This is a genomic window from Pseudomonas sp. GM102 (assembly GCF_000282555.1).
GTDB lineage: Bacteria > Pseudomonadota > Gammaproteobacteria > Pseudomonadales > Pseudomonadaceae > Aquipseudomonas.
Genome location: NZ_AKJB01000047.1, coordinates 1 through 57331, shown reverse-complemented (window position 1 = coordinate 57331; position 57331 = coordinate 1). Strand labels below are relative to the sequence as shown.

Annotated in this window: 50 protein-coding genes (1 of these 50 cut by a window edge); 26 read left to right on the top strand and 24 right to left on the bottom strand. The window is 60.1% G+C overall.

Going from position 1 to position 57331, the window contains the following annotated elements; all coding sequences use genetic code 11:
• On the top strand, positions 1-503 hold the end of the coding sequence (gene groL / locus PMI18_RS20035) for a chaperonin GroEL (protein WP_007898438.1). It extends 1141 nt beyond the left edge of the window; the window shows 503 of its 1644 coding nt (coding positions 1142-1644); the start codon falls outside the window, past its left edge; its stop codon occupies positions 501-503.
• 193 nt (positions 504-696) lie between these two features.
• On the opposite strand, the gene PMI18_RS20040 is transcribed toward groL, so the two are convergent.
• Entirely contained in the window at positions 697-1440 is a 744-nt protein-coding gene (locus PMI18_RS20040; protein ID WP_007898437.1) for a phosphatase PAP2 family protein, read from the bottom strand.
• Positions 1441-1657: 217 nt separating this feature from the next.
• Here PMI18_RS20040 and colR point away from each other — a divergent pair, with 217 nt between their 5' ends.
• The 5 genes from colR (at position 1658) to PMI18_RS0129445 (ending at position 5367) form a co-directional block, all read left to right on the top strand.
• Positions 1658-2341: a two-component system response regulator ColR gene (gene colR, locus PMI18_RS20045; protein WP_007898434.1), complete on the top strand. Its 684-nt coding sequence runs from the start codon at positions 1658-1660 to the stop codon at positions 2339-2341.
• Positions 2331-3611, top strand: a complete 1281-nt coding sequence (locus PMI18_RS20050; RefSeq protein ID WP_007898433.1) for a sensor histidine kinase — start codon at positions 2331-2333, stop codon at positions 3609-3611. The genes colR and PMI18_RS20050 overlap by 11 nt, the downstream gene beginning before the upstream one ends.
• A gap of 139 nt (positions 3612-3750) precedes the next feature.
• Positions 3751-4419 (top strand): class I SAM-dependent methyltransferase, encoded by a 669-nt coding sequence (locus PMI18_RS20055; RefSeq protein WP_007898432.1) that lies wholly within the window; start codon positions 3751-3753, stop codon positions 4417-4419.
• A 4-nt stretch (positions 4420-4423) separates the two neighbouring features.
• Entirely contained in the window at positions 4424-5137 is a 714-nt protein-coding gene (locus PMI18_RS20060; protein ID WP_007898431.1) for a lipopolysaccharide kinase InaA family protein, read from the top strand.
• 2 nt (positions 5138-5139) lie between these two features.
• Complete coding sequence (locus PMI18_RS0129445) at positions 5140-5367, top strand: hypothetical protein (protein ID WP_026331876.1); 228 nt, start codon at positions 5140-5142, stop codon at positions 5365-5367.
• A 202-nt stretch (positions 5368-5569) separates the two neighbouring features.
• On the opposite strand, the gene PMI18_RS20065 is transcribed toward PMI18_RS0129445, so the two are convergent.
• The 10 genes from PMI18_RS20065 to PMI18_RS20110 all read right to left on the bottom strand — a co-directional run bounded on the left by PMI18_RS20065 (position 5570) and on the right by PMI18_RS20110 (position 19924).
• On the bottom strand, positions 5570-8596 hold the full coding sequence (locus PMI18_RS20065; RefSeq protein WP_007898430.1) for a multidrug efflux RND transporter permease subunit: 3027 nt from the start codon (positions 8594-8596) through the stop codon (positions 5570-5572).
• Between the two features lie 13 nt (positions 8597-8609).
• A complete protein-coding gene (locus PMI18_RS20070) occupies positions 8610-9758 on the bottom strand; it encodes an efflux RND transporter periplasmic adaptor subunit (protein WP_007898429.1) in 1149 nt (382 codons plus the stop codon).
• Between the two features lie 206 nt (positions 9759-9964).
• On the bottom strand, positions 9965-11062 hold the full coding sequence (locus PMI18_RS20075) for a DUF1513 domain-containing protein (protein ID WP_007898428.1): 1098 nt from the start codon (positions 11060-11062) through the stop codon (positions 9965-9967).
• Positions 11063-11076: 14 nt separating this feature from the next.
• Positions 11077-12141: an imelysin family protein gene (locus tag PMI18_RS20080; RefSeq protein WP_007898427.1), complete on the bottom strand. Its 1065-nt coding sequence runs from the start codon at positions 12139-12141 to the stop codon at positions 11077-11079.
• A 27-nt stretch (positions 12142-12168) separates the two neighbouring features.
• On the bottom strand, positions 12169-13596 hold the full coding sequence (locus PMI18_RS20085; RefSeq protein WP_007898426.1) for a di-heme oxidoreductase family protein: 1428 nt from the start codon (positions 13594-13596) through the stop codon (positions 12169-12171).
• A 320-nt stretch (positions 13597-13916) separates the two neighbouring features.
• Complete coding sequence (locus PMI18_RS20090) at positions 13917-15260, bottom strand: imelysin family protein (RefSeq protein ID WP_007898425.1); 1344 nt, start codon at positions 15258-15260, stop codon at positions 13917-13919.
• 325 nt (positions 15261-15585) lie between these two features.
• On the bottom strand, positions 15586-17634 hold the full coding sequence (locus tag PMI18_RS20095; RefSeq protein WP_007898424.1) for a putative bifunctional diguanylate cyclase/phosphodiesterase: 2049 nt from the start codon (positions 17632-17634) through the stop codon (positions 15586-15588).
• Positions 17635-18141: 507 nt separating this feature from the next.
• Entirely contained in the window at positions 18142-18738 is a 597-nt protein-coding gene (locus PMI18_RS20100) for a superoxide dismutase (RefSeq protein ID WP_007898423.1), read from the bottom strand.
• A 176-nt stretch (positions 18739-18914) separates the two neighbouring features.
• On the bottom strand, positions 18915-19517 hold the full coding sequence (locus tag PMI18_RS20105; protein ID WP_007898422.1) for a LysE/ArgO family amino acid transporter: 603 nt from the start codon (positions 19515-19517) through the stop codon (positions 18915-18917).
• 5 nt (positions 19518-19522) lie between these two features.
• Positions 19523-19924, bottom strand: coding sequence for an ACT domain-containing protein (locus PMI18_RS20110; protein WP_007898420.1), 402 nt, complete (start codon positions 19922-19924; stop codon positions 19523-19525).
• 96 nt (positions 19925-20020) lie between these two features.
• Between PMI18_RS20110 and PMI18_RS20115 the strand changes: the two genes are divergently transcribed.
• The 4 genes from PMI18_RS20115 to PMI18_RS20130 all read left to right on the top strand — a co-directional run bounded on the left by PMI18_RS20115 (position 20021) and on the right by PMI18_RS20130 (position 24163).
• Positions 20021-20920: a LysR family transcriptional regulator ArgP gene (locus PMI18_RS20115; protein WP_007898418.1), complete on the top strand. Its 900-nt coding sequence runs from the start codon at positions 20021-20023 to the stop codon at positions 20918-20920.
• A 96-nt stretch (positions 20921-21016) separates the two neighbouring features.
• Entirely contained in the window at positions 21017-22009 is a 993-nt protein-coding gene (locus tag PMI18_RS20120; RefSeq protein WP_007898415.1) for an NAD-dependent epimerase/dehydratase family protein, read from the top strand.
• A 116-nt stretch (positions 22010-22125) separates the two neighbouring features.
• Positions 22126-22992 carry a hypothetical protein gene (locus PMI18_RS20125; RefSeq protein ID WP_007898412.1) on the top strand — a complete coding sequence of 289 codons (867 nt, stop codon included), beginning with the start codon at positions 22126-22128 and terminating at the stop codon, positions 22990-22992.
• A gap of 322 nt (positions 22993-23314) precedes the next feature.
• Positions 23315-24163, top strand: coding sequence for a cache domain-containing protein (locus PMI18_RS20130; protein ID WP_007898407.1), 849 nt, complete (start codon positions 23315-23317; stop codon positions 24161-24163).
• 128 nt (positions 24164-24291) lie between these two features.
• Here the strand turns inward: PMI18_RS20130 and PMI18_RS20135 are convergent, their stop codons facing one another.
• Positions 24292-25809: an MDR family MFS transporter gene (locus tag PMI18_RS20135; RefSeq protein WP_007898405.1), complete on the bottom strand. Its 1518-nt coding sequence runs from the start codon at positions 25807-25809 to the stop codon at positions 24292-24294.
• Between the two features lie 78 nt (positions 25810-25887).
• Positions 25888-27081 carry a 4-hydroxybenzoate 3-monooxygenase gene (gene pobA, locus PMI18_RS20140; protein ID WP_007898403.1) on the bottom strand — a complete coding sequence of 398 codons (1194 nt, stop codon included), beginning with the start codon at positions 27079-27081 and terminating at the stop codon, positions 25888-25890.
• Between the two features lie 179 nt (positions 27082-27260).
• On the opposite strand from pobA, the gene PMI18_RS20145 reads away from it, so the two are divergent.
• Entirely contained in the window at positions 27261-28166 is a 906-nt protein-coding gene (locus PMI18_RS20145) for a helix-turn-helix domain-containing protein (protein WP_007898401.1), read from the top strand.
• Between the two features lie 162 nt (positions 28167-28328).
• Here the strand turns inward: PMI18_RS20145 and PMI18_RS31220 are convergent, their stop codons facing one another.
• Positions 28329-28505: a hypothetical protein gene (locus PMI18_RS31220; protein WP_007898397.1), complete on the bottom strand. Its 177-nt coding sequence runs from the start codon at positions 28503-28505 to the stop codon at positions 28329-28331.
• Positions 28506-28722: 217 nt separating this feature from the next.
• Positions 28723-29628: a LysR family transcriptional regulator gene (locus PMI18_RS20150; RefSeq protein WP_202949737.1), complete on the bottom strand. Its 906-nt coding sequence runs from the start codon at positions 29626-29628 to the stop codon at positions 28723-28725.
• A 114-nt stretch (positions 29629-29742) separates the two neighbouring features.
• Here PMI18_RS20150 and PMI18_RS20155 point away from each other — a divergent pair, with 114 nt between their 5' ends.
• Complete coding sequence (locus PMI18_RS20155) at positions 29743-30624, top strand: MBL fold metallo-hydrolase (RefSeq protein WP_007898388.1); 882 nt, start codon at positions 29743-29745, stop codon at positions 30622-30624.
• 209 nt (positions 30625-30833) lie between these two features.
• On the top strand, positions 30834-31448 hold the full coding sequence (locus PMI18_RS20160; RefSeq protein ID WP_007898386.1) for an NAD(P)-dependent oxidoreductase: 615 nt from the start codon (positions 30834-30836) through the stop codon (positions 31446-31448).
• Positions 31449-31577: 129 nt separating this feature from the next.
• Here the strand turns inward: PMI18_RS20160 and PMI18_RS20165 are convergent, their stop codons facing one another.
• Positions 31578-32459 carry a LysR substrate-binding domain-containing protein gene (locus PMI18_RS20165; protein ID WP_007898384.1) on the bottom strand — a complete coding sequence of 294 codons (882 nt, stop codon included), beginning with the start codon at positions 32457-32459 and terminating at the stop codon, positions 31578-31580.
• 159 nt (positions 32460-32618) lie between these two features.
• On the opposite strand from PMI18_RS20165, the gene PMI18_RS20170 reads away from it, so the two are divergent.
• From PMI18_RS20170 to PMI18_RS20195, 6 genes are all read left to right on the top strand, one after another.
• Positions 32619-34256: a 5-guanidino-2-oxopentanoate decarboxylase gene (locus PMI18_RS20170; protein WP_007898371.1), complete on the top strand. Its 1638-nt coding sequence runs from the start codon at positions 32619-32621 to the stop codon at positions 34254-34256.
• The gene (locus PMI18_RS20175) at positions 34253-35701 is read left to right on the top strand and encodes an aldehyde dehydrogenase family protein (RefSeq protein ID WP_007898369.1); all 1449 of its coding nucleotides are present in this window, start codon (positions 34253-34255) and stop codon (positions 35699-35701) included. Before PMI18_RS20170 ends, PMI18_RS20175 begins: the two co-directional genes overlap by 4 nt.
• A gap of 218 nt (positions 35702-35919) precedes the next feature.
• Complete coding sequence (locus PMI18_RS20180) at positions 35920-37023, top strand: ABC transporter substrate-binding protein (protein WP_007898368.1); 1104 nt, start codon at positions 35920-35922, stop codon at positions 37021-37023.
• 269 nt (positions 37024-37292) lie between these two features.
• On the top strand, positions 37293-38201 hold the full coding sequence (locus tag PMI18_RS20185; RefSeq protein ID WP_007898367.1) for an ABC transporter permease: 909 nt from the start codon (positions 37293-37295) through the stop codon (positions 38199-38201).
• On the top strand, positions 38198-39046 hold the full coding sequence (locus PMI18_RS20190) for an ABC transporter permease (RefSeq protein WP_007898366.1): 849 nt from the start codon (positions 38198-38200) through the stop codon (positions 39044-39046). The genes PMI18_RS20185 and PMI18_RS20190 overlap by 4 nt, the downstream gene beginning before the upstream one ends.
• Positions 39047-39063: 17 nt before the next feature.
• On the top strand, positions 39064-40119 hold the full coding sequence (locus PMI18_RS20195; protein ID WP_007898364.1) for an ABC transporter ATP-binding protein: 1056 nt from the start codon (positions 39064-39066) through the stop codon (positions 40117-40119).
• 127 nt (positions 40120-40246) lie between these two features.
• Here PMI18_RS20195 and PMI18_RS20200 read toward each other — a convergent pair whose 3' ends face one another.
• Positions 40247-41176 (bottom strand): AraC family transcriptional regulator, encoded by a 930-nt coding sequence (locus tag PMI18_RS20200; protein ID WP_007898362.1) that lies wholly within the window; start codon positions 41174-41176, stop codon positions 40247-40249.
• Positions 41177-41511: 335 nt separating this feature from the next.
• On the opposite strand from PMI18_RS20200, the gene PMI18_RS20205 reads away from it, so the two are divergent.
• Together PMI18_RS20205 and PMI18_RS20210 are read left to right on the top strand one after the other, a co-directional pair.
• The gene (locus tag PMI18_RS20205; RefSeq protein ID WP_007898360.1) at positions 41512-41865 is read left to right on the top strand and encodes a putative quinol monooxygenase; all 354 of its coding nucleotides are present in this window, start codon (positions 41512-41514) and stop codon (positions 41863-41865) included.
• A 41-nt stretch (positions 41866-41906) separates the two neighbouring features.
• Positions 41907-42137 carry a hypothetical protein gene (locus PMI18_RS20210; protein WP_007898359.1) on the top strand — a complete coding sequence of 77 codons (231 nt, stop codon included), beginning with the start codon at positions 41907-41909 and terminating at the stop codon, positions 42135-42137.
• On the opposite strand, the gene PMI18_RS20215 is transcribed toward PMI18_RS20210, so the two are convergent.
• From PMI18_RS20215 to PMI18_RS20235, 5 genes are all read right to left on the bottom strand, one after another.
• A complete protein-coding gene (locus PMI18_RS20215; protein ID WP_007898358.1) occupies positions 42138-42767 on the bottom strand; it encodes a flavin reductase family protein in 630 nt (209 codons plus the stop codon).
• A 241-nt stretch (positions 42768-43008) separates the two neighbouring features.
• On the bottom strand, positions 43009-44328 hold the full coding sequence (locus PMI18_RS20220) for an MFS transporter (protein ID WP_007898356.1): 1320 nt from the start codon (positions 44326-44328) through the stop codon (positions 43009-43011).
• Between the two features lie 291 nt (positions 44329-44619).
• Positions 44620-45945 (bottom strand): sigma-54-dependent transcriptional regulator, encoded by a 1326-nt coding sequence (locus PMI18_RS20225; protein ID WP_007898355.1) that lies wholly within the window; start codon positions 45943-45945, stop codon positions 44620-44622.
• Positions 45945-47705 carry a sensor histidine kinase gene (locus tag PMI18_RS20230; RefSeq protein WP_033036202.1) on the bottom strand — a complete coding sequence of 587 codons (1761 nt, stop codon included), beginning with the start codon at positions 47703-47705 and terminating at the stop codon, positions 45945-45947. Before PMI18_RS20230 ends, PMI18_RS20225 begins: the two co-directional genes overlap by 1 nt.
• Before the next feature lie 237 nt (positions 47706-47942).
• Positions 47943-49466 carry a fumarate hydratase gene (locus PMI18_RS20235; RefSeq protein ID WP_007898341.1) on the bottom strand — a complete coding sequence of 508 codons (1524 nt, stop codon included), beginning with the start codon at positions 49464-49466 and terminating at the stop codon, positions 47943-47945.
• 558 nt (positions 49467-50024) lie between these two features.
• Between PMI18_RS20235 and PMI18_RS20240 the strand changes: the two genes are divergently transcribed.
• From PMI18_RS20240 to PMI18_RS20250, 3 genes are read left to right on the top strand one after another with little or no spacing between them, the layout of a single operon-like run.
• Entirely contained in the window at positions 50025-51131 is a 1107-nt protein-coding gene (locus tag PMI18_RS20240; RefSeq protein WP_033036192.1) for a GGDEF domain-containing protein, read from the top strand.
• Positions 51124-52059 carry an iron-sulfur-binding ferredoxin reductase gene (locus tag PMI18_RS20245; RefSeq protein WP_007898334.1) on the top strand — a complete coding sequence of 312 codons (936 nt, stop codon included), beginning with the start codon at positions 51124-51126 and terminating at the stop codon, positions 52057-52059. Before PMI18_RS20240 ends, PMI18_RS20245 begins: the two co-directional genes overlap by 8 nt.
• A gap of 60 nt (positions 52060-52119) precedes the next feature.
• The gene (locus tag PMI18_RS20250) at positions 52120-52869 is read left to right on the top strand and encodes an enoyl-CoA hydratase-related protein (RefSeq protein ID WP_007898332.1); all 750 of its coding nucleotides are present in this window, start codon (positions 52120-52122) and stop codon (positions 52867-52869) included.
• Positions 52870-53116: 247 nt separating this feature from the next.
• Here PMI18_RS20250 and PMI18_RS20255 read toward each other — a convergent pair whose 3' ends face one another.
• Together PMI18_RS20255 and pyk are read right to left on the bottom strand one after the other, a co-directional pair.
• Positions 53117-54439 carry a hypothetical protein gene (locus tag PMI18_RS20255; protein WP_007898330.1) on the bottom strand — a complete coding sequence of 441 codons (1323 nt, stop codon included), beginning with the start codon at positions 54437-54439 and terminating at the stop codon, positions 53117-53119.
• Between the two features lie 235 nt (positions 54440-54674).
• Positions 54675-56126: a pyruvate kinase gene (gene pyk / locus PMI18_RS20260; RefSeq protein WP_007898327.1), complete on the bottom strand. Its 1452-nt coding sequence runs from the start codon at positions 56124-56126 to the stop codon at positions 54675-54677.
• Positions 56127-56317: 191 nt separating this feature from the next.
• On the opposite strand from pyk, the gene PMI18_RS20265 reads away from it, so the two are divergent.
• Both PMI18_RS20265 and PMI18_RS0129435 read left to right on the top strand, forming a co-directional pair.
• Positions 56318-56701, top strand: coding sequence for a tetratricopeptide repeat protein (locus tag PMI18_RS20265; RefSeq protein WP_007898326.1), 384 nt, complete (start codon positions 56318-56320; stop codon positions 56699-56701).
• Positions 56702-56941: 240 nt separating this feature from the next.
• The gene (locus PMI18_RS0129435) at positions 56942-57301 is read left to right on the top strand and encodes a PilZ domain-containing protein (protein ID WP_033036189.1); all 360 of its coding nucleotides are present in this window, start codon (positions 56942-56944) and stop codon (positions 57299-57301) included.
• Positions 57302-57331: the final 30 nt, after the last annotated feature.

Here is a 57331-nt window from a genome sequence, read left to right as displayed (position 1 = left end):
TTGGCGCCGGTTCCGAAGTTGAAATGAAAGAGAAGAAAGCCCGCGTTGAAGACGCCCTGCACGCTACCCGTGCAGCCGTTGAAGAAGGCGTGGTACCTGGCGGTGGCGTGGCACTGGTTCGCGCTCTGCAGGCTATCTCCGAGCTGAAAGGCGACAACGATGACCAGAACGTTGGCATCCAGTTGCTGCGTCGCGCTGTTGAAGCGCCACTGCGTCAGATCGTTGCCAACTCCGGCGACGAGCCAAGCGTAGTCGTCGACAAGGTCAAGCAGGGTTCGGGTAACTTCGGTTACAACGCTGCGACCGGCGAATACGGCGACATGATCGAAATGGGTATCCTGGACCCGGCTAAAGTGACTCGTTCGGCTCTGCAAGCGGCTTCGTCGATTGCCAGCCTGATGATCACCACCGAAGCCATGATCGCCGAGATCAAGGACGACGCACCAGCTGGCGGCGGTATGCCAGACATGGGCGGTATGGGCGGCATGGGCGGCATGATGTAAGCCAGCCTTACCCCGTACATAAAAACCCCGCCGGCATTAAGCCGGCGGGGTTTTTTATTGCCCGTCACAAAGGTGTGTTGTTCATGAGGGCCCCTTCGCGGGCAAGCCTCGCTCCTACAGGTATTGAGTCGGACGCAATACCCGCGCACGCCATGAACCTGTAGGAGCGAGGCTTGCCCGCGAAGGCGTCAGATCAGACGTTGACAGGTTCCGCGCTGTCTACTCGCTCAGCCTCGGACGCCGGTCGATAAAGAATGTAGTAATACGCTCCCAAACAAATCAACCAGCAGAAAATCGCCGTCCACACGTTGTGCGAAAAGAAGTGTGCCCCCTGCATCATCCGGCTGATGGAAAACACCGAACCCAACGCGAAGGCGAAGACAAAGGCTTTGCGCGCCAGCCGCGGGCGACGGTCGCGCAACACGAAGAACAGCGCAAACAATGTGAAGCCAGTCGCCGCATGACCACCGGGCCAGCAGCGGCCTGGCTTGTCGGTGTGCGGGCGAGGGCTGAGCAGTTCGCTGTAGGTTTCGTGCCCGCCGAATTGCTCCAGGCTCCATGGGCATTGCACGGCCGTCACTGCTTTGACCGGGGTGACGAACGAGGTTGCCAGTGCCAGAGACAACACCAGGCAACCCAGTTCACGTTTGAACGGTTTGAGCCTTTCCATGAAAAAGGAGCCGACGAAGCCCAGAATGGAGAACACCGAAAAGGCGATGACCACTTGCTTGGCCCGGTCATGCAGGATGTTTTCCAGGAAGTAGCTGTGCCGTCCGATGAACTCGCCTGCCACCGGGTCATAGAACCGCTTGGCAAGGTCCATGTCCAGGGACGTCAGTTCGAGCAACAGCAGGGTGATCGCCGCAATGGCGGGCACTCCCAGGCATAGCCATATATTCAATGGCCTGGAAGCGGGGCGGGCAGCGGTCGAAGCCATGGCAATTCCTTGGTGAGTGAAATGTTCTGAAGAGCGCAACCGCGGAAGTCTGAACACGCCTCTGTCGTCAGCCTGTGAATCGATGGTGAAAAAGTTGTTAAGGCCGTTTCAGGTTTTTTTGTCGGATTTAACCCCTGCACGCCGCCCTATCCCTGAGCCACACTTGGCCTTAAGCTGCGCGCCAAGACAGCCGTTACTGTGTACGGAGGAGGTGCCGATGCGAATTCTATTGGTTGAAGACAACCGCGATATCCTGGCCAACCTGGCCGATTATCTGGGGCTCAAGGGTTACACCGTGGATTGCGCCCAGGACGGTCTGTCAGGCCTGCACCTGGCTGCCACCGAGCATTACGACTTGATCGTGCTCGACATCATGCTGCCCGGCATCGATGGCTACACCCTGTGCAAACGCCTGCGCGAGGATGCCCGCCGCGACACGCCAGTGATCATGCTCACTGCCCGCGATCAACTGGATGATCGTTTACAAGGCTTCAAATCCGGTGCTGACGACTATCTGATCAAACCCTTTGCCCTGTCCGAACTGGCCGCGCGGATCGAGGCGGTCATGCGCCGTGCCCAAGGGGGCGGTCGCCGTACCTTGCAGGTCGGCGATCTGAGCTACGACCTCGATACCCTGGAAGTGACGCGCGAAGGCCGTCTGCTGAAACTCAACCCGGTGGGCCTGAAGTTGCTGGCCGTATTGATGCAGAAAAGCCCCCATGTGTTACGCCGCGAGGTCCTCGAAGAAGCCCTGTGGGGCGATGACTGCCCGGACAGCGACAGCCTGCGCAGCCACGTCCATCAACTGCGCCAGGTGATCGACAAGCCGTTCGACAAGCCCTTGCTGCACACGGTGCATGGCGTCGGTTATCGCTTGGCCGAGGGCCGTGATGGAGTTTAAGCAGAGCCTTTCTCAGCGGATCATCATCGCCTTTGCGTTGATGAGCGCGCTGGTGGCGGGAGCCTTCGCCATGGGCATTGTGGCGACTGTGCACCTGGTGGAAGAGAAGCTGATTTCGGCAGGTCTGGGCGGCGATTTGCAACGCCTGTTGCTGATGGACAGCGTGTCGGACTGGAGCCACCGCCCCGAGCCGGACCAACTGTTCTATTTCAGCGGCGGCCCGGGCGACTTCGAATTACCCAAGGATTTGCGGCACCTGGATTCAGGCTTTCATGAAGTCTTTCGCGAGCAGCTGTCATATCACGCGATGGTCGAAGTCGTTGACGGTCGGCGTTACGTGCTGATGCAGGACCAGAGCGATTTCGAAGAGCGTGAGCGGGTGTTGTTTGCCGTGGTGCTGGTGGGTTTCGTGCTGAGCCTGGCATTGGCGGTATTTCTGGGCTGGGTGTTGGCGCGCAAGGTTATGGCGCCGGTGGTGCGACTGGCCCGTCAGGTGCGTCATCGCGATCAATTGCTGGGCCTGGCGCCGCCATTGGCGCCGGATTATGCCGCCGATGAAGTGGGCGAACTGGCCGTGGCCTTCGACGCCACCCTTGGGCGTTTGCGTCAAGCATTGACCCGTGAGCGATTGTTCACCAGTGACGTCAGCCACGAGCTACGCACGCCGTTGATGGTGTTGGCCAGTTCCTGTGAGCTGTTGCTGGAAAACCCCGGTATCGATCAGCGCGGGCGCGCCCAGGTAGAGCGCATCGCCCGTGCGTGTGCCGAGATGCGCGAGCTGGTGCAAACCTTCCTCATGCTGGCTCGTGCTCAACATGAAGACGCCAGCATGGCCCCCCAGCAGACCCTGAGCCAAGTGGCCGACGGGCTACTTTCTCAATGGCGCGAGCCGATCGAAGCCAAGGGCCTGACGCTGAACGTTGAGCCGGGCAATCCGCCGGACACCCGCTATAACGCGACCCTGCTGCATGCGGTGATGGGTAACCTGTTGCGTAATGCGCTGCATTACACCGAGCACGGGTTTATCCGTTTGGCGCTGACGGATACGGGGTTCGTGGTCGAGGACAGTGGAGTGGGTATTCCCGAGGAAAAACGTGAGGCGATGTTCGAGCCTTTCGTGCGCGGCAACGAGAAACGTGGCGAGGGGCTAGGGCTGGGACTGTCGTTGGTGCAGCGGATTTGTGAGAACCAGGGGTGGAGCGTCCGCTTGACGAACATGGAACCCAATGGCTGCCGTTTTGAGGTGGATTTGAGCCCTTCCCGGATCTGATGGAAAAACGAAATTCGGCTCTGTAAAACCCTGAAATAATTCCGGGTTTTACATGACAAATTTTTCACAAATGCACGACCTGACACTGACACCGCGCTACCTAAGGTGGTGGTCATCAGAAGTTCAGGAGACTGCAGTGATGGCTGGCCCGATCAAACTCGATTTTTCCGAAAAGTACGACGATCAACACGCCCAGAAGTATTTGCGCAAACATCAGACAGGTCTTGGTCGCCGACTGTCCCACTGGCGTGACGAACAATTGGCGCGAAAAGCGCTGACGCTGGCCGGTGAGCCAGGATTGCTCCTCGATTTACCGTGCGGAGCGGGGCGTTTCTGGCCGCTGCTGGCGGAAAAACACAACCGTGTCATCATCGGGGCCGACAACTCGGAGTCCATGTTGAAGACGGCCATGCAGGCGCAACCCGCCGACGTGGTAAAACGGGTACAACCCTTGCACACTTCTGCATTCGACATTGCCTTACCCGATAACGCCGTCGACAGCATTTTCTGTATGCGCTTGCTCCATCACATCGGTGAAGCCGAACATCGACTGGCCATCCTGCGCGAATTCGAGCGCGTCACCCGCGACAGCGTGATTGTTTCGTTGTGGGTGGACGGCAACTTCAAGGCCTGGAAACGCAAGCGCGCCGAGAAAAAGCGTGGGCAGGAGGGTTACCAAAATCGGTTTGTGTTACCGGCTGCCACGGTTGAAAAAGAATTCGAGCAGGCGGGTTTCCGTATCCAGGAGCAACTGGATTTTTTACCGCTCTACGCCATGTGGCGGGTCTACGTATTACGCAAGAGGTAACAAGATGGCAGTGCAGTGTGCAGCACAAACGGAAATTGCTTCTCAGGACCGCTTCGACTATTTCTGGAACCTGCGCGGTGAATGGGTAGAAGAACCCAATGTCCGTCGTGGTGGAGAAAGTGGCGTGCAGCGCGTCATGGGCAGTGATGGACAGCTGCTCTACACCAAGCGTCAAACCGGGCATATCTATCGCAGCGGGTTACACCCGTTCGGCCGGCCGACAGTGCTGCGCGAGCGCGATGCGCTCATCGGCCTGCGCCTGCTCGACGTTCGTGTTCCGGAAATCGTTTTCTGTGGGGCACAGCGCGATCCCGTGCATAAATGGCGCGCATTGCTGGTTACCAAGTCTCTGGATGGCTTCGAAGAAATCCAACACTGGTACGCGGGTGGCGGCCGCGAGCGTTTCGGTGAAGCGGTGCACGATCGCGTGTTAAAGGATCTGGCCGACAACCTGGCCCGCATGCACAAGGGCCGTTGGCAGCACAGCTGCCTCTACATCAAGCACGTATTCGTGCGGGTCACCGGCGAGGGCGAGTCAGCCAAGGTCGAAACTGCCTTGATCGATCTGGAGAAATGTCGGCAGCGTTTGACCGCCCGTCAAGCGGCGGGCCATGACCTGAAACAACTGCGTCGCCACTCGTCGTTCAGCGATACAGACTGGAAAAAACTCGTCTATCTTTATGAAACGGCGTTTGGCAGCGCTATCAAAGGCTTATAGCAATGAAACTCGAAATTGCACGAGGTTTGTTTTTAGCCGGAGCCTTGGCAGTTGCTTCATTGGCGGTGGCGGCCTGGGAGCAGCCCCGCACTCAAGTCCTCAGCTCCGTGCACGGTGACGCGCATTGTCCGTTGCCCCGGGTTGCCAAAGCACCCGTGGCCACTCAACCCGATCATGACTTGTTACTCTTCATGTTCGGACTTTCTCAAGGACTGAGGCCACAGAGTTGAACAGATTGAAGCCCAAATAAAAGGCCTCGCAGTTGCGAGGCCTTTTGCTTTTTGACGTCGATCGTTCCCACGCTCTGCGTGGGAATGCCTCTGCGGACGCTCCGCGTTCGGCTTTGGATGGGACGCGGAGCGTCCCGGGCTGCATTCCCACGCAGAGCGTGGGAACGATCATGGAGCTGCCGAAGGCTGCGATCTTTTGACGTCAAGGTTTATCGGGCTTGGCCAGCAACGTGTAGATGCACGGCAACACGAACAAGGTGAACAGCGTCCCGATCGACATCCCCGTCGCGATCACCGTGCCGATGTCGAACCGGCTGACGGCACCCGCGCCCGTGGCGATGATCAACGGCACCATGCCGAACACCATCGCCGCCGTGGTCATCAATACCGGACGCAGGCGAATGGCCGCCGCTTCCTCCACCGCTTCGCGAGGTGACAGGCCCTTCTCCTTGCGCAGCTGGTTGGCGAACTCGACGATCAGAATCCCGTGCTTGCTGATCAGCCCGATCAACGTTACCAATCCCACTTGGGTATAGATGTTCATGCTCGACCAGCCAAGGAACAGCGGGATCAACGCGCCGCAGATCGACAGCGGCACAGTGACCAGAATCACCAGTGGGTCGCGGAAACTTTCGAACTGGGCTGCCAGCACCAGGAAGATGATCGCCAGCGCCAGAGCAAAGGTGACCCACAGCGCGCTGCCTTCCTGAATGTATTGCCGTGATGCCCCGGCATAGTCGACGGCAAAACCCGCCGGCGCTTCTTCCCGAGCGATCTGGCGCACGGTGTCGATGGCTTCACCCATGCTGACCAGCGGGACCCCGGAAAGAATCGCCGAGTTGAGTTGCTGGAACTGGTTCAACTGGCGCGGTCGCGCCCGGTCGGTCACGGTGATCAGGGTCGACAGGGGCAGCAATTCGCCCTTGGCGTTCTTGACGTAATAATGGTTCAGCCAGTCGGGGTTATCCCGGAAGGGCCGTTCCACCTGGGCAATGACTTTGTAGCTGCGACCTTCGATGGTGAAACGGTTGATCTCTGCTTCACCCAGCAACGTTGCGAGTGTGCCGCCCAGGTCCTGCATCGATACACCCATCTGCGCAGCCTTGGCCCGATCGATATCCACCACGACTTCGGGTTTGTCGAAGGCCAGGTCAACGTCGACGAAAGCGAACTTGCCGGATTCCATCGCTCTTTTTTTAACCCGGTCCGTCACTTCCAGCAACGACTCATAGGTGTTGGCCGAGTTGATCACGAATTGAAACGGCAAGCCTTCGCCGGTGCCCGGCAAGGACGGCAGGTTGAAGCCGAAGATTTGCAGCCCGGAAATGCTCTCCAGTTTGCCCTGAACCTCGGGCAGGATCTGCATTTGGGTCCGGTCGCGTTCGTTCCAGGGTTTGAGCAGGAAGCCGCCGATCCCCGATTGCACGCCGTTGAAGCCGTTGATCTGGAACGAGGAGTAGTACTCGGGGAACTCCTTGAAAATCGTGAGGAACTCGTCGGTGTAGGTGTTCAGGTAGTCGAGGTTGGCCGTCTGCGGAGCGCTGGCCATCATGAAGATCACGCCTTGGTCTTCGTCCGGCGCCAGCTCCGACTGGGTGAATTTGAGCAGCACCGGAATCAGGCACAGCACGATCACCGCGAACACCAGCACCACCGGCCGGGTATTGAGGGTGCCATGAAGCACACTCTGGTAGCGGCGCTTAAGGCCTTCGAAGATCACGTCCAGGCGATGGGCCAGGCCGGTAGGGTTTTCATCGTGGCGCAACAGCAGGGCGCACATCATCGGCGACAGCGTCAGGGCAACGACGCCGGAAATCACCACCGCCCCGGCCAGGGTCAGGGCGAACTCCTTGAACAGCGCCCCCGTCAGGCCGGTCAGGAAGCCGATCGGCGCATAGACCGCCGCCAGGGTGATGGTCATCGACACCACTGGCATGGCGATTTCCGCAGCGCCTTCAAGCGCGGCATCCAGCGGTGTCTTGCCTTCTTCAATGTGCCGATGAATGTTTTCCACCACCACGATGGCGTCGTCCACCACCAGCCCAATGGCCAATACCATCGCCAGCAAGGTCAGCAGATTGATCGAGTAGCCCATCATCTGCATGAAGAACATCACGCCGATCATCGACAGCGGAATGGTGACCACCGGGATCACCACCGAGCGCAGGGCGCCGAGAAACAGGAACACCACCACGATCACGATCAGCACCGCTTCGAACAGGGTTTTCACCACTTCGTCGATGGAGGCCTGGATGAACAGCGTGGCATCGTAGGCGATTTCACCTTTCAGGTTCGGCGGCAACTGGGCTTCCAGCTCCGGCATGATCTTGCGCACTTCCCTGATCACATCCAGCGGGTTGGCGCCTGGCGTGGCCTTGATGCCGATGTACACCGAGGGCGTGCCGCCGAAGGAACTGACGGAGTTGTAGTTCTCCGCGCCCATCTCGACCCGCGCCACGTCCCGCAGCAGTACACGACTGTCGCCCTCTACCTTGAGCGGGATCGCGCCAAAGGCCTCGGCGGATTTGAGTTCGGTGTTGGCGTTGATGCTGGTGACCACATACTCGCCTTTCACTTCGCCGGCGGCGGAGAGGAAGTTGTACTGGCGCACGGCGTTGGTCACGTCGCTGGCGCTCAGGCCATAACCGGCGAGTTTCACCGGGTCCAGCCACAGGCGCATGGCGAACACCTGATTACCGAGAATCTCGGCTTCGGCCATGCCCGGCAGGGTCGCCAGTTTCGGCTGGATAACCCGCGACAAGTAATCGGTGATCTGCGGATTGCTCAGCTCCTTGCTGAAGAAACTGATGTACATCAGCGCCGAAGCGTCGGCGGCTTCCTTGCTCAGCACCGGGTCTTCGGCGTCCTGGGGCAGCTGGTTCTTGACCTCGTTGGCCTTGGCCAGCAGCTCGGTGAACAAGCGGTCGCTGTTGGAACCGATGCGCGCGTAGATCGAGATCACCGAGAAGTTCTGGCGACTGACCGAGGTCATGTAGTCGATGCCTTCGGCGCTGGCCAGGCTCTGCTGCATCGGTTGGGTGATGTAACCCTGGATGGTTTCGGCGTTAGCCCCGGGGTAAGCGGTGGTCACCGTGATCAGGGCGTTTTCCATTTGCGGGTATTGGCGCAGCGGCAATTTGCTCCAGGCCTGGAAGCCCAGCAGCACAATCAACAGGCTGACTACGGTGGCGAGCACCGGGCGGCGGATGAACGGGTCGGTAAAAGCCATGGGGATTCCTTGATCAGTCAGCGCGCGGCTGACTGCTCTTCTCGGCTAGGGTCTTGTCGTCGCTGATGGCAATGTGTGCGCCGTGGTCCAGTTTGATCTGGCCCCCCGTGACCACTTTTTCGCCGTTCTGCACGCCTTTGGTGATCATGACCATCCCGTCGCGGCGCTCGCCGGTTTCGATGAAACGCCGCTCGGCGATCAGGATCGGCTCGCCCTTGTCGTCTTTTTCGAGGCTGCCGTCTTCGGCCTTTTTCTGCGCGACGACGTACAGCGAGTTGCCATAAAGGGTGTAGGTGATCGCGCTTTCCGGCACGACGATGCGTGGCTGCGGATCAGGCAACATCACCTGCAGGCTGGCGAACATCCCCGGCAGCAGTTTGTCATCGGGGTTGGCCAGGGTTGCGCGCACCAGCACGTTGCGAGTGCTGCTCTCGACCTTCGGGTTGATCGCACTGATGGTCCCGGGGAAACTCTCTGTCGGGTAGGCCGAGACAATGACTTGTACCGGTTGGCCGAGGGCGATTTTCGGCACCGATTGTTCGGGCACAAAGAAGTCGACGTAGAGGCTGCTGATGTCTTGCAGGGTGGCGATCATCGTGCCGCTGGCCACGTAGTCGCCGACGTCTACCTGACGAATGCCGATGGTCCCGCTGAACGGGGCGAGGATGCGTTTTCTCTCCAGTGCCGCCTTGAGCTGATTGACGGTGGCACGGCTCTTTTGCAACACCGCCGAGAGTCGGTCGAACTCGCCTTTGGAAATGGCCTGGCTGCCCACCAATTGGCTGCCGCGACCGTAATCCAGTTGCGCCAGTCCCAGGTCGGCTTGAGCGGTTGCCAGCAGGGCCGTTTCAACGGCGGTGTCGAGTTGCAGGATCGGCTGACCGGCCTTGACCTTCTGTCCCGACTCGAACTGCACCTCTTTGACGGTGCCGGCGATCTCCAGGCTCAGGTCGACCCCTTGCAGCGCCGTGAGGGTGCCGACCGTTGGCAAACGGCTTTGCCACGGACGTTCGGTGGCGGTGGCCACGGCGACACTTATCGGTGGTTTCGGCGCGGAGAAGCCTTGCATCATCGTGTAGATGGAGAAGGCTTTGTAACCGGCCAGGACCAGCACGATTAGCAGGACAACACCCAACATGATCAGCATGCGGCGACGCAGCATATTTCCATTTCCTTGGAGAAAATCAGGTGAGACAGGCGGGAACATTACTCCGAGTGTGGCAGTGAATCCAACTGCCACTTTTTACAAGCGAGTACAAAACCTGTAGGAGCGAAGCTTGCTCGCGAAAGCGGTGTGCCAGTCAGCGCAAATACCGACTGATACATCGCTTTCGCGAGCAAGCCTCGCTCCTACAAGGGCGGGTGAGATCAGATGAGATGAAGATGGTTATCCCAGAGCCCGGCAGGCAACTCCAGAGGTTTTGCAACCAGGGTTGTCTGGCGGCAATCGTAGTAGCGGCAGCGTCCTTGGCCGGAGGTCACGACAAAACCATCGGCCACGGCGCCGACGCCGGCGCAGTCGGGAAGTGGCGCATCCAGGCGTACTTCACCGCTGTCCAGGTCCCAGATAAAAAAGCGGTTGCCTCGCGGCGCGGTCAGGGCGACCAGACGCAATTCGCTGTGCACGGCGACGCTGGCGGTGTAATGCCCCATGGCCTGCAATTGATGCTCGGGCACCGGGAACGCCACGAACGGTTGGCCGGGACGTTTGATCGCCAGCAGCTCCGATGATTCATGAGCGGCGCCCATGAACTGCTGACCGGCGACGATGGTGCCATCGCTGGCGACGCCCAAGTGCCGCACGCTGTTCATTTGCTGGGCCAGTGTTTCCTTGCTCAACAAAGTGCCATCGCGCCGCATTAAAACCAGGCTCGGCTCCATCGCGTTGAGGTTCATCTCGACCCGGCTTTCGGCCTCGGTGCGAATGCCGCCGTTGGCCACAATCAGCGTCTCGCCGTCGGGCATCCACGACACCTGATGCGGGCCCACGCCATGGGTGGAAAGCTCGCCGCTGTGGATAAGTCGCTCACCTTCGAACTTATACACACCGAGCAGGCCACGGCCCGGGTCGGTGGTGTCGTTTTCGGTGGCGTACAGCCAGTCGCCGCTGTGGTGAATCACTGCGTGACCGTAGAAGTGCCGGTTCGGCTGCGAGACCACGGTTTGCAGTAACGTGCCGTCGCGCAGGTCGATCAGGTAACTCTCGGTGCCCGGACGCCGAGCGACGAATAGCGCTATCGGCAGCGTCGGGTGGTTGATGATGTCGTGGCACCGCTGGCCGACCTGGGTGGCAAACACCCGGGTGCCATCCAGCCGATAACCGACGGCGTAATGCTTGCCGTCACCGTCGTCCCGCGCCGAGAGCAACAGCGGGCTTTTGTCCTTTTGCTTGAACAGCGTCCAGCCGCCCAGTGTCACCGCACCCAGCAGCAAACTCCCTAACGTCAGAGCCTGGCGTCGCAGCATGGCACTTGCCCTCATCAGTCACCGTCGTTGGCGTTGAAGCCCAGTTGGATGCCCAGCGCCTTGGCCAGTTCGCCTTCGTGCAGGCGATGGACAACGTTGAGGCTGTCGTAGATGGCGTTGAGCTGCTGGCGCCCGGCATCGTCAGTGAGCATGTCGGTCAGCGAGCGTTGGTTGCTGGCGAACAGTTTCAGGGACGCTGCGTAGGCCCCATCGATCTTGTCGGCCAAGGGTTTCTGCTCGCTCGGCAACAGACCGCGCAGGCCTTTGTTGTCGACACCGACCCAGACCGTTTGCGCCGCGCTCAGGCTCGCTTGCAGGCCTTGCAGCGACGATTGGCTACGCCAGGCATCGGCCTGGAACGGCTGCGGCGAGCCCTTGCTCTGACGGCCCATCGGCGTGCCGAGTTTTTTCTTCAGGGTGTCCAGCGCGGTGACCTGCACGCGCAGCAGATCGGCGATCGCCTCGTGGGAGTCGGCGTAGCGCTGGTTCGGGAATTTGCTCATCTGCGCGAGCATGCCGTCGTTGGTGTTCCAGCGCGACAGGATCTCTTCGGCCAGTTGCTTCTGACGTTCGCCAATGGCAGTCAACAGCGGGCAGTATTTGGCTTTCTGCGCGCTGTCAGCCATGTCGATCTTGCTGTCGAACAGAATGTATTCATAGGCCGAGAGGCCTTGCACCACAACGCTGGACTTGGTCAGGGCGGCGGCATCGATCTGCGGCTGCGCGGTCACTAATTGCTCGACCTGACGGCCGACGAGGTTCTTCTTGTCCGGCCAGAACTGCACTTGCCACGAACGGTTGCCCTCGGCCAACGGCCCGATCAGCAGCGGTTGCAACTCGGCCCAGGCTTTCTGCGCGTGCAGGAAGTCGGCGCGGGCGGTTTCGAGGTTTTCCTTGCCTTGGCAGAACGCCAGGGCGCTGACCGCCAATTGACGGTCGGCTTCGACCCAGCGGCTGTAGGTCGGCAGGATGACTTGCTTGGCGATGGCCGCCGACGTGACCGCTTGCGGATCCTGGGGCGAACAGGCGCCCAAGGCGAGGGCGGCAAGGCTGGTGAACAACAATTTGGGACGGAACATGTCGGGCTCCCGCTGAAGGAAAACGTATTAAAGGGAATTCAAAAACGCCAGCAACGCCGCACGCTGCTCGGCATTGAAAGACAAAACCTGTTGCTGCGCCGCCTGTGCCTCGCCGCCATGCCAGAGCACGGCTTCAAGCAGATTGCGGGCGCGGCCGTCATGCAAAAACTGGGTGTGGCCGTTGACCGTCTGCGTCAGGCCGATGCCCCACAACGGCGGCGTGCGCCAATCGCGGCCGCTGGCCTGGAACTCGGTGCGGTTGTCGGCCAGGCCGTCGCCCATGTCATGCAGCAGCAGGTCGCTGTAAGGGCGAATCACTTGATTGGCCAATTCAGGTTCCGCGGCGTTGGCGGCGGTGGTGTATTTCGGGGTGTGGCAGGACTGGCATCCCGCCTGGAAAAACAGATTCTTGCCGGCCAGCACTTGCGGCGCGCCGACATCGCGACGGGCCGGCACCGCGAGGTTACGGCTATAGAACAGCACCAGACGCAGAATGTTGTCGCTGACTTCCGGCTCGCCATCTGGGCCATTGCCGTTGGGCGCCTGCTTGCAAGCGGTTTGCGCATCGGTGCAGTCATCAACGGGTCTCAGGCTGGTCGTGAGGCCCATATCACCAGAGAACGCGTGAACGTTTTGTTGATTGAGGTTCGGTTGCCCGGCCTTCCAGCCAAATCGCCCGAGGACGGTTTTCTGCTGCGCGTCATCCCAGACCCGGTTCGGTCGTCCGGCGATGCCGTTCTTCTCCCGAGCCTGGGCCTCGGCGTTAGCCAGGATGGCCTCGTCGGGGATCGCCTCAAGCAAGCCCAGGCCAATCATCGGCGGTGCGATGCGCGCCGAGAAACGCGTGTCGGGGTGCATCGGGCCGTAGCCGAGCTGGGTCATCTGCAAGGTCGGCTTACGCAACTCGATTTCGCTGCCGTCCTTGAACCGCACCGGGACCGCTGTGTAATCGACGCGCACCTTGCCTTCCGGAACGACGCCGGGCACCGACATGTCCTGGAACTGCCCGCCGTAGACCGGCTCTGGCACCACGCCCACTTGTTCGATGATTTTGGCATAGGCCGGCGCATCAGGGATCGACAGACGCACCAGCATCGACACCGCATTCGGCGCATCGGGCGCGGGCGGGTGACCGCGACCGTCCTTGATGTGGCAGTTCTGGCAGGCGTTGGTATTGAACAACGGACCAAGGCCATCGCGGGCGGTGGTGGTTGACGGCGCGATCACCCAAGGGCTGCGAAAGAAACTGTTGCCGACACTGAAATCGACGCGCCGTGACGGCGGTAGATTGGCGGACGGCAGGGAGAATGCGTTCTGATCGGTCTTGCGCACCGTTGCGCTGCCGCCGGAGCGGGCCTCACCGGGTTCGGCCTGGGTAAAACGCGGGGCGTCATCGCAGGCACTCAGGCCCAGGGCCAGCAGCAGTGCAGAAAAGCGAAGAGGCAGCGAGGGCATCGGACATCCTGCAAGACGAGCAAAACAAGGGCGCAAAGTCTAACAGGGCAGGGGAGTTTGAATAAGAGGAATTATCGTTTGCTTCAATTTGTAGGAGCGAAGCTTGCTCGCGAAAGCAGTGTGACAGTCACCAACGATGTTGAATGTGACGCCGCCTTCGCTGTAGGAGCGAGGCTTGCCCGCGAAAGCGGTGTGTCTGTCACCAATGATGTTGGATGTGACACCGTCTTCGCGGGCAAGCCTCGCTCCTACAAGGATGGAGTTTGGCAGGGACAAAGGCGACCCGAAGGTCGCCTTTGTATTCACTCAGCCAGCGTTGATCAGAACTCGTGATCAGCGTTGTCCGGGTTCAGGTCGCTGATGCCCAGTTTGCCAGCGGCGGCTTCGATCGAACCGGTCTGCTTGACCAGCGAAGCGATGGCGTCGCGCACGATCTGGTTGCCAGCCGTGTTGCCCGCAGCGATCAGTTGGTCGTAGTGCTCACCCTTGTTGGCGTGATCGACGATGACCTGCATCTTGGCTTCGGTAGCCGCCAGGTCGGCTTTCAGCGCGGTGTCGGCCGCCGGGTCGGCTTTGGCGACCAGCGACGACAGGCTCGCACCGGTCATTTTGCTGCCATCGACACGGGTGTATTCGCCCAGGTACACGTTACGCACGCCTTTGGCATCGTAGAACTGCGAGTTGTGGGTGTTGTCGCTGAAGCAGTCGTGTTCGTCTTCCGGGGAGTTGGCTTCCAGGGAAACCTTCATGCGCTCGCCCGCCAGTTCGCCCAAGGACAGGCTGCCCATGCCGAACAGCATTTTGCGCAGGCCGGTTTCAGCCGGTTCCGCTTCCAGGGTGGCGCGGTAGTTGTCAGCCACGTTCGGCTTCCAGTTACCAACCATTTCTTGCAGGTCGTTGACCAGCAGTTGGGTCACGGATTTCAGGTAAGCGCGACGACGATCGTTGTGACCGCCGGTAGCGCCTTTGCCTTCCAGGTAGTCGGAAGCCGGACGGTTGCCGGCGCCAGGGCCGGTGCCGTTCAGGTCCTGGCCCCAGAGCAGGAATTCGATGGCGTGGTAGCCAGTGGCAACGTTGGCCTCGGAACCGCCCAGCTCGTTCAGGCTGGCGAGTTTTTCCGGAGTGATGTCTTTCACATCGACCTTGTCTTCGCCGACCTGAACGTTAGTGTTGGCGATGATGTTGGCGGTGGCGCCCGGGTTACCCAGTGCGTGTTCGTAGGATTTGTCGACGTAGTCGATCAGGCCTTCGTCCAGTGGCCAGGCGTTCACCTGACCTTCCCAGTCGTCGATGATGGTGTTGCCGAAGCGGAACACTTCGCTCTGCAGGTAAGGCACGCGGGCCGCGACCCAGGCAGCCTTGGCGGCTTTCAGTGTGTCGGCGTTCGGCTTGGCGAGGAATGCGTCGACGGCGGTTTGCAGGGTTTTCGCGGTGGATTCGGCATCGCTGTAAACGGCGAAGACGATGTCGGCGTAGTGCGCGACCACAGCCTTGGCGGCGGCTTCATCGACTTTACCGGTAGCAGCAGGCGCAGCCGGGGCAGCGGTGTTGGCGGCCGGGGTCGGCGCTTGTGGAGCGGCAGCCTTGTCTTTGCCTTCGCCGCAACCGGCGAGGGAAATAGCGATGGCCAGCAGACTGGCGGTAGCCAGAGGCATACGAATCATGGCGAACATCCTGCTTCGGTGATTGATGGACGCGCGTGGAGGGCGCGCAAAACTGCGACATAATGCAAATCTTTCGCATTATGTGTAAAGGGTTGTTCCTGTAAATATTTCTTATTCACGCGGCTGAATGCCAACAGAATGATCTGTAACAGCTGGCAGATCTCTGTGGCGAGGGAGCTTGCTCCCGCTGGACGGCGAAGCTGTCCCAAATTCTGCAACCCGGTTCTGCCAGAAGTATCGCGTCAACCTGATTGCGACTGCTGCGCAGCCGAGCGGGAGCAAGCTCCCTCGCCACAGGGTTTAGCCAGTTCCTTCAAAGGCTGTTTCAGAGGATGGCCGCGTTACTGCGTTGGGCTTGCTTGAGGTAGGCACTCAATTCCCGTGCCGGCAGCGGTTTGCTGTAGTGATAGCCCTGACCTTCGTGGCAGCCTTCGGAGATGATGTAGGCCTCTTGCTCGGCGGTTTCCACACCTTCGGCAATCACCTGCATGCCCAGGCTCTTGCCCAGCTGGATGATGGCGCGAACGATGGTCGCATCGTCGTCGTCATCGAGCAGGTCCTGAACGAAGCTCTTGTCGATCTTGATCTTGTCCAGCGGCAGGCTTTTCAGATAGCTCAATGACGAATAACCGGTGCCGAAGTCGTCGATGGCGATCAGCGCGCCGGAGCGGCGCAGGCTCAACAAGTGCTGGGCGGCGGTACTGATGTCTTCCATCAGTCCGGTTTCGGTGACTTCCAGTTCCAGGCTACGCGGTGGCAAGCGGTACATCTGCAGCAGGTTATTGACCACCCGCGGCAACTCGGCGTGGTGCAATTGCACGGTGGACAGATTCACCGCCATGCGCAGGTCGAAACCCTGATCGTGCCATTCGCGCAATTGTTTGCAGGCCTGATCCAGCACCCATTCGCCGATAGCGATGATGGTGCCGTTCTGCTCGGCCAGCGGGATGAACAGGTCTGGCGGCACTAGCCCGTGTTCGGGATGTTGCCAGCGAATCAACGCCTCGACGCCCACCACGCGATGATCGCGGTAGCTGATCTGCGGCTGGTAGACCAAGTAGAACTGGTCGCGGATCAAGGCATCGCGCAAATCTTTTTCCAGCTCGCGGCGCCGCCGCATTTCCGTGTCGACGCTGGCGATATAGAACTGATAGCGGTTGCGCGAGCGAGTCTTGGCCAGGGTCATGGTCTGCTCGGCTTTTTGCAGCAACTTCTCGGTGCTGTCACCGTCCTCGGGGAACAGGGTGATGCCGATGGTGGCGCGCAGGCGGATTTCCTGATGATCGAGGGCGAACGCCGCTTCCAGATCATCCAGAATGCTTTGGGCCAGTTCGGCCGCTTCATAGGGTTGTTCGATGTCTGCCTGAACCAGTGCGAACTGGTCGCCACCCAAGCGGGCGAGGGCGCCGAGGCGACCGCTATGGGCCCGCAGTCGATCGGCCAGGGCCAGCAGCAATTGGTCACCGGCCTGATAACTGAACTGTTCGTTGATGCCTTTGAAATCATCGAGCCCGACACACAGCACCGCAACCCGACGCTGCAATTTACCGGCGTCGACGAGGATTTTGTCCAGTTGTTGCTGTAATTGCTGGCGGTTCGGCAAACCGGTGAGGAAGTCGTACTGAGCCATGCGCAGCAGGCTGTTTTCCGCTTCGTGGCGCAGGTGAGTGTTGCGCTCAATGGATTCGAGCAACTGGTTGGCGGTGTTGATCCAGACGCCCAACTCGTTTTTCTCATGACCCTTGAGCTGCGGAATCTTGTGGGCGCTGGGCCGGTCTGGGTTGATTTCGGTCAGATGTTCGATAATCCGCGACAGCGGTTTGGTCAGCAGCCAGTGATAGACCAGATACAGCACCAGGGCCATGGCGAGGGCGCGCAATACGCCAGAGATGAAGATGATCACCGAGCTGACAATGAAGCCCTTGCCGTAGGTGGCGGTGTCGAGAGTAATGCTCAGGTCGCCGTAGTACTCACTGTAGGGCCCGCGACCCACCAGTTGGGTGGTGAAGGTGCGTTCCTGGCCGAGGATCAGATCGGTCAGCCAGCGGCTGTTGGAGTGCTGCAACTCACGGGTTTTTTGCGCCAGCATGGCTTCATGAGGGTGGCCGATGGAGGCCATGCGCACGGCGTCGTCCTGAAACAGGCCTTCGATCACCTGCATGCCCATTTCCCGGTCCAGGCTGTAGACGGCCTGGGTCGAGGGGTCACGGAACATATCGAGGATGCGCTGAGCATCATTGGCCACGGCCTGGCGTGTTTTATAGGCATCGAAAACGATCTGCGCGCAGCTCAAGACCACGCCGACGATCAATGCCGACAGGAGCACGACCCGGAGCAACTTCACCGACAAGCTGTTCTTGAGTTCCAGCTTCAAAGGGTTATTCCTTGTTCCGTGCGGGTAGCGTCAAGTTGCCGTGAGTATTGGCAATCCGGTGATGTCAGTCAAAGGGACAATCCAACCCAGGGGATTTTGCCGGTAGCTTGGCCGATAGGCTGTTGTTTGGAGTATTTGCCCTATTAGCACTGTGTCGGTTGTTGAGGCCCGCAACTTGAGGGGAACGGGACAATTTTTCCTTGTGGTTGATGTTAGACGGCTGTGATGTGGGGGCAAGAGGGCGAATGCTACTCGTGGTTGTGATTCAGCAGGTCATCATGCTGGTGGAGCTGGCGGTAAGCCGGGCGCTGGATAACGTCGATCCGGCATAGACCGCGTTATCGTTCTTCGCGGGCAAGCCTCGCTCCTACAGGATCATCGACGTTCCCAGATTCAATGCCCCCTGTAGGAGCGAGGCTTGCCCGCGAAGGCGGCTGCAGGAATGTACCCATTTCCCCAGCCCATAAAAAACCCGGCAAAAGCCGGGTTTCTTGACTGGCGCGAAGCTTAAGCGGTGAAGGTTTTACCTTCGAACTGCTCAGCCACGAACTTCCAGTTGACCAGGTTCCAGAACGCTTCGACGTACTTCGGACGAAGGTTGCGGTAGTCGATGTAGTAAGCGTGTTCCCAGACGTCGCAGGTCAGCAGCGGGGTGTCGCCGCTGGTCAGCGGGTTGCCGGCGCCGATGGTGCTGGCCAGGGCCAGGGAACCGTCAGCCTTTTTCACCAGCCAGCCCCAACCGGAACCGAAGGTGCCGATGGAGGTTTTGCTGAACTCTTCCTTGAACTTGTCGAACGAACCGAACGCTGCGTTGATGGCATCAGCCAGCGCGCCGGTTGGTTGACCGCCGGCGTTTGGCGCCAGGCAGTTCCAGTAGAACGTGTGGTTCCAGACCTGAGCGGCGTTGTTGAAGATACCGCCCGAGGAAGTCTTGACGATTTCTTCCAGGGTCTTGCCTTCGAACTCGGTGCCTGGCACCAGGTTGTTCAGGTTCACGACGTAGGTGTTGTGGTGCTTGTCGTGGTGATACTGCAGAGTTTCCTCTGAAATGTGCGGCTGCAGGGCATCGTGTGCGTAAGGCAGCGGCGGCAATTCGAAAGCCATGATGATTCTCCTAATCAGGTCAGTTGCGGTGAGCGCAAGGCCGATCACGGGCGGCCAGACATGCGCCGGGGAGTTTGTACTCTTTGCGGCGCAGGGATCGGATCATAGCACCGGGGGTGCGGCATAACCACGCAACAACTGTGTGGAATAGAGGTTCCAGAGCCTTTTGGAATAAATCACCCGGCGCTGATTAACTGGAACGCTACGCTGAACATCATGACGGCGACCAACAGGTCGAGGATTCGCCAGGTGCTTGGCCGTGCCAGCCACGGCGCCAGCCATGCCGCGCCAAGGGCCAAAGTAAAAAACCACAGCAATGACGCACTGGCCGCACCCACTACATAAGCACCGGGCTCGGTTTGTTGTGCGCCGAGAGAACCGATCAGCAACACGGTGTCCAGATAAACGTGCGGGTTGAGCAACGTCACCGCCAACGCACTGAGCAGCACTGCCCGTAGCGAGCGTACGGTCTGATTTTCACCCTGTTGCAGGCTTTGTTTCGAACAGGCCCTGCGCAACGCCAGGCTGCCATACCACAGCAAAAACGCCGCGCCTCCCCAGCGGGCGATGGCCAGCAGGGTCGGGTTTTGCGCCAGCACCGTCGCCAGCCCGAACACTCCGGCGGCCACCAGCAGCGCATCGCAGGTCACGCAGAGTGCCGCCACCGGCAGGTGATGTTCACGCCGAAGGCTCTGCGCCAGCACAAACGCATTCTGGGTGCCGATCGCCATGATCAGCCCCACGGCCACCAACAGGCCGTTCACATAGCTTTGCCACATTCGTTTTACTCCGCGTTGGTCGCCAGATCCCGCAGTACTTGCAGGGCGCGTTCGGCATCGGCTTGGCCGACGAACAAATGATCGTGGTAATACCCGGCGATCACGTTGCAACTGATGCCGGCCTGGCCCAGCGCCGTGGCGAACGCGGCAGTCAGGCCGACGGCTTCGAGGGCCGAGTGCACGTTCAAGGTGATCCAGGCGGCGACGTAGTCGAAGCTGAAACCGGCCTTCTCGGCGTGGGAACGTTGCAGAATTACCGTCAGGCCTTCCCGTTCACGAAAACTGCCGACAATCTCAAGGCCGGCGGGCAACTTGCCGTCGCGCAAGGTGCAGAACACATACTCGCCGTCGTTGAGTTGCGGGCTCATGCTGCGTAGCAGGGTTGCCAATGACGTTTCGCCAGCCATGTAGGTGATCCTTGTTCAAGAGTTCTTGCTGGCCATTCTCCGGTTGAACGCTGTATAAGAAAAACCAATAGTCATGATCGCTCATTAGGAAAACTGATGTTCGACTACAAGTTGCTTTCCGCGCTCGCCGCCGTCATCGAGCAGGCCGGATTCGAACGCGCCGCGCAGGTGCTGGGTTTGTCCCAATCGGCGATCTCCCAGCGCATCAAACTGCTGGAGGCACGGGTCGGCCAACCGGTGCTGGTACGGGTCACACCTCCGGCGCCGACGGAGATTGGCCGGCGCTTGCTTAACCATGTGCAGCAAGTGCGATTGCTTGAGCGCGATCTCCAGACGTTGGTCCCGGCGCTGGACGAAGAAGGCCTGCCGGAACGCCTGCGTATCGCCCTGAATGCCGACAGCCTTGCCACCTGGTGGGCCGAGGCGGTGGGGGACTTTTGCGCGGAACAACATCTGTTGCTCGACTTGGTGGTAGAAGACCAGACCGTCGGCCTTAAACGCATGCGCGCAGGCGAAGTGGCGGGGTGTCTCTGTGCCAGTGAACGGCCGGTGGCCGGTGCGCGCAGCGTGCTGTTGGGGGCGATGCGTTACCGTGCGATGGCGAGCCCGGCGTTCATTGCCCGGCATTTTCCCGAAGGTGTGCGCGCCGATCAGTTGGCCAAAACCCCGGCGCTGGTGTTTGGCCCGGATGATTTCCTCCAGCATCGCTACCTCGCCTCCCTCGGTGTGGATGGCGGTTTCGAACACCATTTATGCCCATCGTCCGAAGGGTTTCTTCGCCTTACGGAAGCGGGGCTTGGCTGGGGCCTGGTGCCTGAGCTGCAGGTGCGCGAGCAGCTGGAGCGCGGTCAATTGGTGGAGCTTTTGCCAGATAAGCCGATCGATGTGCCGCTGTACTGGCATCATTGGCGCAATGGCGGTCAGCTGTTGGGGTTACTCACCGACCAATTGGTGCACTCGTCGAAGCAATGGCTGGTGCCCTTAGAGCAGCGGTAAGCGTCAAGCTGCGAGCGGCAAGTGAAGAGCTTGCCCACCGGTTTTAACTTGCAGCTCGTAGCTTGAAGCTTGTAGCTGCATCTGTAGGAGCAATTCATGAAGATTCTGGTCACCGGCGCAAGCGGCTTCATTGGCGGGCGCTTTGCGCGTTTCGCCCTGGAGCAGGGCCTGGACGTGCGGGTCAACGGTCGCCGGGCCGAGAGCGTCGAGCATCTGGTGCGCCGTGGCGCCGAGTTCATTCAGGGCGATTTGAGCGACCCGCAACTGGCGCGCGACCTGTGTTCAGACGTCGAAGCCGTGGTCCATTGCGCCGGCGCGGTGGGTTTGTGGGGGCGCTATCAGGACTTTCATCAAGGCAACGTCGAGGTCACCGAGAACGTGGTCGAGGCCTGTCTGAAACAGCGGGTTCGGCGCTTGGTGCACTTGTCGTCGCCGTCGATCTATTTCGATGGTCGTGATCATCTGGGGTTGACCGAAGAGCAAGTGCCCAAGCGCTTCAAACATCCCTACGCCGCGACCAAATACCTGGCCGAGCAAAAAGTCTTCGGTGCGCAGGAATTCGGTCTCGAAACCCTGGCCCTGCGCCCGCGTTTCGTGACGGGCGCCGGCGACATGAGCATTTTCCCGAGATTGCTGAAAATGCAGCGCAAAGGGCGGTTGGCGATTATTGGCAATGGCCTGAACAAGGTCGATTTCACCAGCGTGCAAAACCTCAATGAAGCGTTGCTCAGCAGCTTGCTGGCCAGCGGTTCGGCCCTGGGCAAGGCCTACAACATCAGCAACGGAGCGCCGGTTCCGTTGTGGGATGTGGTCAATTACGTGATGCGCCAAATGGATGTCCCACAGGTTACCCGCTACCGTTCCTACGGTTTGGCCTACAGCCTTGCCGCGCTCAACGAGGGTGTGTGCAAGCTGTGGCCCGGTCGTCCCGAGCCGACCCTGTCGCGGCTGGGCATGCAGGTCATGAACAAAAACTTCACCCTGGACATCAGCCGCGCACGCCATTATCTGGACTACGATCCGAAAGTCAGCCTCTGGACCGCCCTTGATGAATTCTGCGGCTGGTGGAAGGCTCAGGACATTCGCTGACACACAAGGGTGGCCCTGACTGAACCGAGTTCGGGGTTCAGGGTCAACCGGTGCGGCAGCGGGGGTTATACTTCGCCGCATCAAGCCATCACCGCGTTCCACAAAGGTTGACCCTAATGCCCATGCGTAACGATGCCAACGACGACTTCGACGATGTCCCGAGCCTGCGCGCCAGCAGCCTCGATGACGATGATTTTCCGACCACCGCTCGCACTTCCGTGCATTCGCGCACCACACCGGTGGTCAAGGTCAAAGGCCCGAGCACCGGCCCTTTGTGGGCATTGGTCGGCGCGTTGTTCTTTGCCTTCGCCGGCCTTGCTTGGTGGAGTTTTCAGCAGATCTCGCTGATGGAACAGCAACTGGTGGCGACCCAGGAAAGTTTCGCGCGCATCAGTGAGGAAGCGGCGGGGCGCTTGCAGGACATTTCCGGCAAGGTCGTGGCCAGCCAGTCCAACGTCAACACCGGCAGTGAAGCGTTGAAGCTGCAAATCAAACAGCTCGAAGGCAAACTCCAGGACCAGAGCAAGCAGCTGGAAAGCAAGCTTCAGGACCAGAGCAAACAGCAGCAAGGCGTACTTGGTCAGACCTCCGAACTGGACAAACGCCTGGCGCAAATGACCGCGCAAGCCACCGAACAACAAACCGCCAATGCTCAGTTGCAGGCCCAGGTCAAAGCCTTGAGCGGCGAACTGGCCGCGTTGAAGAACGCGTCGGCCGATAGCAGCCAAATCGATGCCCAGCTCAAAAGCCTGGGTGCCGACATTACCGCGCTGAAGAGGCAAGGCAACCCGAGCGCCGCCATCGAGCGCCTGGAGCAAGACATGATCGTGCTCAAAAGCCAGCAGGACAACCGCCCGGCCGCCGCACAAGGTGGCACCAACACCGCCGAGTTCGACGCCTTCCGCAGCCAGGTCACCCGCAACATCAACACCCTGCAGGCGCAGATTCAGAATCTGCAGCAGCAGCTGCGCACCCGGCCTTGATTGACTGATGCAGTGATGAGGAATGGGGCTTTTGTGGCGAGGGGGCTTCTGTGGCGAGGGGGCTTGCTGTGGCGAGGGAGCTTGCTCCCGTTCGGCTGCGCAGCAGTCGCAAATCAGGCACCGCGGATTACCTGAAGAATTGTGGTGAATGGGTTTGGGGCGGCTGCGCCACCCAGCGGGAGCATGCTCCCTCGCCACAGAAAAGCGCCTCGCCACACAAAGCCCTTCAAAGCACAGACCTCCCCACCGTTTCCTGAATATTCATACATAGCCCCAAGCCGTCTACGCTCTTGAAACACTAACAAGAACGGGGGAATGCGCCATGGGGGTTCTTCACAAGCTGGCCTGGCTGGGCGGGATGCTTTTGCTGTGCCTGGGGCCGGTTCATGCCGCCACGACGGAAAAGGCTGACAGCCAGGCCGCCAAAGCCTTGCTGGAAAAAGCCCTGGCCTATTACCACGAGCAGGGTGACAAGGCTTTTGCGGCGTTCAGCCGTCAGGGCGAGTTTGTCGACAAGGATCGTTATGTCTTCGTGGTCGATACCAAGGGCGTGATGCTCGCCAGCGGCGGGCCATCTTCGGCGTTGATCGGCCGCGATGTGTCCGAGGTACTCGGGCCGGATGTACAGAAAGCCTTCAAGGACGCCTTGAAAGTGCCGGAGGGCAACGGCATTCAGCAGGCCGAATACCGCTGGCAGAACTGGGCCGACGGTAAGGTTGAACGCAAGCATGTGTTCTATCAGCGCATCGGCCAGCGGATTCTGGCGGTCGGTTACTACCTGCCACGGGCCTCGCCGCAACAGGCGCAAGCGTTGCTCGATAAAGCAGCGGTCGATCTGGCTAAAAACGAGAAGGGCACGCTCACAGCGATCAACTCCCTCAAGGGCGGTTACTTGCAGGATGACCTGTACGTGTTTGTCGTCGACCAGGATACCCAGCGCTATGTCGCCCACGGCACCAACCTGCGACTGATCAATACCGACTTCGGCAAGATCAAGGACCCGGAAGGCAAACCGGTGGGCGAGCCTATTCTGGCGCTGATGGCCAAACAGGATGACGGCGAATACGAGTACCGCTGGAAAAACCCGGTGACCGGCAAGGTCGAAGACAAGCATGCCTACCTGAAAAAGGTCGGGCATTTTCTGGTGGCGGTGGGGTATTACAGCCCTTGAAGGGTAGACATTGATCGTTCCAACGCTCTGCGTGGGAATGCCTCAAGGGACGCTCCGCGTTCCAATGGGACGCAGAGCGTCCCGGGCTGCATTCCCACGCAGAGCGTGGGAACGATCGGTCGGAGGGGTTAGCGAACCTTGTCCTCCCGCCCCCGCAACACTCTATTGGGCATGGCAATCGCCGCCGCCAGCCCCAGCAATGACACCGCCGCGCTAACCATCAGCAAATGCCGGAAGGTCAGCAGCAACTCAGCGCGCAAAGCGTTTTGCGCATCCCCCGGCGCACCGTTCAAACCGTCCAGCAAGACATTCCCCGAACTGCCCTCGGCCATCAGCGACGAGCCGGCCAGGTGCGCGAAACTCGAATCCTGCAACAACGCCAGCAGCAGCGCCGACATTAACGCCACACCCACTGCCCCGCCCAGAGAGCGGAACAGATTGGTGGTGCTGGTGGCGACGCCGATGTCCCGTTGTTCCACCGAGTTTTGCGTGCCCACCAATGATGTGGGGAACTGCATGCCGCTGGCGATACCACTGAGCAACATGAACAGACTGCTCAGCACAAACGCCTGAGGCGCACTGAACGCCATGCCGAGAATCGAGAACGGCATCAGCAAGGCGCCAGTCAGGATCATCGGTTTATAGCGACCGCTCACCGAGGTCTGGCGTCCGGCAAAGTACGCGCCTATCGGCAAACCCATGGCCAGCGGCAACAGGTGCAGCGCGGCGCTGTCAGCCCCGGCGCCGGTGACGCTCTGAAAGCGCAGCGGCATCAGCACGATCAAGGAAATCGCCTGGAAACTGGTGAAGAAAATCGTGCACCAGCAAAAAATCGCACTGCGGTTGGCGAACAAGTGCATCGGCAGCAACGGTTCCCGCGCCCGCCGTTCATGCCAGACGAACAGCGCCAGCACCACCACCGCACAACCGAGCAAGGCCGATACTTCGGCGCTGCGCCACGAATGGCCCTGGCCGACCTGAGTGATGCCCAGCAACAACGCCGTCAGGCCGATGATCATCAGCAATGTGCCGAAGTAATCGATGATCGGCTTGCGCTGCGGCACGGGCAAACCCACCAGCGTACGTTGGGCCACCAGCCAGGCACCCAGGCCCAATGGAAGGTTGATCAGAAATACCCAGCGCCAGGACAGGTATTCGGTCATGTAGCCACCGAGCACCGGGCCGGCCACGCTGGCCACCGCGTACATGCTGCTGAAGTAACCCTGATAGCGACCGCGTTCGCGGGGTGGAACGATGTCGCCGATGATTGCCTGGCTCACCGAAATCATCCCGCCGGCGCCGATGCCCTGAAGAATCCGCGCCAGCACCAGTTGCTCCATGCTCTGCGCCATGCCGCAGAACAACGACGCCAGGGTGAACACCCCCATGCCGAACAGCATCAACTTGCGGCGCCCATACAGGTCGCCGAGTTTGCCGTAAATCGGCACCGCCACGGTCATCGCCACCATGTACCCGGAAATCACCCAGGCCAGCAGGCTGACATCCTTGAACTGCGCGGAGATGGCCGGCATCGATACAGCGACGATGGTCTGGTCCAGCGCGCCCAGAAAAATCGCCAGCATCAGGGCGATCAGGACGCTGCGAATGGCCGGTTTGGGCGTTTCAGGCTGGTTGAGATTGGTCACGGGTAAAACCTGCGGGCAGTAATAGGCCCGCAGCAGGCAAGGCGAGCGGGATGCTCGCCAGTGTAAGTCGGTAGCAGGCTATTCGATAGCCTCGTATGGAAGGCCAACGTAATTTTCGGCGATGGTTTTTCGGCCCGCCTCGGAGTCCACGAAATAGGCCAGCTCCGATTCGCTGATGCGCTGGCTGAACGCGTCGTGCTCGTCGAAGCGATGCAACATCGAGGTCATCCACCAGGAAAACCGCTCGGCTTTCCACACCCGCCGCAAGCAAACCTCGGAATACTTCTCCAGCAAATCCACACGCCCTTCGCGGTAAACCTTCAGCAGAATATTAAACAACGTACTGACGTCGCTGGCCGCCAGGTTCAGGCCCTTGGCACCGGTGGGCGGGACGATGTGGGCGGCGTCACCGACCAGGAACATCCGCCCGTACTGCATCGGTTCGACCACGAAACTGCGCAGCGGCGCGATGCTTTTTTCGATCGAGGGGCCGGTCACCAGCGTGTCGGCGAGGGCGGCTGGCAGACGGGATTTGAGTTCCTCCCAGAAGCGTTGGTCAGACCAATCCTCGACTTTGTCCTGGGCCGGTACCTGGAGGTAATAACGGGTACGTGTCGGCGAACGCATACTGCACAGCGCAAAACCCCGTTCATGCCGCGCATAGACCAACTCTTCGTGCACCGGCGGCGTGTCAGCGAGAATCCCCAGCCAGCCGAACGGATAAACCCGCTCGAATACCTTCAGGCAGTCGGCAGGGATCGACTGCCGCGCCACGCCATGGAAACCGTCGCAACCGGCGATGTAGTCACAATCGAGTCGATACGTTTCGCCGTTCTTGTCGAAGGTGACAAAGGGTTCAGCGGTTTTCATGCCGTGGGGGACGACATTGCTGGCTTCGTAGATCGTCTGTGCACCGGCGTCCCGACGAGCGGCCATCAGGTCGCGGGTGACTTCGGTCTGGCCATAGATCGTTACGGTTTTGCCGCCCGTCAGCGCCTGCAGATCGATGTGTACCCGGCGCCCGTCGAGGGCCAGTTCGAAGCCTGCATGCACCAGCCCTTCGGCGTCCATGCGCTGACCCACCCCGGCCTGACGCAACAGCTCTACCATGCCTTGTTCGAGGACACCGGCGCGGATGCGTCCGAGCACATAGTCCGGGGTCTGGCGTTCGATGATCAGGGTGTCGATGCCGGCGTTATGCAGCAATTGGCCGAGTAGCAGACCAGAGGGGCCGGCACCGATGATCGCGACTTGGGTTTTCAGTGTTTTCATTGTTTTTATGACTCGCAAGCTCCACACGACCAAGGCCGGTGAATGATTTTTATGGATCGAGTACTTGCATTTTTCACTTGCGAGTCTGTCAATTGAAGGGGAAAACTGAGCCGATACCTGTACATTCTGCCAATCGGTGCGATTATCGCCCCGTTACCCTCGAGGCCTGGATTGAAGTGATGAACAAGCCTGACCTGCCATCGATTCCGGTGTTCAAACTCTACGGTGAAAGCCTGGACTGGCCGACCCCTGACTTGCTGCACTGTGAAACCATTTCCAAACGCAGCCGCGAACATCAATGGGAAATCAAACCCCACCGCCACGCCGATTTGTGTCAGTTACTCTTCGTTTTCAAAGGTCAGGCAGAGCTTGAGATTGAAGGTAAGCGCTCACAATTGACTGAGCCGGCAATCCTGATTCTGCCGCCGTTATCGGTGCATGGTTATCGGTTTTCCGAGGACGTCGAAGGTTTCGTCGTCACGCTGGCCGCGCCGCTGATCGCCCACCTGCAAGCACAGCTGGGCAATTCGGTGAACGCTCTGGCACAGGCCGAAAGCTACCCGGCGGGCAAGGACAGCGAGTACCTCAACAGCCTGTTTTCAGCGCTGCAAAGCGAGTACACCGGCCATCAACCGGCGCGGGAAATGCTCATGCATTCGCTGGTCAGCGTGATTATGGTGTGGATCAGCCGCCAGGTGATTCAGCGCCAAACCGCCACCCAGCGTCCGCAGCGGGCTCGGGAATACCTCAACGGCTTTATTCAGCTGGTGGAAGAAACCTATCGCCAGCACGTCAAGGTCGAGGACCTGGCTCATCGGCTGGGGATTTCCGTGTCCCACCTCAACGGCACGTGCCGTGAACTGGCGGGGCAACCGGCGTTGCAGATCATGCATGAGCGTCAATTGCTGGAGGCCAAGCGCTTGCTGACCTACACCAGCATGACCATTTACGAAATGTCCGACGTGTTGGGGTTTTCCGATCCGACCAACTTCACACGCCTGTTCCGACGTCGCGTGGGGATCTCGCCCAAGGCCTTTCGCGACCGCTTGAAGGCCGATCAGGACGCTGCCGATAACGAGACCTGAACCCTGTGGCGAGGGGGCTTGCCCCCGTTGGGTGGCGAAGCCGCCCCCCGAACCAGCGACCGCGATTTGACAGATACACCGCATTCTCCAGTATTGCGACTGCTGCGCAGCCGAACGGGGTGATGCGGCATTCCGACAAGCCCCCTCGCCACAGGGTGTTCGTTACCGGAGGGCGTTGAGGGTCGCGTTGTGGGGAATGCAGCGCTCGAAGTTGCAGCTCGCGAAGTCACGGGGCTGTTGTCGCAACTGCTCGACACGCCAGGCGGCTGTGCCATACAGCGCCAGCGTCGCCGCGCAAGTGATGAAAATGGCGAGGTATCTTTTTGTTTTGATGTTCATGGCGTTGACCTCTGAACGAATACCTTTCGGTACTGCTTTGAGCATAGGTCAGCGCCGGTGAGTTGCCATCAAAACCGGTTTTGTATGTAACCCGGTATTCAGAACGATGATGTCCCCTGTGGGAGCTGGCTTGCCAGCGATAGCGGACTGTCAGTCAGCATCATTGTTGGATGTGACGACGTCATCGCAGGCAAGCCAGCTCCCACAGGGGAGGTGTTTACAACCCGACATCCCACTCCGGTTCTTCCGGAAATCTGAGCACCAAAAAATCCAGCATGCTGCGCAACGCCGCCGGCATGTGTTTGCGTGAGGCGTACACCGCATAGATGTTCATCTGCCGAGGCTCGGCCCGGGGCAGCAGGCGGATCAGTTCGCCGCTGTGGATATGCACGCCGGCCTGGTAACTGGGCAGCATTGCCACGCCGGCCCCGGCCATCGTCGCGCGCAACAGCGTGCTGGCTTCGTTGGCGCTGATGTTGCCTTGTACCGGCACGGAGACGGGCTCGCCGTCTTGTTCGAAATGCCAGAGGCTTTTACCGAAGTAGGAGTGGGTCAGGCAGTTGTGCAGGCTCAGGTCCTCGACCCGTTGCGGCATTGGGTGTTCGCTCAGGTAAGCGGGGGAGGCGCAGATCACCGAGCGGCAGACCGTCAGTCGTCGGGCGATCAGGTTCGGGTCCAGGTCGTTGCTGGTGCGGATCGCCAGATCGATGCGTTCATCCACCAGGTTCACCGTGCGGTCGAGCATTTGCATATCGATGCTGACGCCGGGGTAACGTTTGACGTAAGCCGCCATGGCGTCCGCCAGTTGCGCCTGGCCGAACGAGGTGCTGACGCTGATCCGCAGCAGGCCTCGCGGTGCGTCGTCCGGTTCGCTGACGGCGGCTTGCATGTCGGTGGACAACTCGAGCATCTGCCGACAGCGAGGCAGCATTTCCGTACCGGCGGCGGTCAGGCTCAATTTGCGTGTGGTGCGGTGCATCAGGCGCGCGCCGACCCAATCTTCCAGCTCCGCCAGATAGCGTGAAACCACCGGCCGTGACAGGTCCAGGTGATCGGCGGCGGCCGATTGGCTGCCCAGGTCCACCACCGTAACGAACACGCGCATTGCTTGTAGACGATCCATGATTTGCCCGCTTTCAGAAACAAACTATGTTCAAGCATCGCATTTTTTGTATCGAGTCGGGCAACTAAGCTCTGTCCCATCGCCAAGCATGGCATTCGGACTACGGAGCAACAGATGATCGGCTTCACTTCAATCAAACGCATTCTTCTGGCAACTGCCACGCTTGGCTTCGCGGCCCACGCCGCGGCGGCGTCCACCTTGACGCTGGACGTCTACAACCCCGGCACCAACGCGATCTTCCCGGTGACCTCGATACTGGTCAGTGGCGAGAAGGAAGCGATTCTGGTGGACGCGCAATTCGGCAAAGCCCAGGCCGAACAGGTGGTGGAAAAAATCCGCGCCAGCGGCAAGCAACTGACCACCATCTACATCAGCCACGGTGACCCGGATTACTACTTCGGCCTCGATACCGTGACCCAGGCGTTCCCGAAAGCCAAAGTGCTGGCCTCGCAACCGACTGTTGATCACATCAAAAAAACCGTCGACGGCAAACTGGCGTTCTGGGGCCCGAAAATGGGCGCCGACGTGCCGAACAAAACCATCGTGCCGCAGGTGCTCAAGGGCGATAGCCTGATGCTGGAAGGGCAGAAATTGCAGGTGATCGGCCTGGACGGCAAGCAGCCGGATCGCAGCTTTGTGTGGATTCCGTCGATCAAGGCTGTGGTCGGTGGCGTGGTCGTCGCCGAAAACATTCACGTGTGGATGGCTGACACCCAGACCCCGCAATCCCATGCCGATTGGCTGACGACGCTGCAGGCGATCGAAGCGCTGAAGCCGAACACCATCGTGCCAGGTCACTACCTCGGTGAGAGCGCTCGCTCTCTGCCGGCGGTGCAGTTCACCGCCGATTACATCAAGGCTTTCGACGAAGAAACCGCCAAGGCGAAAGACGCTGCCGAACTGATCGGCGCAATGAAAAAACGCTACCCGACCCTGGGTGAAGAAAGCTCGCTGGAGCTGAGCGCCAAAGTCGCCAAGGGCGAGATGAAGTGGTAATCCGCTGAGATGCGAGGGGGGACGACGCAGAACCTGTAGGAGCGAGGCTTGCCCGCGAAGAATGCACCGTGGTTTTTCAGGTATTACACGTCATCGTTCTTCGCGGGCAAGCCTCGCTCCTACAGGTTCTGCGTCTAAATTGCCCCCTCGCTACAGAAAGCCCTGAGCCACACCTATACAGATTCACCCACGCCAACTGGAGAAACGTCATGAGCAACATCGCAATCATCGGTGCCACCGGTCGTGCCGGTAGCCAACTGTTGGAAGAAGCCCTGCGTCGCGGTCACAGCGTTACTGCCATCGCCCGCGACACCTCGAAAATCGCCCCGCGTGCCGGTGTCGTGAGCAAAAACGTCGACGTGCTCGATGCTGCTGCATTGCAAGCCGCCGTGGCCGGGCATGATGCGGTGATTAGCGCAGCGCACTTCTCCACCATCCCCGCCAGCGCGGTCATCGAGCCGGTGAAGAAGGCCGGGGTCAAGCGTCTGCTGGTGGTCGGCGGTGCCGGATCGCTGTTGCTGCCGAATGGCTCTCGGGTGATCGACAGCGAAGGTTTCCCGGAGGAATACAAGGCCGAGGCCAGCGCCGGTGCCGCGTTCCTGAATACCTTGCGTCAGGAACAGGACCTGGACTGGACCTTCCTGTCGCCGTCGGCAGAGTTCGTCGAAGGTGAGCGCACGAGCACGTTTCGAATCGGCAAGGATGACTTGCTGGTGAGTGCGCAGGGCCGCAGCTGGATTACCTTTGCAGACTTCGCCATTGCGTTGCTTGATGAAGTACAAACGCCGAAGCATTCCCGCCAGCGGTTTACTGTCGGGTATTGATCATCTGATCGTTCCCACGCTCTGCGTGGGAATGCCTCAACGGACGCTCCGCGTTCGGCTTTGGAAGGGACGCGGAGCGTCCCGGGCTGCATTCCCACGCGGAGCGTGGGAACGATCTATGAGCATCTCTTAGCGGCTCTGAGCCTGCTCCACCAACCACCCCATCAATTCGCGTAATTTCGGCGAAGGCGCAGGTTTCTCGGGGAACACCAGGTAATACGCCAGCCCGGTTTTCACCTTCAAATCAAAAGGCATGACCAGCCGTCCGGCACTCAGGTCATCGCCGATCAACGACCAATCGCCAATCGCTACACCTGTTCCCTGAGACGCCATCGACATCGCCAGGTCCAGGGTTTCGAAATGCTGCCCTTTGCCGACATTGCTCAGCCGAATATCCGCAGCCTTCAGCCAGGCGTTCCAGTCCCGTTCATCGCGGGTGGGGTGCAGCAACAAGTGCTGTTGCAGATCGGCCGGTGTCTGCAAGGCCATCGGCCCTTCAAGCATCGGTCGGGAACACACCGGCGTCAGTTGTTCATCGAACAGATGCTGGGAGGCCAGGGAGTTGTCCGGCGGCGTGCCATACATCACCGCCGCATCGAACTGCTCGCGATGAAAATCCACGCCGTGTTTGACCGTGGTGGTCAATTCCACCGGCACATCCGGGCGTTCTTTTTGCCACTGCAACAGCCGCGGCAACAGCCAGCGCATCACACACGTCGGGGCCTTGAGTTGCAGGGTTTCGCGCTTCTCGCCGATCTGCTCCACCGCCTCGTCGATCAGGCCGAAAATCTGCTGCACCCGTGGCAGCCACTCCCGTCCTTCGGCGGTCAGGCTCAAGCCTCGCGCCTGGCGAATGAACAGCTCATAACCCAGATGATCTTCCAGCCCGGCGATCTGCCGGCTCACCGCGCCTTGGGTGATGTGCAGTTGTTCGGCGGCCCGGGTGAAGTTGCAGCACTGCGCGGTGATCAGAAAAGTGTGCAGCGCCGGCAGGGGAGGCAATCGTTTCATTGGGATCCAAGGTATGACGTGAGGACATGGCTAGTATGACTTTTTATCCATTGTTGCGGCTACGTGTCGCCCGTTCCAATGAGGCCATCCCTGGACCTGCCAACCCATCATAAACACTGCGCAGGCCCGGCGTCTCAAACGAACAAAAAGGGCAAAGACATGGCGACGTGCGGCGAAGTATTGGTCAAGTTACTCGAAGATTACGGGGTCGAGCAGGTGTTCGGCATTCCCGGGGTGCACACCGTGGAGCTGTATCGCGGGTTGGCCCGTTCGAGCATCAACCACGTCACTCCGCGTCACGAACAGGGTGCCGGCTTCATGGCCGACGGTTACGCTCGCACCAGCGGCAAACCGGGCGTGTGCTTCATCATCACCGGCCCTGGCATGACCAACATCACCACCGCCATGGGCCAGGCTTACGCCGACTCGATCCCGATGCTGGTGATTTCCAGCGTGCAATCGCGCAGCCAATTGGGCGGCGGTCGCGGCAAGCTGCATGAGCTGCCAAACCAGAGCGCACTGGTCGGCGGCGTGGCAGCGTTCTCCCATACCTTGATGTCGGCGGCTGAATTGCCGGGCGTCCTGGCTCGCGCCTTCGCGTTGTTCCAGGCTGGCCGTCCACGTCCGGTGCACATCGAAATTCCGTTGGACGTGCTGGTCGAAGAGGCCGATGACTTGCTCGCCAGCGTGCCGGTGAACATCGACCGCGCCGGTGCTTCGCCCAGCGCGATCAGCCGCATGACCGACTGGCTGGCCGGTGCCAAGCGCCCGTTGATTCTCGCCGGTGGCGGCGCCATCGATGCCGCGGCCGAGCTGACTGAACTGGCCGAACTGCTGGACGCGCCAGTGGCCCTGACCATCAATGCCAAGGGCATGCTCGAATCCCGCCACCCGCTGCTGATCGGTTCGACCCAAAGCCTGGTAGCCACTCGCGCGCTGGTCGCCGAGGCCGACGTGGTGCTGGCCATCGGCACCGAACTGGCCGAAACCGATTACGACATCACCTTCGCCGGTGGCTTCGAAATTCCTGGCGTGCTGCTGCGCGTGGACATCGACCCCGACCAGACCGTGCGTAATTACCCGCCGAAAGTCGCGTTGGTGGCCGACTCGCGCAACGCCGCTCAGGCCTTGCTGAGTGCGCTGTCCCACAAGTCGCTGGCCGAGCGTCGCAACGATTGGGGTCAGGTGCGTGCCGCGCATTTGCGCGATGAGTTGGCCGCATCTTGGGACGCCCCGACGCTGGCCCAGACTCGCTTCCTGGAAACTGTTTTGCATGAATTGCCTAACGCGGTGTTCGTCGGCGATTCGACCCAACCGGTGTACACCGGCAACCTGACCTTCAACCCGGAACACCCGCGTCGCTGGTTCAACTCGTCCACCGGTTACGGCACCCTCGGTTACGCCTTGCCAGCAGCGATTGGTGCCTGGCTTGGTGGCCGCGTCGAAGGCGGCGCACGCCCTCCGGTGGTGTGCCTGATCGGCGACGGTGGCCTGCAATTCACTTTGCCGGAATTGGCCAGCGCGGTCGAAGCACGCACCCCGGTGATCGTCTTGCTGTGGAATAACCAGGGCTACGAAGAGATCAAGAAATACATGGTCAACCGCGCCATCGAACCGGTGGGCGTGGACATCTACACCCCCGATTTCATCGGAGTGGCCAAGGCCCTGGGGTGTGCGGCCGAGGCGATCAGCAGTGTTGACGGATTGCGTGATGCATTGCGCCTTGCCACCGATCGCCAGGGCCCGACCCTGATTGAAATCGATCAGGCCCAGTGGATGAAGGCGGTGTCAAAATGAGTTTTCCAACTACTTTGGATGGTCTGTACATCAACGGCCAATGGGCCGCCGGCAACGAACACTTGCGCGTGATCAACCCGGCGACCGAAGCCCTGTTGACCACCGTTAACGGCGGCGACGAACACGCTGTCGATCAGGCCGTCACAGCCGCGACCCATGCTTTCAAGGAATGGTCGAAAACCACCGGCGCCGAGCGCGGGGCGATCCTGCGCAGAATCGCCGCGGGCGTGCAGGCCGGTCGCGAGCAGTTGATGAAATTGCAGTCGAGCAACAACGGCAAACCACTGTTCGAAGCGGCCATCGACGTCGACGATGTGATTGCCACCTTCGAGTATTACGCCGAGCTGGCCGAAGGCCTGGACGCGAAGCAAGACAGCGCCGTGGCGTTGCCGAGCGATGATTTCAGCGCCCGTTTGCGCCGCGAACCGTGCGGTGTGGTGGGGCTGATCGTGCCGTGGAATTTCCCGATGGTCACCACTGCCTGGAAACTCGCCCCGGCCCTGGCCGCCGGTTGCTGCGTAGTGCTTAAACCGTCGGAAGTGACGCCGCTGCCAGAGCTGGAGCTGGCGACGATCATTGCCGAAGCCGGTTTGCCAAACGGTGTGTTCAATCTGGTCTGCGGGACCGGCCTGGCTGTTGGTGCGCCGCTGTCGGCTGATCCGCGCATCGCCAAGATTTCCTTCACCGGCAGCAACGCGGTGGGCGTGCAGGTGATGCAGCGAGCGGCAGAAACCGTGAAGGGTGTGAGCCTGGAATTGGGCGGCAAATCTTCGCTGCTGGTACTCGCCGATGCCGACATCGAACTGGCCGTGGAAGTGGCCTGTGGCGGTGGTTTCTTCAACGCCGGGCAAATGTGTTCCGCCACCAGCCGCGTGCTGGTTGCCGATGAGGTGGCGGAAGAATTTGTAGCGCGATTGAAGGCGCGCGCCGAAGCCATTCGCGTGGCCGACCCGTTCGATCCGAACGTGGAAATGGGCGCACTGGTCAATCAGGCGCAATACCAACGTGTGCTGGGCCACATCGATCGCGGTTTGAGCGCGGGCGCAAAGCTGATCTGCGGCGGTAATCGTCCGGCAGACCTGCCTCGCGGCTATTTTTTGCAGCCGACCCTTTTCATCGACGTGCCCCTCGACAGTGCGCTGTGGTGCGAAGAGATTTTCGGCCCAGTGATCTGCGTACGCAGTTTCAGCACTGAAGCCGAGGCGATTGCCCTGGCCAACGACAGCCTGTTTGGCCTGGTGGCCAGCGTGGTCACTCGCGATAGCGAGGCCGCGGATCGGGTCGCCAACGCTTTGCAGGCGGGGCTTGTGTGGATCAACGCGCCGCAAGTGATCTTCCCGCAGACCGCCTGGGGTGGCTACAAACAGAGCAGCATCGGCCGCGAACTGGGGCCGTGGGGCTTGCAGGCTTTCCAGGAAATAAAACACGTGATTCGGGCCGTCTGACAGCACGAAAAAGGTGAGCGCATGCCTCGTCATGAGGCATGCGCCAGCGTCATGGCTTCAATGAGTTTTTATCGATAGTCAGGTGTTTTGCACGACCTCAGGATGAACCCGCCGGTGCAGCCCAAGTCCTTTGAAACCGGGGACTGTAAGCCGATCTGGCCGCGCGGATGCAACGGTTGCGACCAACCTCATACTTAAAAAAACAAAGGGAGTCCTTCATGGGCGAGCACGATCTGAACAGACGTCAATTCATCAAAACCGTGGGCGTGGCGTCCGTGGCTGCGGCGGCCATGAGCATGCCGTTCATCAAGGCCAATGCCAGCGACACACGTTTCCAGGGCAAGACCCTGCGCCTGCTGACCTGGTCCGATGACACCGGCCTTGCAGCACTGCGCAATATCGCGGCAACCTTCGAAGCCAAGTACGGCTGCAAGGTCATTGCTGACCGCACCGGCAGCACCTCGGAAATGGTCGCCAAACTCAAGGCCGGCGGTGATCGTCCGCAGTACGACATCATCACGCTGGCCGGCGTCGGCGCCGAAGGTCTGGCCGCCGCCAACCTGCTGGAAAAACCCGATCTCAACCGCATCCCCAACCTGATCGACGTGCCGGAGCAATACCGCACTGGCGCCAACGGTCACGGTATCGGTTACCTGCTGTGGTGCAACAGCCTGGTCTATAGCACCCGCACCATCAAAGAAGCGCCGGACAGCTATGCCGCCCTATGGGACGCGGAGCTGTCACCGAACATCTTCCTACCGCCGCCGAACTGGACCGAGGCCATGGACCTGATCATCATCGCCGCCAAACTGGCCGGTGGTGACGAACACAACATCGAGCCAGGCTTCAAGAAACTCGCCGAGCTGAAAGATCGCGTCGTGACCCTGGGCGAAAACCCGAACCAGATTGCCGAGCTGTTCCGCACCGGTTCGCTGGACATGGGTGGCCTGTACGCGCCGGCGTTTTTCCCGAAACAGATTCGCGATCCGGCCTACGGTCTGGGCGCCACGTTCGGCATGAAGGAAGGCTTCTACACCGACCTGATGCTGTCGGTGATGCCGAAGAATCGTCCGGGCGATATTGACCTGGCCTACGCCTTCATCAACCACTCTCTGGACCCGCTGGTGCAGGGCAAGATGGCCGAGGATATCTACAACGGCCCGGTCAATGCCAAGGCGATCATCTCCGCCGAAGCGCGCAAGAGCCCCTACATCCTCACGCCGGAGCAGATTGCCGAGAAGGCGATCATGCACGACAACGCCTTCCTGGCCACCGTGCATGACCAATGGATTCGTCGTTACACGGAAATCTTTTCTTCCTGATCGAGTGGCGTACGCAAGCCTTCTGGGACACCACAGATCCAATGTGGGAGCGAGCTTTTGTGGCGAGGGGGCTTGCCCCCGTTGGGGCGCGAAGCGGCCCTGAATCCTGTCATCGCGGTGCATCAGGTGCACCGCATGAAATGGTTTACGACTGCTTCGCAGTCGAACGGGGGCAAGCCCCCTCGCCACAAAGCCCGCTCCCACAGGGTTCAACGTGGTTTCCAGTCTTGTGTTCGTTCAGCTGCTTTCCATTGACGAGACCCTTTGCTATGGAACACCAACCTCTGACCCATCCGGTAAGCGCCGCACCCGTGCGCATCAACCGGGGTGTCTCACCGACGGCGCGCGCCTGGCTTTTCCTCTCGCCGTCGATGCTGTTTCTCGGCGTGCTGATTGCCGCCAGCCTTTTGGTGCTGCGCATGAGCGTCGGTACCAAAGGTGCGGAGTGGTCCGGCTTCAGCCTGGCCAGTTACGCCCAATTGCTGGAACCCTATTACCTCAAATCCTTGCTGCTGACGTTGCGCCTGGCGCTGATCAGCGCGGTGATTGCGGTGTTGCTGGCGATCCCGGTGGCCTACACCATGTCGCGGCTGACCTCACCGTTTGTGCGGCGGATCTTCCTTGCGGCGGTGCTGCTGCCCTTGCTGGTCAACCTGCTGCTGCAAAGCTACGGCTGGCTGGTGATTCTCGGCCCCGGCGGCATGCTCAATCAGGCGCTGATGGGCCTGGGCCTGATCAAGCGGCCGATCATGCTGCTGTACAACCAGAACGGCGTGTTGATGGGCCTGGTGCAAACCGCGTTCCCGTTGGCCGTGCTGCCGATTGCCAGCGCCATGCGCGGCGTTGCCCGCACTTACGAAGAGGCCGCAGCAACACTTGGCGCCAGTCGCTTGCAGGTATTTCGCCAAGTGGTGTTGCCGATGAGTTTGCCGGGGATTATTACTGGCGCGACGTTGGTGTTTGCCTACAACGCCAGTAGCTTCGTGGTACCGCTGCTGCTCGGTGGTCGACGCGTGCCGATGCTGGCGGTGATGGTGCATGACCAGATCGCCCCGCTGATGAACTGGCCCGCCGCGTCCGCTGCCGGTGTGGTGCTGATCGTCACCACTCTGGCGATCATGACCTTGTCCGAATACATCACTGGCCGTCGTCGGCGCATGCTGGAGGCTTCCCAATGAGCACCCTGATCAAGAAGCGCCATTCGCTGCTGCCAGGCGATACCGGCAAGTTCGCCGGCATCCTGTCGGGCTTCATTTTGCTGCTGGCGGTGCTGCCGATTTTGACCATGATCGTCATGTCGTTCAGCGGCGCATCGAACCTCGACTTCCCGCCCAGCAGCTATAGCCTGCAATGGTACAAAGCTGCCTGGAACACCTTCGTGTCGCCGGATTCCAGCGACGTGCTGAGCCTCGGCAAAGCCATGACCACCAGCCTGATGGTGGCCTGCCTGACCATGATTTTCGCCACGATTATCGCGGTGCCGGCAGCCTATGCCCTGACCCGTTGCGAGTTTCGCGGCAAGGCCGTGGCGCTGCAATTGATGTCGCTGCCACTGGTGTTCCCGATGGTGGTGTTGGGCCTGGCCTTGCTGCTGGTGTTCGACAGCCTGCCGTTCCAGATCACCACCTCGCGGCTGGTGATTGCCCACGTGATCCTGGCGCTGCCGTTCGTGGTGAAAAACTGCACGGCGGCGATGCTCTCCATCGGCAGCGAAGTCGAAGAGGCCGCGCAGATGCTCGGTGCTTCACCGACTCGGGCGATTGTCGATGTGGTGGTGCCGTTGATGAAGTCGGGGATTCTGGCGGGCATGCTGCTGGCGTTCATCGTTTCGTTCAACGAATTCACCGTGACCTATTTCCTCTACACCATCGACGTCATGACCGTGCCGATCTGGATGTACAGCCGCACCGTGTCTTCGCTCGACCCTACCGTTTTCTCGTTTGCCGTGCTGATCGTGCTGATCGACTTCGTGCTCATTTGGGCGCTGGAAAAGTTGGTTGGCGAAGGCGGCGTATCGTTCTGATTCTTGAGGTGATTCACATGACTGGTCTGATTCTGGAAAACGTCGAGAAACATTACGGCTCGGCCTGCGCGGTAAAGGATGTGAACCTGCATTTGCCCGAGGGCAAACTGGTGTGTTTCCTCGGCCCTTCGGGCTGCGGTAAAACCACCTTGCTACGGATGATCGCCGGGCTGGAAACCCTGACTGGTGGCGAGATTCGCCTGGACGGTGAAGACATCGGCCATACGCCGGCGCATCAGCGTAATTTCGGCATGGTGTTTCAATCGCTGGCGCTGTTTCCGCACATGACGGTGGGGGAGAACATCGCTTATCCGCTGAAATTGCGCGGGGTCAGCAAGGCTGATCAACAGGCGCGGGTGGTGGAGTTGCTGGAGCTGATCCAGCTGCAGGAAATGATTGATCGCCCGGTGGCGAAACTCTCTGGCGGACAACGTCAGCGCGTGGCGATTGCCCGGGCGATTGCCTCGCGGCCGAAAATCCTCCTGCTCGATGAACCGCTGTCGGCGCTGGACGCCAAGCTGCGCGAGTCGATGCAGGTGGAAATCCGTCAGCTGCAACAACGTTTGAACATCACCACCATCATGGTCACCCACGACCAGCGCGAAGCCATGACCATGGCCGATATCGTGGTGGTGCTGGGGGAACATCGGGTGCAGCAGGTGGGCTCGCCGATTGAAATCTACCGGCATCCGGCCAATGAATTCGTCGCGGACTTTATTGGTTCGGGGAACATTTTCCCGGCCACTGCGCTGGGCAATGGCAAGGTCGGGCTACCCGGTGGCGATGCCTTGGAAGTGCCGATCTGCAGCAGCATTGTGGTGGGGGAGAAGGTGAAGATGCTGATTCGCCCTGAGGATCTGCAACTGTCGCAACCCCAAGCCACGGCGGGCAATCGCTTGCTCGGGAAGGTGACGTTTGTGCGCGATATTGGCGCGACGATTGAAACGACTGTCGAGTGTTCCGGGGTGTCGTTTACCGCGTTGAGCACGCCGTGTCAGGGGGTTGGGTTGAGCATTGGCAATCCGGTGTCGGTGACATTGCCGGCTGAGGCGTGCCGAGTGTTGAGCGCCTAAAAAAACACCACTGTACCTGTAGGAGCTAGGCTTGCCCGCGAAGGCGTCTTATTGGCCAACACTAATGTTGAATATGAAATCACCTTCGCGGGCAAGCCTCGCTCCTACGGGTTGTGTGTTAATCCTGTTATACACTCAACCGCAGCCGCGCCAAATCCCGGAGCGGCGGCGCGCCAAACAATCGGCTGTACTCCCGGCTGAATTGCGAAGGGCTTTCATACCCCACCCGATAACCCGCCGCCGAAGCTTCCAGCCCTTCGGCCAGCATTAACCGCCGCGCCTCCTGCAGGCGCAACTGCTTCTGATATTGCAGCGGACTCATCGCCGTCATCGCCTTGAACCGGTGATGCAATGTCGACACGCTCAGGTTCACTTCCCGCGCCAGATCATCAATGCGCAGCGGTTGCTCATAATTGCCGTTGAGCCATTTGATCGCCTGGCTGATGCGATGGCTCTGGCTGTTGGCGATGGCAATCTCGTACAGCCGATGCCCCTGCTGGCTGCGCAACAGCCGATACAGAATCTCCCGACGAATCAGCGGCGCCAGCATGGCGATGTCTTTGGGTGTGTCCAGCAAACGTGCCAGACGCAGCACGGCATCGAGCATTGCCGTGTCGATCTGCTCCACATAGAGGCCGCGGCCGGTGGGCCGTGTGGGGACGCCGATGGGGCCGGCGTCGGCAATCAGCGCGGTGATTTCTGCGGGATCAATGTCCAGCCGCACGGCGAGGATCGGTTCCTCGGGCGAGACATTCACCACCCGCCCGCTCAACGGCATCGAGACCGAGACCACCAGGTAATTCAGCGGGTCGTAATTGAAGTATTCATCCGCCAGCCGCACTTCCTTGCGCCCCTGGGCCATGATGCACAGGGCCGGTTGCGCCAGCACTGGGGCGAAGTCATGGTTTTGACTGTGGCGCGACATGAACAGCGAACCGACGGCGGTGGCATAAGTGCCATCCTCCATCGTGTTACGACGGATGAGGGCGGCCAGTTCCGCGCGCTGTTTTTCCATGTCGGCATCCAGCGGGGCTTGAAAATGATCGAGCGACGACATGCTGGGCATCCTCGGTGACGCGTTGGTAATGGGCTGAGCTTAAATTTGTGCAAGGGACAGCGGTAGACACATCCTGCCAAAAGCTTGCCTGATTCTGCACGGAGCGAATACGCGATGCTGCTATGGCAGGGCAGCGCCGGGAAAACTTGCTTGAAAGTCGTATTGCAGCGATGTGATAGCGGTTTACATGTTGTTACAGACGTTTTTTTCAACCGCGCAGGATTGTGCAACAAGCCGGCAGGAATCGACTAACGACAGCTGCGACACGCCGCCTAATCTTGGATCCTGTCGCAGCCCGTCCCCGGCTGCCACTGGATGACCTGGGAGGGTTGAACATGTCTACGCAAATCCCCGTCAGTCATATGGCCTTCGTCCGCGCCCGCGCCGGGCGCTCGGCAGAACTCGGTGCACGCCTGAGCGCCCTGATCGAGCCGTCGCGCAACGCGCCGGGTTGCCTGAGCTTTGCCCTGCAGCACTCGCAATGCGATCCCGAGCTGTGGCTGGTGTCCGGTTTCTGGGACAACCAACAGGCCATGACCGCTTACTTCGGCAGCCCGGCGATGCAGATTTTTGCCGAGCTGGTGCAGGAACTGGTGGTCAATAGCCTGGATTTCCATACCTTCAAGGATGTCTCGGCGGCCCAGGCCCTTGGCCAGTCCCAGGCAGCGGTACACAAACTTGTCGGTTGAGGGTTTAATGGCGCAATTCTCCATTAGCCAGGATCCGCGACATGGCACGCAAAGCCTTTGAACACTTCGAAGCCGTTTCAGCAGTAGTACCGTGCGAGGGCGGTTACCACGCCGCGATTGCCGTCAAAGCCCTCGGCGGTTCCGGTGCCCCGACTTTTCACAAAGTGCTGGAAGGCCAGACCTTCAAGACCGCTCATGAAGCCGACGAGGCCGCAGCCAAAGAGCTGACCCGCCTCAAAGACGTTAAAGAAGACGCCGACCTGCTCTGGTAATCACTTGACCGCCCCCGGGCGGAACATCTTGAACAATGCCTCTGGCCCCAGCTGAAAATAATCCGCCGGCCCGCCGCCGCGCAGAATCGGTTCTGCCGCGGCGGTGTCGTACACCCCATCCTTCAACAGCCATTTGGCGATGTGCACGGCAACCACTTCACCGAGAATCAGCCAGCTCGGCACCACTTCCTTGTTGGCGCGCTGCAACTGAATGATCTGCGTGACCTTGCACTCGAAGGACACCGGGCTTTCGGCGACCCGTGGCACCTGAATGATTTTCGACGCAACGGTGGTCAGCCCGGACAATTCGAACTCGTTGACCTCAGGCCCGACCATGGCGCAGCTCTGGTTCATCTGCTCGGCCAGTGGGCGGGTCGCCAGGTTCCAGGCGAATTCGCCGGTCTGCTCGATATTGTTCAGGCTGTCTTTGCGCCCGACGCTGGAAAAACCAATGATCGGCGGAATGTAGTTGAAGGCATTGAAAAAGCTGTAGGGCGCCAGGTTCAGGCGACCGTTGGCGTCGTGGGAAGAAATCCATCCGATAGGACGCGGGCCGACGATGGCGTTGAACGGATCATGCGGCAGGCCGTGGCCGTTGGCGGGTTCGTAGAAGTGGATGTCGTCGGGCATACAGTGAATTCCTGGGGACGTTCGGGAGGCGATCATGGTGCAAGGGCCAGCGGCATATTTCCAGTCCATCCTCGATCACTGTGGGAGCGGGCTTGCCCGCGATAGCGGTTTAACAGTCACACAGATGTTGAATGTTACGGCCTCATCGCGGGCAAGCCCGCTCCCACAGGGTTTGGGTTGAGGCAAATAAAAAGGGGCAGACCCGTTAAGGTCTGCCCCTGTTTTTATTGCGCGGGCGGACTCAGTCCGTCTCGATCCGCGAATGTTTGCGGGTGTCTTTCATGGTGATGTACACCAGCAACGACACCGCGATGCACGCCGTGACATACCAGTAGTAACCGGTTTCCATGCCGATGCTCTTGAACCACAGCGCGATGTATTCAGCAGTACCGCCGAAGATCGACACGGTCAGTGCGTACGGCAGGCCGACGCCCAGCGCACGGATCTCGGTCGGGAACAGCTCAGCTTTGACCACCGCGTTGATCGAGGTGTAGCCGCTGACGATGATCAGCGCCGCCATGATCAGGAAGAACGCGCCCCACCAGCTCTGGATAGTGTGCAGGGTGGTCAGGATCGGTACGGTGAACAGCGTCCCCAGAATACCGAAGGCAATCAGGATCGGACGACGACCGACTTTATCCGACAGCCCGCCGATGATCGGTTGCAGGCACATGAACAGGAACAGCGTGGCCGCAGAAATCGTGGTGGAGTCGGAAATGCTCATGCCGACGGTGTTCACCAGGTATTTCTGCATGTACGTGGTGTAGGTGTAGAACGCCAGCGTACCGCCCATGGTCAGGCCGACCACGGTCATCAGTTCCTTGGGATGACGCAGCAAGGTGCGCATGGCGCTTTCCTTGGCCTTTTCCTTCTTGGTGAACGACTCGGTTTCTTCCATGCCACGACGCAGGTAGAGCGCGACCACGGCACACAGCGCGCCGATGGCGAACGGAATGCGCCAGCCCCAGGCGTACAGCTCTTCGGTGGTCAGGACGTTTTGCAGCACGATCAGCACACCCAAAGCGATGAGCTGGCCGGAGATCAACGTCACGTACTGGAAGCTGGAGTAGAAGCCGCGACGGTCCTTGGTGGCCATCTCGCTGAGGTACGTCGCCGAGGTGCCGTACTCGCCACCGACCGACAGGCCCTGCAGCAGGCGGGCGAAAATCAGCAGGATCGGTGCGCCAATGCCGATGGTTTCATATCCAGGGCTCAGGGCAATCAGCAGCGAGCCGAAACACATCAGATACACCGAAGCCATCAGTGCTTTCTTGCGACCGGCCTTGTCGGCGTAGAGACCCATCAGCCAGCCACCGATAGGGCGCATCAGGAAGCCCACGGCGAAGATCGCGGCGGTGTTGAGCAGTTGTGCGGTGGTGTCGCCTTTGGGGAAGAAGGCTTTGGCGAAGTACAAGGAGAAGGCGGCGTAGACGTACCAGTCGTACCACTCGACCATGTTGCCGACAGAACCGCTGAAGATCGATTTGATCCGGCTGGCGGTGGTTCTTTCTTTGACCGGCAGGGCAGCCGACCCAAGGGGCAGGGTGTTGGAGTTATCCATTGAAGGATCCTCGTTTAATTGTTTTTGTGGAGCGCGTGTAAACGCAGCCTGCTGGAGCTATAGCAGGAGCTGTGCCAAGAGGATGAGGGCCGGTTTAGAGGGGGTAGCAGGTTTTGTTGAGCGGAAATCCGCTTATTGCGCACAAAGTAACGAGCGGATTTTCGCGCACGAACCGGCCCCCTGTAGGAGCGAGGCTTGCCCGCGAAGAGGCCATCAAGATCGCTAAAAGCTTCGCGGGCAAGCCTCGCTTCTACAGGTCCGGGGTGTCCGGGGGCTTCGGGGCGTTTTGTGTCAGATGAACATCTCCCGGCTCAACCCATGCCGCTGCATCTTTTCATTAAAGGTACGGCGCGGCAGTTGCAGTTCTTCAAGCACCGCTTTCACATCACCCTTATGCCGGGTCAGTGCTGCGCGCAGGCAATGCGCTTCGAAGGCTTCTTGCTGCGCCGCCAGTGACTGGCCGGGGTCGATCCCCGCCGGTTCCGGTTCGCCGAGGCCCAGCACTTGTCGTTCGGCGACGTTCGCCAGTTCACGCACATTGCCCGGCCAGTCGTGGCTCAGCAGATGGCTCAGTTGCGGCCCGTTCAAGGGCGCAAAGGTTCGGCCTAACCGCTCGGCAGCACTTTGCGCGAAGAACTCGAACAACAGGGGAATGTCTTCACGCCGATCACGCAACGGCGGCAGACGCAACTCGGCGACGTTCAATCGATAGGCCAGATCTTCGCGAAAGCGTCCGGCCCGGGCTTCATCCAGCAAGTCGGGTTTGGTCGCGGCGATGATCCGCAAGTCCACGTGGATGCTCTGGTTGGAACCCAATCGCTCAAGCTTCTGCTCCTGCAACACCCGCAGCAATTTCACCTGCTGGGCCAGCGGCATGCTTTCGATTTCATCGAGAAACAACGTGCCCCCGTCGGCGTACTCGAGCTTGCCGATGCGTTTGCCCTGGGCGCCCGTGAACGCGCCGCTCTCATGGCCGAACAATTCGGCCTCGAACAACTGCTCGGGAATCGCCGCGCAGTTCAGCGCCACGAAGGGCTTGTCGGCGCGGGGACCGAAGTCGTGCAGGCAACGGGCAACCAATTCCTTGCCGCTGCCGGTTTCGCCACGGATCAGCACATTGACCGGCAACGTCGCCAAGTCCAGCACCTGCCGACGCAACGTCTGCAAGCCACGGGACACGCCGAGCAGCGTCGCATCGAGTTTGGCGCGATTGTCCGCCTGCTCATGCAGCGCTCGGTTTTCCAGCACCAGTCGACGCTTGTCCAGCGCCCGGCGCAGGCTGCTCAGCAGGGTTTCCGGGCTGAAGGGTTTCTCAAGGAAATCGTAGGCGCCATCGCGCATGGCTTCGACGGCCATCGGCACATCGCCGTGACCGGTCAGCAGGATCACCGGCAAATCGGCATCGCGGCGCTGGACTTCAGCCAGCAGCTCCAGACCTGTCATTCCGGGCATGCGCACATCGCTGAGAATCACCCCGGGGAAATGCTTCGGCAACTGCGCCAGGCACTCATCGGCGCGACTGAACAGCTGCACTTCGAACCCTGACAGGCTCAGCCACTGTTCGACAGCGCTGCGGATGCTGCTTTCGTCATCGACCACCATCACCGAATTGAGCATCAGCCAGGCACCTCCAGATCAATGGGCAACGTCAGGGTAAACACCGCGCCGTTTTCGCCATTATCGGCACTCAGGCGTCCTCCCGCTTCGTGAACAATAGCGAAGGAGACGGCGAGGCCCAGACCCAGGCCATCACCCACCGGTTTGGTGGTGAAGAACGGATCAAAGACTTGTGCCAGATGCTCTTCGGCAATGCCGCCACCGTTATCGGCGACGGTCAGGCGCCACAATTGTTCATCGGCTTCGAGGCGGATTTCCAGACGTTTGCAGGGTTTTTCGTGCATCGCATCCAGGGCATTGCGCAGCAGGTTGATCAGCACCTGTTCCAGGCGAATTGCATCGCCACGCACCCAGGCCGGGCGCGTCAGGTGCAGCACGAGACTGACGTTTTCGTCCCGCAAGCGCGTATCCAGCAACTGCAAGGATTGATCGACCACCGTCGCCAGGTCCAGCCGTTCGCGCAGGCCGCTGGGGCTTTTGCGGGCGAAGGTTTTCAGGTGGCCGGTGAGGGCGGCCATGCGCGTGAGCATGTCGTCCACCGGTTTGAGCGCCTTGTAAGCGTCTTCGACCCGGCCATGATCGAGCAGCAGGCGCAAGGTCGCCAATTGCATGCGCTGGGCGGTCAGCGGTTGGTTGATTTCATGGGCCAGCGCCGCCGACATCTGACCGAGGGCGGCGAGTTTGGCCGATTGCACCAAGCCGTCTTGGGCTGTGCGCAAATCCCGGGTGCGTTCTTCCACCAGTTGTTCGAGTTCTTCACGGCTGCGCTGACGCAGTTTGGCCAGGCGCCAACGCTGGTTGAGGAACAGCAACAGAAACACCAGCGTCAGCCAGGCGCCAGCGGCGGCGAGCCCGGCGTTGCGGCGGTCTTCGAACGCGACTTGCGGGCGACGCAGCAGGTGCAAGGTCCAGTCTTCAGCGGCCAGTGGCAGCGATTCCCAGAGGTAATCCGCCGTCCCGTCGGGGCCTTCGACTCGGGTCAGGTCGCTGTTGTCGTCGAAGCGCTGCACCGAATGATATTCAAGCGGAGTCAGCGGTTGTTTGTCGTATTGGCGGGTGGCTTTGAGCTCGGCGCGGTCGCTGTCGCTCAGCGGTTTCAATTGGCGATAACGCCAGCCCGGCTGGTTGGCGATAAAGATGATCCCGCGCGCGTCGCTGACCAGCAATGTGTCGCTGCCCTGACGCCATTCGCGCTCCAGTTCCGGGAATTCGAGTTTGACCACCATGGCGCCGAGGAACTCGCCACTGTCGCTGATCACCGCGCTGGACAGGAAGTAGCCGGGAATGCCGCTGGTCACACCCACCGCATAAAAGCGTCCGGTGCCTTGCGTTCGGGTCTGGCTGAAGTAAGGGCGAAAGCCATAGTTGTGGCCGACGTAGCTGCTGGGCAGGCGCCAGTTGCTGGCGGCCACGGCCAGGCCGGTGCGGTCGAGCAGTTCCAGGGTCGAGGACTGCGCGGCGCCGTTGATTTTTTCCAGTTTGCGATTCAACGCAAGCTGCTGTTCAGGGCTCACTTCACCGTTTAGCGCGGCGCGCAGTTCCGGGTCCAACGCCAATACGGCGGGCAGGGCGCGGTAGCGGTCGATCAGGGTGTGCAGCGAGTTGGCGTACAGCGCCAGTTGCTGATTGGCACGCGCGGCGTCTTCGACCAGGGCCTGGCGTTCGGCGTGGCGGATGGCGAGGGTAGCGGCGAGCGCTGCACCGGCGATGATCAGCAGGGTGTACAACGACAGACGCAAGGTACGGGAAGTCGGCAGCATGCTGTAGGAAACAGGTTGAAGGATGGGCTGGCACCATACCATGAGGCCGCGCATCCTTCGTCCCGGCATGACGTGTTCAGACGGTAGTAAATTTACTCGATCGAGAGCGCAACATGGTCTGGGTATACGCCAATTCGTTAGTCACCTCTGCTTAGATCAAAGGGCTAAATCGATATCCAAAAAAAGGCCGGGTCGTCTGGGGAGACGGCCCGGCCTTTTCAGCAGTGAGGGAAGCGCTTACTGCACTTCCACCGCCAGGCTTTCACTGATCTTTTGCTGCCAGATCGCAGGACCGGTGATGTGTACCGACTCGCCCTTGCTGTCGACCGCAACAGTCACAGGCATGTCTTTGACGTCGAACTCGTAGATCGCTTCCATGCCCAGTTCGGCGAAAGCCACCACGCGGGATTTCTTGATGGCTTGCGCCACCAGGTAAGCCGCACCGCCGACAGCCATCAGGTAAACGGCTTTGTGGTCCTTGATCGCTTCGATCGCGGTAGGGCCGCGCTCGGATTTACCGATCATGCCCAACAGGCCGGTTTGCTCGAGGATCTGACGGGTGAACTTGTCCATCCGCGTCGCGGTGGTCGGGCCGGCAGGGCCAACTACTTCTTCGCGTACCGGATCAACCGGGCCAACGTAGTAGATGAAACGACCTTTCAGGTCCACCGGCAGGGTTTCACCCTTGTTCAGCATCTCGACCATGCGCTTGTGCGCCGCGTCGCGACCGGTGAGCATTTTGCCGTTGAGCAGGACGGTTTCGCCCGGCTTCCAGCTCTGCACTTCTTCCGGCGTCAGGGTATCGAGGTTGACGCGACGGGCCGATGGGCCGGCTTCCCAGACGATTTCCGGGTAGGCGTCCAGCGGTGGCGCTTCCAGCGAGGCTGGGCCGGAACCGTCGAGCACGAAGTGTGCGTGACGGGTGGCGGCGCAGTTCGGGATCATGCACACCGGCAGGGACGCAGCGTGGGTCGGGTAATCCATGATCTTCACGTCGAGCACGGTGGTCAGACCGCCCAGGCCCTGGGCGCCGATGCCCAGTTGGTTGACCTTCTCGAACAGCTCCAGACGCATCTCTTCGATACGGTTGGACGGGCCGCGCTTCTTCAGTTCGTGAATGTCGATGGATTCCATCAACACTTCCTTGGCCATGACGGCGGCTTTCTCGGCGGTGCCGCCGATGCCAATGCCAAGCATGCCCGGTGGGCACCAGCCGGCGCCCATGGTCGGAACGGTCTTCAGTACCCAGTCGACGATCGAGTCGGACGGGTTGAGCATGGCCATTTTCGACTTGTTCTCGGAGCCGCCGCCCTTGGCCGCCACGTCCACTTCCACGGTGTTACCCGGAACGATGGAGTAGTGGATAACCGCAGGGGTGTTGTCCTTGGTGTTTTTGCGAGCGCCCGCCGGGTCGGCGAGGATCGAGGCACGCAGGACGTTTTCCGGCAGGTTGTAAGCCCGGCGTACGCCTTCGTTGATCATGTCGTCCAGGCCCATGGTGGCGCCATCCCAACGCACGTCCATGCCCACGCGCACGAACACGGTAACGATACCGGTGTCCTGGCAGATCGGGCGGTGGCCGGTAGCGCACATGCGCGAGTTGATCAGGATCTGCGCCATGGAATCGCGGGCTGCCGGCGATTCTTCACGCAGATAGGCCTCGTGCATCGCCTGGATGAAGTCAACGGGGTGGTAATAGGAAATGAATTGCAGGGCGTCGGCAACGCTCTGAATCAGGTCGTCTTGCTTGATCACGGTCATGAGTCGCGCTCCTCTAAAAGACGGGAACATTCAATAAGGTGCTTGCAGCTTGGGTGCATCGGTCGGTTGCAAGCACCTTTCAAGGCACGCCGGGCATGCTGGCGCGACGCTAAAAAGGCGCGGCAGTATACCGCGCCTCGATGGCGGGCACATCCGTTGACAGTCAAACGTTGGTCGCATACCGCCCACAGATGAATATTGGGGGGCTGGGCCGTTGTGATGAGGGAATTGCCTGTGGAGGCTTGCCACAGGATTACCCCGCCCACCTATGAATATGGGCGAAGGGCTTTTGTGGCGAGGGAGCTTGCTCCCGCTGGGCTGCGAAGCGGCCCTCTGCCTTCTTTCAGTTGAACTTGGATGAATCTATTACGACTGCTTCGCAGCCCAGCGGGAGCAAGCTCCCTCGCCACAGGATTATCCCGAGATCGGGTCATGGCTTTGACGCCAGTTTTCTGCCCCGAAAATTGAATGGTCATTTATCAGACTCGCCACTAAAGTGGCATCCGGCCTGTAGAGTAGAACACTCCGACAGCCCCCTTTCCCACGGTGAATCAACGATTGACCCATAACGCCATCCAGCGGCTTTTGCTCAAACGCTTTGCCCTCGCAGCTGGCACCTACGCCCTGGCTTTGCTGCTGCTGTGGCTGGCGTTTTTCACCGGTCACTACCAAGAGTCCGTCACCGGCATGGCGATCGGCAGCGCGTTGGTGGTGCTCAGCCAGGCGGCGTTGTTCGCGGTGTTCTCCAGCGGCCGTAACCTGCGCTTTTCCGACCCGAGCCTGACCGAAGTGCAAATACTGCTGGGGCTGGGTTGGCAAACCTGGCTGATTGCTCATCTGGACGAGGCTCGCGGCGCGTTTCTGGTGTTTTACCCGCTGATTCTGTTGTTCGGGCTGTTTCATCTTTCGCGCACGGCTTTCGTGCGGTGCGCGTTGCTGGTGTTTTTCAGTTTCAGCGCCATCACGTTGTGGGAGGGCTACCACTTTCAGCTGCCCGACCCGACGCTGGCCCTGTTGCAGGTGTGCGTGCTGTTTGTGGTGCTCGTGTGGCTGGTGCTTTACGCCCGTTACGTCCAGATGTCGCGCCAGCGTATGCGTCAGCGGCGGTTCGCCTTGCAGGCGCATCAAGACACCCTGCGCGGAATGATGCGTCAGCTCGAAGGTCTGGTGGCGACCGACGAACTCACCGGGCTGTTCAACCGCCGACATTTCCTGCGCCTGGCCTCCCGCGAGTTGAACGCCATGGAAGCCGATGTGGTGCATGGCCTGGCGTTGATCGACCTCGACCACTTCAAGCGCATCAACGATGTTCACGGCCATGCCGCCGGCGATCAGGTGTTGCAAGCGTTCGCCGGGGTGGCCACTGCCTGCCTGCGCGATGGCGATGTTCTGGCCCGCTATGGCGGCGAAGAGTTCGTGGTGCTGTTGCCCGATTGCGATGCCGAGCGCCTGACGGCATGTTGCGAGCGGTTGCGCATTGCCTTCATGGATGTCGAGTTGATCGGCCTGGATGTGCGCCACCTCAGCCTGTCGGCGGGCATGACCTTGTTGGCGCTTGGCGACGATCTGGATGACGCCTTGCACCGCGCCGATCAGGCGCTGTATCGCGCCAAGCGTGACGGCCGTAACCGTTGCGCGGCGGCTTGGGAGAATGTTGATGCCTGAGTTACGGGTCGGCGAACGCCAATGGGCGGTGGCGGCGGGAAGCAACCTGCTCGATGCCTTGAATCAGAATGGCGTATCGGTGCCCTATAGCTGCCGCGCCGGCAGTTGCCATGCGTGCCTGGTCAAGTGTGTCGAAGGCTTGCCCAGCGACAATCGTCCCGATGCCTTGAGCCATGAGCAGCGTCAGCAGGGTTGGCGGCTGGCCTGTCAGTGTCAGGTGATCGACGATCTGCAAGTCGAAACCTTTGACCCGCTGCGTGATGGGCTTGGCGCTCAAGTGGCCGCCAGCGATTGGCTGAGCCCCAGCGTTTTGCGTTTACGCCTGACGAGTGAGCGACCGTTGCGCTATCAGGCGGGGCAGCATCTGGTGTTGTGGGCAGGTCAGGTGGCGCGGCCGTATTCCCTGGCCAGTCTGCCGCAAGAAGACCGATTTCTGGAGTTCCACCTCGATTGCCGCCAACCGGGGGCATTCAGTGATGCGGCGCGTCGCTTGAAAATCGGCGATCCGATTCGCCTTGGCGAGTTGCGCGGCGGGGCGTTGCATTACGACCCGGACTGGCACACCCGACCTCTGTGGCTATTGGCGGCCGGCACCGGTCTGGGGCCGTTGTTCGGTATCTTGCGCGAAGCATTGCGTCAGGATCACCAGGGCCCCATCCGCGTCATTCACCTGGCCCATGATGCGGGTGAGCATTATCTGGCCAAACCCCTGCAAGCCATGGCCGCCAGCCGTCCGAACCTGAGCGTCGAGCTGTGGACGGCGGCCGAGTTGCCCGCGGCTTTGGCACAACTGCGCCTTGTTTCGCGGCAAACCCTGGCCTTAGTCTGCGGGGCCCCCGACAGTGTCGACGCCTTTGCCCGGCGCCTGTACCTGGCCGGTTTGCCGCGCAATCAACTGCTGGCGGATGTCTTTTTACCCCGTGGTTGAGCGCTGATTTCTGTGGCGAGCAAGCTCGCCACAGTTGATCCTCTCAGATCAGGACTCACCATGCCCGATACCATCCGATTTGAACGCGAGCGCGGCCTGCTGACCCTGCGCATCAATCGCCCCGAGAAGAAAAACGCCCTGACTCGCGCCATGTACAGCCACCTGGCCGAAGCCTTGAAGCAAGCCGATACCGACCCCGAAATCAATGCGGTGCTGATCACCGGTGGCGCTGAGTGTTTCACCGCCGGCAACGACATCCTTGATTTCCTTCAGCAACCCCCGGGCAACCTCGACAGCCCGGTGTTCCACTTCATGCTCAATTTGCTGGAGTGTCGTAAACCGGTGATCGCCGCCGTGGCCGGTGCGGCAGTGGGGATCGGCACGACGATGCTGCTGCATTGCGACCTGGTTTACGTCAGCTCCGACGCCCGGTTACGCATGCCGTTCGTCAACCTCGGGTTGTGCCCGGAGTTCGGCTCCAGCCTGATCTTGCCGCGCTTGCTCGGCCATGCCAAAGCCGCGCAGTTGTTGTTGCTCGGCGAGGGTTTCAGTGGTGAACAGGCGGCAGCGTGGGGGATAGCGACTGAAGCCTTGGGCAGTGGCGAAGCGGTGTTGGCCAAGGCACGGGAGATGGCGTTGCGGTTTGAATCGCTGCCACCAGAGGCGGTGCGCATCAGCAAGCAATTGATGAAAGCGCCGGATCGGGAGCAGTTGCGCAAGGTAATAGAAGAAGAGGGTGCATTGTTCACCCAGCGGCTGCGTTCGCCGGAAGCGATGGCGGCGTTGACCGGGTTTATCAAACGGCATTGAATCTTCGCTGCCCCGACCGGCCTCTTCGCGGGCAAGCCTCGCTCCTACAGGTTTTGTGTTGAGCGCCGATTTTGGGCGCCCGCAATCCCTGTATCAACAGGCATTAAATCCGCGGTGGCCGGGCGGGCCTCTTCGCGGGCAAGCCTAGCTCCTCAGAAACCCAAAAGCCCCGCCTCTTGGGGGGGGCGGGGCTTTTGTTTTTTAGTTGCTGCAGACTCAATGGTGCGTCTGCGGGCATTGCCACACACTAGGACAAATAGCGCAAGATCGTCGGGTTTCTATGTTCGAAGCCGCTTATAGTGGTTGGTACAGCGCATACTAGGATTTTTCCGTCGTCCTGTAAGGTCATGTTGGTTGCATAGCCTCCTTCCGTTGGCAAACGTGTTTTCACCCAGCCTTGCCCATTACCAAAGGTTTTGTCCATTTCTTTCCCGTCGGCGTTGAAACGCGCAACGACAATCACATAGTCGTTAAAACGGAAGCTACCCAGCCCGCCCGCGACCACCGTCTTGCCATCTTTTTGAGAGGCCGCCCCCATCCAAAGGGTTCGCATCTTTTCGTCAGCCAGACGCGTGTAAACAGGTTCGCCCCGGTTGAACTGGATGTTGGGCTTGCCATCGGGTTCGCGGCTGATCAATAGCCCTGATTCATATGGATACGCATAATCGGCACCGATACCGAGTATTCGCCCATTGGGTTGTCTGGCCAGACGCTCGATGCCTAGCCCCCGGGGCTCCGGAGTTCCTTTGATTACGACAAAACCGTTTCCATTTGAGCCAAATGACTTGTCGAGTTCCCCTGCAGTGTCACAGCACACAAACATCGCGTCGTATTGATTGCCCTCAAGAGTGCCTGCTGCCACATACTTTCCATCGTCACGCCTCAGAATTCCATTGAGCAACCCTGCATCTGCGGCGTAGCCAGGGTGAACGACCTTGAGGAATCCTGTTTTGTTGAAACTCTTGTCCAGTGCGCCGTCTGGGGTCAGACGCAGGATTACACCGTGATAGTGGCACGCCAGTATTTTTCCATCTGGCAATAACTCCAGACCCATCAGGCCGCCGGCGCTGTGGCGGGGGGCGGTGTCCGAACCCTCTGGAAGCGGCAGGGTTTTGCCATTACCCTGTAGCGGTATGATTGCAAAGCCATCCTGGCCGAAATCTGAATCGAGTGACCCATTGGGTTTGAACCGAGCGAAACAGGACATGGGCTGCCCTGTGCCAATCGCTTCAATGATTATGTTGCCATCAGACTGAATCGCAAAAGATGTGACACTTGCTGCGATGCCCTTCGGAAATTGGAGTTGGACCAAACCGTTTTCTGTTGGTCCAAAGGATGTGTCGGGCGTGCCGTCGAAGTGCAGTCGGCCCACAGTAATAGAGTCGCCGTTTAAAAAGTGGTGGGCGGGCCCGGCAAAATAGATTCCTGGATTCGGTCCCATTTCCTCGGCTTTAATCTGTCGAATATAGATGCTTCCCATTTCAGGATCTCCATAGTCGATGGTCAACATGCCAATCTCGTTAAAGGTGAGGTCAAGCGTTCCTGCGAGGAGATTTTCTTGAGTAGTCATTTTTCAGAACTCGTCTAAATGAGAAGATACTGCGAAGTCGTCAGCTCATTGCTCGATAGGCGAAAACATATAAGTCTGAAGATTAATGACCGGACGAGGTTTGATTAGAGTCGTCCATGGGAATGAGCACAACTGTCAGGTCTGACAGTTGTGGGCCCATGCAATGAGTGTTAGCAGACAACGAAAAGCCCCGGTACTCACATACCGGGGCTTTTGTTTTTCAGCGAGCGATCACTCAGACCATCGGGTCGCCAACGTGCAGGATTTTCATCCCGTTGGTGCCGCCGGTGGTGTGGTAGCTGTCGCCCTTGGTCAGGATGACCCAGTCGCCTTTTTCCACGACGCCACGCTTGACCAGCTCGTCGATCGCCTTCTGGCTGACTTCATGCGGCTCCAGCGAAGCTGGATCGAACGGGATGGTGTACACGCCACGGAACATTGCCGCACGCGCCTGGGTTTCGCGGTGTGGCGAGTAGGCATAGATCGGCACCGAGGAGCGGATGCGCGACATGATCAGCGGGGTGTAGCCACTTTCGGTCAGGGCGATGATCGCCTTGACGCCCGGGAAGTGGTTGGCGGTGTACATGGTCGCCAGCGCAATACTCTCGTCGCAACGGGTGAATTCCTTGCCGATGCGGTGGCTGGAGGTCTTGCCGGTCGGGTGCTTTTCAGCGCCGATGCAGATGCGCGCCATGGCCTGTACGGCTTCCAGCGGGTACAAACCTGCAGCACTTTCGGCCGAGAGCATCACGGCGTCGGTGTAGTCGAGCACGGCGTTGGCTACGTCGGACACTTCGGCGCGGGTTGGCATCGGGTTCTGGATCATCGACTCCATCATCTGGGTCGCGACGATAACCGCTTTGTTGTGGCGGCGTGCGTGCAGAATGATTTTCTTCTGAATGCCCACCAGCTCGGCGTCGCCGATTTCCACACCCAAGTCACCACGGGCAACCATCACCGCATCGGAGGCTTTGATCAGGCCGTCGAGGGTTTCGTCGTCGGCCACGGCTTCAGCGCGTTCGATCTTCGCCACCAGCCAGGCAGTACCGCCGGCTTCGTCGCGCAATTGACGGGCGTATTCCATGTCGGCGGCGTCACGCGGGAAGGACACCGCGAGGTAGTCGACTTGCATTTCCGCTGCGAGCTTGATGTCGGCCTTGTCTTTCTCGGTCAGGGCCGGTGCCGTCAGGCCGCCGCCGCGACGGTTGATGCCTTTGTGGTCCGACAGCGGGCCGCCGATGGTCACGGTGCAGTGCAGCTCGGTGGCGGTGGCGGTATCGACGCGCATGACCACGCGGCCGTCGTCGAGCAGCAGCTCGTCACCCACGCCGCAGTCTTTCACCAGGTCCGGGTAGTCGATGCCGACCACTTGCTGGTTGCCTTCGGTCAACGGATGGCTGGTAGAGAAGGTGAATTGATCACCGATCTTCAGCTCGATCTTTTTGTTGGCGAATTTGGCGATACGAATTTTCGGGCCTTGCAGGTCACCCAGCAGGGCGACGAAGCGGCCGTGCTTGGCAGCGAGGTCACGCACCAGCTTCGCGCGAGCCTTGTGCTCGTCGGGGGTGCCGTGGGAGAAGTTCAGACGGGCGACGTCCAGGCCAGCCAGAATCAGCTGTTCGAGAACTTCCGGCGAGTTACTGGCCGGGCCAAGGGTAGCGACGATTTTGGTACGACGGACGGACATGCAAAGACTCCTGAGTTCAAGCGCAAGCAGAGGCTACTATGGTCTTTGGGTGTAGTCATTGTTCGTTTGCACTACTTTTTCATGAAGAACTTGGTTATTGCATTCTTTATTGAACGCGACAACTTTGCGGCAAACCATCCTGAAGATTTCCGCCAACGGGTCGATACAGAGCTCAAGACAGGAGATCCCCCATGCGATTCGTGCTCATTGCCGCCCTTGCCATCAGTGCCCTCAGCGTCACGGGCTGCACCCGTTGGTCGATGAACCATCATTTGAATAATGCCTACAGCGCCTATGAGCGTGGCAACTGCGAGCAAGTGATGCTCGAGCTGTCCAAGGTCGAGCGCGCCAGCCGTGCGCGGCCTTATGTGTGGCCGGAAGTGTCGATGATGCGCGGTCAGTGCCTGGAACGGCAGAAAATGTTTGTCGACGCGGTCCAGACTTACCAGTTCATCATCGCCTCGTACCCGCAAAGCGAATACGCCTACCGCGCCCGTGCCCGCCTGGAAACCTTGCAGAGCCTGGGGCATTACCCGACACGTAGCGCGGCGGTCGTGAGCCCGACCCGGTTCTGATTGAAGGGTGTTCAAAGGCTGGCTGACCGGCGGCGGTGAGCTATAGTCGAATAAATCGGTTTAGAGCTTTGTTTCTAATCGAGGTAACACCTGTGATCGGCAGTAGTAAGCGACAGCGCAGGAATGGACTGTCGCACCAGGATCGGGGAGAGCGCGGCTTATGCCTATAAAGCAATAGAGCAGGCCCGTTCCGAAGCATTAGTGCGGCCCTGCTTAAGGGCCTTGCGTAGCGAAATCAGCATGTTCACTGACCGCCGGATCGAGCGGCATCAACTGCCGTATTTTCTCAAAGTGTTCAACAGCGTCACCGACAAGCCCATTGGCTTTCTGGGCAATTTGTCCGAGGACGGGCTGATGTTGATCAGCCAGTTGCCGATGATGGTGGGCGCCGACTTTAATCTGCGCCTGAAAATCCCCATGGATGGCCATTGTCAGCAGGTCATCGACCTCAACGCCTGCTGCCTGTGGTGTCACGAGGACGCAACCCCCCACCACTACGACGCCGGCTTCAGCCTGCAACAGGCACCGCCGGAATATGGGCAATTGGTCGAGGCACTGAAGCAGTACTTCAGTTTTCAGCCGTTGCCAGCCTCGGCCTGAAGTCGGCGGCGCTTTCACTATTGCCATCGC

What these genes read in the sequence shown, in the direction of transcription:
- PMI18_RS20150 (WP_202949737.1), bottom strand. Translation starts at nt 29,628, where the DNA reads ATGGATCGTCTACAAGCAATGCGCGTGTTCGTTACGGTGGTGGACCTG.
- PMI18_RS20175 (WP_007898369.1), top strand. Translation starts at nt 34,253, where the DNA reads ATGAGTTTTCCAACTACTTTGGATGGTCTGTACATCAACGGCCAATGG.
- PMI18_RS20160 (WP_007898386.1), top strand. Translation starts at nt 30,834, where the DNA reads ATGAGCAACATCGCAATCATCGGTGCCACCGGTCGTGCCGGTAGCCAA.
- PMI18_RS0129435 (WP_033036189.1), top strand. Translation starts at nt 56,942, where the DNA reads ATGTTCACTGACCGCCGGATCGAGCGGCATCAACTGCCGTATTTTCTC.
- PMI18_RS20110 (WP_007898420.1), bottom strand. Translation starts at nt 19,924, where the DNA reads ATGGCTGGCGAAACGTCATTGGCAACCCTGCTACGCAGCATGAGCCCG.
- PMI18_RS20180 (WP_007898368.1), top strand. Translation starts at nt 35,920, where the DNA reads ATGGGCGAGCACGATCTGAACAGACGTCAATTCATCAAAACCGTGGGC.
- PMI18_RS20075 (WP_007898428.1), bottom strand. Translation starts at nt 11,062, where the DNA reads ATGCTGCGACGCCAGGCTCTGACGTTAGGGAGTTTGCTGCTGGGTGCG.
- PMI18_RS20120 (WP_007898415.1), top strand. Translation starts at nt 21,017, where the DNA reads ATGAAGATTCTGGTCACCGGCGCAAGCGGCTTCATTGGCGGGCGCTTT.
- PMI18_RS20185 (WP_007898367.1), top strand. Translation starts at nt 37,293, where the DNA reads ATGGAACACCAACCTCTGACCCATCCGGTAAGCGCCGCACCCGTGCGC.
- PMI18_RS20060 (WP_007898431.1), top strand. Translation starts at nt 4,424, where the DNA reads ATGGCAGTGCAGTGTGCAGCACAAACGGAAATTGCTTCTCAGGACCGC.
- PMI18_RS20070 (WP_007898429.1), bottom strand. Translation starts at nt 9,758, where the DNA reads ATGCTGCGTCGCCGCATGCTGATCATGTTGGGTGTTGTCCTGCTAATC.
- PMI18_RS20050 (WP_007898433.1), top strand. Translation starts at nt 2,331, where the DNA reads ATGGAGTTTAAGCAGAGCCTTTCTCAGCGGATCATCATCGCCTTTGCG.
- PMI18_RS20250 (WP_007898332.1), top strand. Translation starts at nt 52,120, where the DNA reads ATGCCCGATACCATCCGATTTGAACGCGAGCGCGGCCTGCTGACCCTG.
- PMI18_RS20085 (WP_007898426.1), bottom strand. Translation starts at nt 13,596, where the DNA reads ATGCCCTCGCTGCCTCTTCGCTTTTCTGCACTGCTGCTGGCCCTGGGC.
- PMI18_RS20170 (WP_007898371.1), top strand. Translation starts at nt 32,619, where the DNA reads ATGGCGACGTGCGGCGAAGTATTGGTCAAGTTACTCGAAGATTACGGG.
- PMI18_RS20115 (WP_007898418.1), top strand. Translation starts at nt 20,021, where the DNA reads ATGTTCGACTACAAGTTGCTTTCCGCGCTCGCCGCCGTCATCGAGCAG.
- PMI18_RS20235 (WP_007898341.1), bottom strand. Translation starts at nt 49,466, where the DNA reads ATGACCGTGATCAAGCAAGACGACCTGATTCAGAGCGTTGCCGACGCC.
- PMI18_RS20055 (WP_007898432.1), top strand. Translation starts at nt 3,751, where the DNA reads ATGGCTGGCCCGATCAAACTCGATTTTTCCGAAAAGTACGACGATCAA.
- PMI18_RS20130 (WP_007898407.1), top strand. Translation starts at nt 23,315, where the DNA reads ATGGGGGTTCTTCACAAGCTGGCCTGGCTGGGCGGGATGCTTTTGCTG.
- PMI18_RS20125 (WP_007898412.1), top strand. Translation starts at nt 22,126, where the DNA reads ATGCCCATGCGTAACGATGCCAACGACGACTTCGACGATGTCCCGAGC.
- PMI18_RS20220 (WP_007898356.1), bottom strand. Translation starts at nt 44,328, where the DNA reads ATGGATAACTCCAACACCCTGCCCCTTGGGTCGGCTGCCCTGCCGGTC.
- PMI18_RS20225 (WP_007898355.1), bottom strand. Translation starts at nt 45,945, where the DNA reads ATGCTCAATTCGGTGATGGTGGTCGATGACGAAAGCAGCATCCGCAGC.
- PMI18_RS20040 (WP_007898437.1), bottom strand. Translation starts at nt 1,440, where the DNA reads ATGGCTTCGACCGCTGCCCGCCCCGCTTCCAGGCCATTGAATATATGG.
- PMI18_RS20100 (WP_007898423.1), bottom strand. Translation starts at nt 18,738, where the DNA reads ATGGCTTTCGAATTGCCGCCGCTGCCTTACGCACACGATGCCCTGCAG.
- PMI18_RS31220 (WP_007898397.1), bottom strand. Translation starts at nt 28,505, where the DNA reads ATGAACATCAAAACAAAAAGATACCTCGCCATTTTCATCACTTGCGCG.
- PMI18_RS20105 (WP_007898422.1), bottom strand. Translation starts at nt 19,517, where the DNA reads ATGTGGCAAAGCTATGTGAACGGCCTGTTGGTGGCCGTGGGGCTGATC.
- colR (WP_007898434.1), top strand. Translation starts at nt 1,658, where the DNA reads ATGCGAATTCTATTGGTTGAAGACAACCGCGATATCCTGGCCAACCTG.
- PMI18_RS20155 (WP_007898388.1), top strand. Translation starts at nt 29,743, where the DNA reads ATGATCGGCTTCACTTCAATCAAACGCATTCTTCTGGCAACTGCCACG.
- PMI18_RS0129445 (WP_026331876.1), top strand. Translation starts at nt 5,140, where the DNA reads ATGAAACTCGAAATTGCACGAGGTTTGTTTTTAGCCGGAGCCTTGGCA.
- PMI18_RS20065 (WP_007898430.1), bottom strand. Translation starts at nt 8,596, where the DNA reads ATGGCTTTTACCGACCCGTTCATCCGCCGCCCGGTGCTCGCCACCGTA.
- PMI18_RS20205 (WP_007898360.1), top strand. Translation starts at nt 41,512, where the DNA reads ATGTCTACGCAAATCCCCGTCAGTCATATGGCCTTCGTCCGCGCCCGC.
- PMI18_RS20145 (WP_007898401.1), top strand. Translation starts at nt 27,261, where the DNA reads ATGAACAAGCCTGACCTGCCATCGATTCCGGTGTTCAAACTCTACGGT.
- PMI18_RS20265 (WP_007898326.1), top strand. Translation starts at nt 56,318, where the DNA reads ATGCGATTCGTGCTCATTGCCGCCCTTGCCATCAGTGCCCTCAGCGTC.
- PMI18_RS20245 (WP_007898334.1), top strand. Translation starts at nt 51,124, where the DNA reads ATGCCTGAGTTACGGGTCGGCGAACGCCAATGGGCGGTGGCGGCGGGA.
- PMI18_RS20090 (WP_007898425.1), bottom strand. Translation starts at nt 15,260, where the DNA reads ATGATTCGTATGCCTCTGGCTACCGCCAGTCTGCTGGCCATCGCTATT.
- PMI18_RS20210 (WP_007898359.1), top strand. Translation starts at nt 41,907, where the DNA reads ATGGCACGCAAAGCCTTTGAACACTTCGAAGCCGTTTCAGCAGTAGTA.
- PMI18_RS20255 (WP_007898330.1), bottom strand. Translation starts at nt 54,439, where the DNA reads ATGACTACTCAAGAAAATCTCCTCGCAGGAACGCTTGACCTCACCTTT.
- pyk (WP_007898327.1), bottom strand. Translation starts at nt 56,126, where the DNA reads ATGTCCGTCCGTCGTACCAAAATCGTCGCTACCCTTGGCCCGGCCAGT.
- pobA (WP_007898403.1), bottom strand. Translation starts at nt 27,081, where the DNA reads ATGAAAACACTGAAAACCCAAGTCGCGATCATCGGTGCCGGCCCCTCT.
- PMI18_RS20215 (WP_007898358.1), bottom strand. Translation starts at nt 42,767, where the DNA reads ATGCCCGACGACATCCACTTCTACGAACCCGCCAACGGCCACGGCCTG.
- PMI18_RS20230 (WP_033036202.1), bottom strand. Translation starts at nt 47,705, where the DNA reads ATGCTGCCGACTTCCCGTACCTTGCGTCTGTCGTTGTACACCCTGCTG.
- PMI18_RS20190 (WP_007898366.1), top strand. Translation starts at nt 38,198, where the DNA reads ATGAGCACCCTGATCAAGAAGCGCCATTCGCTGCTGCCAGGCGATACC.
- PMI18_RS20195 (WP_007898364.1), top strand. Translation starts at nt 39,064, where the DNA reads ATGACTGGTCTGATTCTGGAAAACGTCGAGAAACATTACGGCTCGGCC.
- PMI18_RS20165 (WP_007898384.1), bottom strand. Translation starts at nt 32,459, where the DNA reads ATGAAACGATTGCCTCCCCTGCCGGCGCTGCACACTTTTCTGATCACC.
- PMI18_RS20200 (WP_007898362.1), bottom strand. Translation starts at nt 41,176, where the DNA reads ATGTCGTCGCTCGATCATTTTCAAGCCCCGCTGGATGCCGACATGGAA.
- PMI18_RS20080 (WP_007898427.1), bottom strand. Translation starts at nt 12,141, where the DNA reads ATGTTCCGTCCCAAATTGTTGTTCACCAGCCTTGCCGCCCTCGCCTTG.